The organism is Burkholderia sp. Bp9142 (assembly GCF_003853415.1).
Classification (GTDB): domain Bacteria; phylum Pseudomonadota; class Gammaproteobacteria; order Burkholderiales; family Burkholderiaceae; genus Burkholderia.
The window spans coordinates 57,288-111,068 of the sequence record NZ_QTPP01000028.1 but is presented as its reverse complement, the minus strand read 5'-3'; the positions used below and the strand labels follow the sequence as shown (position 1 = coordinate 111,068).

Below are 53,781 nucleotides of genomic sequence, written 5' to 3'. Positions count from 1 at the left end.
AGGCCGGCCGTCTCGCGCAAGCGAAGACGCTGTACGACGCGATCCTGCACGCGCAGCCCGGACAGCCGGACGCGATGCACTTCCTCGGGCTGCTCGCGTGCCAGCTGAAGCAGTACGACGCGGGCCTCGCGTTGATGGAGCGCTCGCTCGCCGCGCGGCCGGACGCGTCGTATTTCAACAATCTCGGCAACATGCTGCGCGAGTGCGGTCGGCTCGACGACGCGATCGCGCACTACCGTCGCGCGGTGGCGCTGCGTCCCGACTATCCGGAAGCGCACAACAACCTCGGCAACGCGCTGCGCGACGCGCGCGAGCCGGCCGAGGCGATGCAGAGCTGTTCGCGCGCGATCGAGCTGCGCCCCGGTTACGCGGAGGCATACAACAACCTCGGCAACGTGCTGCAGGACCTGGGCGAGCTGGAGGCAGCCGCGGCGAGCTACGGCAAGGCGATCGCATTTCATCCCGCGTACGCGGAAGCGCACAGTAACCTCGGCAACGTGTTGCGCGCGCAGGAGCGGCATGCGGATGCGATCGCGCACTACCGGCGCGCGATCGAACTGAGTCCCGCGCTGCCCGCCGCGTCTCATGGCCTCGGCCTGTCGCTGTGGGCGCTCGGCGAACTGGGTGAGGCCGCGGGTGTGCTGCGCGCTGCCGCGGCCGAATCCGGCGACGCGAGCCTGCACAACAACTACGCGGGCGTGCTGCGCGACGCGGGTGACCTCGACGGCGCCGCGGCGCACTACGCACGCGCGATCGCGCTCGATGCATCGATGGCCGTCGCGCACGCGAACCTCAGCGGCGTGCGCCGCCGCCAGGCGCGTTACGCGGAAGCGCTCGCGCATGCGCGGGATGCGATCCGCATCGCACCGGATCTCGCCGACCCGCACAACCAGGCGGGCAGCGCTCACCACGGGCTGGGCGATCTCGTCGCGGCGCAAGCGTGCTACCGCACCGCGCTCGAACTGAATCCGGCCGACGGCGGCACGTGCCATAACCTGTCGGTCGTGCTGCTCAAGCGCGAGCGGCACGCCGAGGCGCTCGCGTATTGCCGGCAGGCGCTGGCGGCTGGCCGCCCGACCGTGTCGATGTACGTGAATCTTGGCGACATCCTGCGCGCGCAGGGCAACGTCGACGCCGCGGTGCCCGCGTACCGCGACGCACTTGCGCTGGTGCGCGACGACGCGGGCGACGACGCGGCGGAGGTGCTCGGCCGCCTGCTGTTCGCCGCGGCGGCATCGGCGAACGTGTCCCCGGCCGACTACCTGAACGACGCGCGCCGCTACGGCCGTCACCTCGCGGCGCGTTCGACGCGTTATACGCATGATGTGCGCGAACGCGCGGCCGATGCGCGGCAGCGCACGCTGCGAGTCGGCTTCGTATCGGGCGACCTGCGGCAGCACCCGGTCGGGATCTTCCTCGAAAGCGTGTTCGCGCATCTCGATCGCAAACGCATTTCGCCGTACGTGTACACGACGTCCGACGAAGCGGACGCGCTCACCGCGCGACTGAAGCCGCACGTGGCCGTCTGGCGTTCGATTGCCGGATGCGATCCGCAGGCGGCCGCCCGCACGATTCACGACGACGGCGTCGACGTGCTCGTCGACCTCGCCGGCCATACGCAGGCGAGCGGCCTGGCCGCATTCGGCTGGAAGCCGGCACCCGTGCAGGCGAGCTGGCTCGGCTTCTTCGCATCGACGGGCAGCGACGCGATCGACTATTTCATCGGTGACGCGCACACGCTGCCGGCCGACGAGGCACATCATTTCGTCGAGCAACCGTGGCGGCTGCCCGACAGCTACCTGTGCTTCACGCCGCCGTCCGACGACGTCGCGGTCGGTCCGCTGCCGCTGGCCGCGAACGGCCACGTCACGTTCGGCTGTTTCGGCAAGCTCGTGAAGCTCGGCGACGACGTCGTGCGCGTATGGTCGCGCGTGCTGCACGCGCTGCCCGGCGCACGGCTGTTGCTGAAGGCGCGCGAACTCGAACAGGCGGCGGTGCGCGACGCGACCGCCGCGCGCTTCGCACGGCACGGGATCGACGCGGGCCGGCTGCTGTTCGACGGCGCATCGCCGCGCGCCGACTATTTCGCTGCGTACAACCGGATCGACGTCGCGCTGAGCCCGTTCCCGTATCCGGGCGGCACGACGACGGCCGAGGCGCTGTGGATGGGCGTGCCGGTGCTCGGGATGAAGGGCGGACGGTTCGTCACGCACATCTGCGAGAGCCTGCTGCACGCGGCCGGGATGCCCGACTGGATCGCCGGCGACGAGGACGACTATGTCGCGAAGGCGGTCGCGGCCGCGCAGGACGGCGCGCGGCTGGCGGCGTTGCGCGCGACGCTGCGCGCACGCACGCTCGCGTCGCCGCTGTGCGATGCGGCGCGCTTCGCACGCAATCTCGAAGATGCCTTCGTCGGCATGTGGACACGCTATACGGAAACGGCACAGACAGCATGAACGATATCCAGCAGGCCTTGCAGCAGGCACTCGCGCACCATCAGGCCGGCCGTCTCGCGCAAGCGAAGACGCTGTACGACGCGATCCTGCACGCGCAGCCCGGACAGCCGGACGCGATGCACTTCCTCGGGCTGCTCGCGTGCCAGCTGAAGCAGTACGACGCGGGCCTCGCGTTGATGGAGCGCTCGCTCGCCGCGCGGCCGGACGCGTCGTATTTCAACAATCTCGGCAACATGCTGCGCGAGTGCGGTCGGCTCGACGACGCGATCGCGCACTACCGTCGCGCGGTGGCGCTGCGTCCCGACTATCCGGAAGCGCACAACAACCTCGGCAACGCGCTGCGCGATGCGCGCGAGCCGGCCGAGGCGATGCAGAGCTGTTCGCGCGCGATCGAGCTGCGCCCCGGTTACGCGGAGGCATACAACAACCTCGGCAACGTGCTGCAGGACCTGGGCGAGCTGGAGGCGGCCGCGGCGAGCTATGGCAAGGCGATCGCATTTCATCCCGCGTACGCGGAAGCGCACAGTAACCTCGGCAATGTGCTGCGCGCGCAGGAGCGGCACGCGGATGCGAGCGTGCACTACCACCGCGCGATCGAACTGAACCCCGCGCTGCGCGTCGCGCATCGCGGGCTGGCGGCCGCGCTGCGGGCGACCGACGATTTCGACGGCGCGCTCGAGCATGCGCGGGCGGGGCTCGAACCGGACGACGCCGAAGGCCATTGCGCGCTCGGGCGGTCGCTGCGCAGCATGAACGACTTCGATGGCGCCGCGCGGATGTTCGAGCGTGCGTGCGAGATCGATCCCGGCTACGCGTCCGCATGGTGCCGGCTCGGCGAGCTGCGTTGCCAGCAGGGCGAATACGAGGAATCCATGCGCCTGTGCCGGCATGCGATCGAACTCGATCCCGCGCTCGCGGATGCGTACAACTTCCTCGGCCTCGCGTATCACAACCTCGACCGCATGGCAGCGGCCGAGCTGAGCCATCGCCACGCGATCGACCTGAATCCCGACGACGCGGACGCGCACCACAATCTCGCGGCCGCGCTGTTCCGCCTCGACAAGCTCGACGAGGCGATGAGCGAATACCGGATCGCGCAGGAGCTCGGCGTCGATCCGGTGAAGATCCAGCTGACGCTCGGCGACATCCGCTGGGCCAAGCGCGATTTCGCGGGGGCGGTCGATGCGTTTCGCGAAGCCGTCGAACACGATCCGCACCGCGCTTACGCGCGGCTGCTGTTCAACATGTCGAGCTCGCCGGCATTCGCGCCCGAGGACTGGATCGTCGATGCGCGGCGCTACGGCGACTACCTGGCGCGCGACGCGCGGCTGCTGCCGCACGACCGCGAACAGCGTGCGCTGCAGGCGTGCGGCCGGCCGCTGCGCGTCGGTTTCGTGTCCGGCGACCTGCGCCAGCATCCGGTCGGGATCTTCCTCGAAAGCGTGCTCGCGCACCTCGATCGCACGCGCATCGAGCCGCATGCATACGTGACCTTCGTCGTCGAGGACGACGTGACCGCGCGGCTGAAGGCGGGTTTCGCGAGCTGGAAGAAGCTCACGTGCCTGAATCGCGACCAGGCCGCGCGGATGATTCGCGACGACGGCATCGACGTGCTCATCGACCTGGCCGGCCACACCAACTGGAGCGGTCTGCCCGTGTTCGCGCACCGCCCCGCGCCCGTGCAGGCGAGCTGGCTCGGCTTCTTCGCGACGACCGGCTGCCGCGCGATCGACTACTTCATCGGCGATCCGCATACGCTGCCGGCCGACGAGGCGCATCACTTCGTCGAGCAGCCGTGGCATTTGCCGGACAGCTACCTGTGCTTCACGCCGCCGGCTTACGACGTCGAGGTCGGACCGCTGCCGATGGCCACGAACGGCGGAGTGACGTTCGGCTGCTTCGGCAAGCTCACGAAGATCAGCGATGACGTGATCGCGTTGTGGTCGCGCCTGCTGCACGCGCTGCCCGATGCGCGGCTGATGCTGAAGGCGCACGAACTCGGCGCGAGCGACCTGAACCGCGCGACGCTCGAACGCTTCGCGCGGCACGGCATCGGCGCGCACCAGCTGATCCTCGAAGGCGGTTCGCCGCGCGCGGAGTACTTCAACGCGTACAACCGGATCGACATCGCACTGAGCCCGTTCCCGTATCCGGGCGGCACGACGACGGCCGAAGCGCTGTGGATGGGCGTGCCGGTGATCGGGATGAAGGGCGGCCGCTTCGTTACGCATATCTGCGAAAGCCTGCTGCATGCGGCCGGGATGGGCCGCTGGATCGCGGCCGACGAGGACGCGTATCTCGCGAAGGCGATCGCATTCGCGAGCGACCGCGACGCGCTCGCGGCGTTGCGCGCGACGCTGCGCGAACGCACGCTCGCGTCGCCGCTGTGCGATGCGGCGCGCTTCGCGCGCAATCTCGAGGATGCCTTCCACGGGATGTGGGCCCGCTACGTGGCCGGCGACACGGATGGAACACGCTCATGACGGGCACTGTCGCGCAATGGCTGAACGCGGCGTTCGTGCACCACCAGGCCGGGCGCTTCGACGACGCGCGCGTGCTGTACGAGGCAATCCGGCGCGACGAGCCGGATCAGCCGGACGCGACGCATTTCCTCGGGCTGCTCGCGTGCCAGCTCGGCCAGTTCCCGGCCGGCCTCGCGCTGATGGAGCGCGCGATCGCGCTGCGCGCCGATCCCGTCTACCTGAACAACCTCGGCAACATGCTGCGCGCGCACGGTCGGCTCGACGATGCGCTCGTTGCATACCGGCGCGCGATTTCGCTCGCGCCCGGCTATGCGGAGGCGCACAGCAACCTCGGCAACGCGTTGCGCGACGCAGGCGACGCGGATGCCGCGATGCTGAGCTGTGCACAGGCGCTCGGGCTGCGCCCCGATTACGCGCCGGCCTACAACAATCTCGGTAACGCACTGCAGGACAAGGGCGAACTGGACGCCGCGGCGCGCGCGTACGAGAAGGCGATCGCGCTCGATCCCGGCTACGCGCAGGCCCGCTTCAACCAGGGCAACGTACTGCGTGCACAACGCCGGCCCGACGACGCTATCGCGTGCTACCGCCACGCGATAGCGCTGCAACCGGAACTGCATGCCGCGCATCACGCGCTTGGCGGATTGCTGTTCGAGCGCGACGAACTCGACGCGGCGATCGCGAGCCTCACCCGCGCGGCGCAATCGGGCGAAGTCGACTGCCTGTTCCACCTTGCGGCCGCGCTCGAGCGCGCGGGCGATCTCGACGGCACGGTCGCAAGCCTGCGGCGCGCGCTGGCCGCGGCGCCCGATCGAGCCGACCTGCATCACCATCTTGCGCAGACGCTGGTCCGGCAGGGCAAGCGGCGCGAGGCGCTCGACAGCTGTCGTATCGCGCTGTCGCTGCCGAACCCGACTGCGCAGATGCACGCCGTGATGGGTGACATCCTGTGCGCGCTGTGGCACCTCGATGCGGGGCTCGCGAGCTACGATCGCGCACTCGAACTCGATCCGGCGTACCGCAATGCGCATTCGGGCCGCATGTTTCACGCGGCCGGCACGGACCGGCTGTCGCCCGCGCAACTGCTCGATCGCGCGCGCGAATTCGGCGCGCGGATGGCCGCGCAGGCATCGCCGCGTACGCATGTGCCGCGGCCGTCCGCCGGGCGTGTATTGCGCGTCGGGTTCGTGTCCGGCGACCTGAAGTCGCATCCGGTCGCGGTGTTCCTGCTGAGCGTCGTCGCGGCGCTCGATCCGTCGCGCATCGAAGCGGTGGCCTACGCGACGCAGTCGGCGGAGGACGACACGACCGCCGCGCTCAAGCGGCATTTCTCGCTATGGCGCGACATCACCGCGCTCGACGACCGCGCGGCCGCCGACCTGATCGAGCACGACCGCATCGACGTGCTGCTCGACCTGAGCGGTCATACCGCGTCGAACCGCCTGCCGGTGTTCGCATGGAAGCCGGCACCGGTGCAGGCGACCTGGCTCGGCTATTTCGCGACGACGGGCATCGCCGCGATCGACTACGTGATCGGCGATCGCCACGTGCTGCCTGACGACGAAGCACGTCACTTCGTCGAGCGGCCATGGCGGCTGCCCGACAGCTATCTGTGCTTCACGCCGCCCGCCCAGCCGCTCGAGGTCGGGCCGCTACCGGCCGCGCGCGAAGGTGTCGTCACGTTCGGCTGCCTGAACAACGCGAACAAGATCGGCGACGCCGTCGTCGCGCTGTGGTCGCGCGTGCTGCATGCGGTACCCGGTTCGCGCCTGCTGCTGAAGTCGGCGCAACTGGAAGAAGCCGCGCTGCGCACGAGCATCGCCGCACGCTTCGCGGCACACGGCATTCCCGCCGAGCGCCTGCTGCTGCGTGGCGGATCGAAACGGCTCGCGCATATCGGCACGTACAACGACATCGACATCGTGCTCGATCCGTTTCCGTATCCGGGGGGCACGACGAGCATGGAAGGACTGTGGATGGGCGCGCCGGTCATCACGCGGCGCGGCGACCGGTTCCTGTCGCATATCGGCGAAAGCATCCTGCATACGCTCGGGATGCCCGAATGGATCGCGGACCACGACGACGACTACGTCGCGAAGGCCGCCGCGTTCGCGAACGACCTGCCGCATGTCGCCGCGGTGCGGGCCGGGTTGCGCGCGCGGCTGCTGCGCTCGCCGCTGTGCGATGCGCCGCGCTTCGCCCGGAATCTGGAAGCGGCGTTCGCGCAGATGGTCGATGCGGCGGCGGCCGCTCGCTAGTCGGGCGACGCAGCCGATCCGGCACGGTGCGGATCCGCACCGTGCCGTCCCGTTCTTCTCGACGCAAAAAAATAGCCGCCCGAAGGCGGCTCGACGCTACGGCATCGGCGCACGCTCGACGGCGGCGCGCGTTGTTGTTCTTGTGCCTACAGCATGCCGGTCGACTGATAGAGGCCGGCCGCGCGAATCCGCTCGCGCGATGCGGTGAACTGTTGCGTGAGGCGGTCGCGATCGGCTTGTGCGTCCTGCGCGATCGACGCGTCGATGTCCATGATCCGGCGGATCGTGTCGAGCGCCGCCGGCGTCTGCTCGGGCGACAGGCCCATCAACAGCGGCGAGCGCGCGTCGGCCAGCGCCGCGACGCGTTCCCAGTCGCGCAGCGCGGTGGCCGACTGCATCGCCTGGGTCAGGTGGAGCGCTTGATTCAGCGTATCGGTCGTCATGGTCGTCGTCCGGATCCGTCGTGCGAACAGGCCGCTTACTTGTTGGTGGCGAGCGCACCGGCGCTGTTCGAGCCGCCGAACAACTGGGTCAGGTACTTCGTGTTGTTCGCCATCGTCGCCATCAGGTTGTTCAGCGCGGTGAACTGCGCGTTGTACTGCGTGGTGAGCTGAGCCGAGTAGTTCTTCAGCTGCGTCGCCTGGTCGGACAGGTTCTTCAGGTCCGTATTGATCGCCGTGGTGCGCTGGTCGATCAGGCCGTTCGTCTGCGTGTACGTGTTGACCAGCTTGTTCAGCGTCTGGCCGACGCCGTTCGTCGTGTTGAACAGCGCGGCAACGGCCGGGCTGTTCGACGTGAGCGCGGTGTTCAGCGTGGTCGAGTCGACCTGCAGCGTCCCGTCGGCCTGCAGGTTGATGCCGATCGCCGCGAGCGAATAGGTCGTGCTCGGGCTGCCCGTCGTGACGCCGCCGCTGATCGCGGTCGCGAGACCGTTCGAGATCGTGTTCAGCATCGAGTCGCCGAGCAGCGGGCCGGCCGTCGACGTGTTCGGGTCGTACGACGACAGCGACTGCGCGGTCGTCACGTAGCTGTTGTAGGCGTTGACGAATGCGTTGATCGCGCTCGTCGTGGCCGTCGTGTCGGGCGAAAGCGTGACCGTCTGGGTCGTGTTCAGCGCGGCCGACGTCAGGTTCAGCGTGACGCCCGTCAGCACGCCGGACACGCTGTTGGATGCGCTGCTCACCGGCGTGCCATCGACGGTCAATTTCGCGTCCGCGGCCGGCGTCACGGTGGTATAGCCCGACGTCAGCTTCGAGTTGACGCCGGTGCCGCTCACCGACACCGTGTTGGCCGCGCCGGTGTTGTTCGACTGGATCACGAGATGCTGGCCGTCCGAGCCGGTGATCACCGACGCGGTGACGCCCGGGTTGCCGGCTGTCGTGTTGATCGAGGTCGCGATGTCGGACAGCGATGCGCCGGCAGCGACGTTGACGTTGAACGCCGTGTTGCTGCCGAGCGTGATGCTCAGCGAACCGGCCGAGATCGTGTCGGACGACGTGAGGCCCGCCGACGACAGCTTGTTCGCGCTCGCGAGCTGCGTGACGTTGACCGAGTACGAGCCTGCGACCGCCCCGCCGCCGCTCTTGACCGACGCGGTGATGCCGTTGCCGCTCGCGGTCGCCGCGAGGCCGCTCAGCGTCGTGCCGTTCGCGAGACCGGCGATCGCGGTCTGCAGCGCGGACAGCGCCGATTTGAGTTTGCCGACCGCCGACAGCTCGGTGTTGTCTGCCGTCTGCCGGGTCGTGAGGGTTTGGGTCTGACCGGCCGTCTTCGCGGTAACCAGTGCCGACACGAGCGAACTGACGTCGAGCGTCGAATTGGTCGCGCCGCTGATGATCGATTGCCCGGCCTGCGCCAGGAGGCTGCCGATATCGGTCGTGCTTGTGCTCGTGCTCGTCGTGGTCATGCGGGTGCTCCAGTCGTTTGCGTGATGGCGCGCGTTCCGGCGGGGCGCCGTGCTTCGATTCAAATGCAAGCAGGGAGGCGTGCCTCCCTGGAGTGTCGGGTTCGGTGGGCCGAACCGGCGTCGTCGCGCGCCGCAACGCGGACGACGCCGTGTGCGCGGGCGGCGAGCCCGGCGCGGATATTCCCGATTACTGCAGGAGCTTCAGGACCTGCTGCGGCAGCGAGTTCGCTTGCGCGAGCACCGAGATGCCGGCTTGTTGCAGCACTTGCGCCTTGCTCAGGTTCGCCGTTTCCGTCGCGAAGTCCGCGTCGGTGATCTGCGAACGCGCTGCGCTCATGTTGGTTGCCTGCGTTTGCGTCGTCGTGATCGCAGCCTGGAACGTGTTCTGTGCTGCACCCAGCGTTGCCTGGAACGTGTTGACGTTCTTCAGTGCCGTGTCGATTGCCGTGATCGCCGACTGTGCGCTCGTCTGGTCGCTGACCGTCAGGCCGCTCAGGCTCAGGCCTGCGCCCGTGCTCGTCCACACGGTCGCGCCGAAGTTGACGGCAACGGTCTGGTTCGCCGATGCGCCGACCTGGAACGTGACGTTGCCGGCGTTGCTCAGGATGGTCTGGCCGTTGAACGTCGTTTGCGTTGCCACGCGGTCGATTTCGCCCAGACGCGTCGTGACTTCAGCTTGCAGGTTGGCACGTGCGTTCGAGTCCAGCGAGCCGTCGCCGGATTCGACTGCCAGCGTACGGATACGCTGCAGGTTGTCGACGGTCGACTGCAGCGCGCCGGCTGCGGTCTGGATCATCGAGATACCGTTGTTCGCGTTTGCGACACCTTGCGTCAGCGCGTTGATCGCGGCCGTTTGCGTCGTCGAGATCGCGAGACCTGCCGCGTCGTCGGCTGCCGTGTTCACGCGCTTGCCCGACGACAGGCGGTTGATCGCTTGCGACAGTGCGCTTTGCGAGCCCGACAGATTCGTCTGCGTCGTCAGCGAAAGGATGTTGGTGTTGATGTTCAGCATTTGCTTCCTCGTTTTGGAAAATGCCTGAGTACAGACAGGATCGTTTTCGGCGTTGCGCTTTATCGCGAGTGGCGCTGCCCGCCTTTCCTGGTTGACGGCGGCACCCGGCGAAAACTTTAGAGGGATGTTCGAGGAAATTCGGGACGGACTGGCCGGGGCGCCGTGAAGTCCGCGCCCGGCATGGCCGGCAGCGATTTTGACCGGGCCGTGCGATGGCCTCGTTGGACGGCGTGTGCGGCCGCGCCGCGCAGGACGGTGAATCGGGATCGACAAAAGGGTAGTTTTGTCTGTGATTTCCTGATATGATGGCGGGCTGAATTGAGATTTTCTGTCAAGCCTGTGCCGTCTCGGCATTCTTGCTGGCAGTCAAACGCGGCGCTGCACGCGGCTTGTGAAGCGTACTCGCGGTGCTTTCCGCCTCTCTTTTCCGGCCTCCGAGGCCGTATTTCCGCTCGTTTCGCCTGTTGTGGGGACGCTCGGATGGCCGGTGCGTGGCGCTTGGCCGCTACGTTTTTGACCGTTTAAGCAATTTAGGAACGACATGACGACGATTCTTCTGAAAGAAAACGAGCCGTTCGAAGTGGCGATTCGCCGCTTTCGCCGTGCTATCGAAAAAAATGGCCTGATCGCTGAACTGCGCGAACGCCAGTCCTACGAAAAGCCGACCGCAGTCCGCAAGCGCAAGAAGGCAGCAGCCGTCAAGCGCCTGCACAAGCGCCTGCGCAGCCAGATGCTGCCGAAGAAGCTCCACTAAGAGCGTCTCGGGTTCGCCGCGAAACGGCGGAGCGTGCTTCGAAAGAAGCCGCTCCGCCGTTTTGCTTTTCGGGGCCGGAAACGGCCTCGCGGCGCCGGGACGGGGAAGGTCGAGCGGCGGCGTTGGCCCGACGGTGGCATGGCGATTTCGATCGGTAGCCGGCGGCGCTCGCCGCTGGCTACCCCCGTTCGGACGTCGATCTTCGCGCTCGGGCCGATCGTGAGTTTGGTGCGCTGACACGATGATGCGGCTATCCGGCCCGCCGGCCAGCCGGCCAGCCGAAAAATTTCCGCCGCCGTCAGCCTGCGTTGCGGCGCCGTGCCGGATTCTGCTTGCCGCCGAGCGCCGCGCATTTGACGTGACACGGGCAGCCGGCCTCGTGGTCGTTGACCATCCCGGTTGCCTGCATCAGCGCATAACAGATCGTCGAGCCGACGAACTTGCAGCCGTACGCCTTCAGCGCCTTGCTGAGCGCGTCCGACTGGGCGGTCGACGCGGGCGCGTCGCGATACGACTGCCATGCGTTCTGCACCGGCGTGTGGTCGACGAACGACCACAGGAAGTGCGCGAGCGACCCGTGGTCGTCGCGAATGCGTTGCACGGCCCGTGCATTGGTTACCGCGGATTCGACCTTCGCGCGATTGCGCACGATACCGGGATTCTCGAGCAGCTTCTCGATGCGCTTCGGCGTGAAGCGCGCGACCAGGTCGATATCGAAGTCGGCGAACGCCTCGCGATAGCCGGCGCGCTTGTTCAGGATCGTCGACCACGACAGCCCCGCCTGCGCGCCTTCCAGAATCAGCATTTCGAACAGATGGCGATCGTCATGCGACGGCACGCCCCACTCGGTGTCGTGATAGTGAGCATCCGCTTCCGTCCTTACCCAGTTGCACCGCTGCGGCATCGTCAGCCTCGTTCCCGTGTCGATTCGATCGTGCCAGCATAGCGGAAGGCCCATTCACGGCATAGCCGGCCGAACGGCAGATGGGCGCGCGGCGCCGATCCGGTTAAGCTTGGCGCCTGTTCGAATCAGCGGGATCAACGCATGACTGCATTACTGTTTGCGATCGGCATCGACGGCGGCGGCACCGGCACCCGCGCGGTACTGGCCGACCGGCACGGGCGCGAGCTCGCGCAGGGGCGCGGCGGCCCATCCGGGCTCGGCCTCGGCATCGAGCGCGCGTGGGCATCGATTGGCGCGGCCTGTGCCGACGCATTCACGCGGGCGGGGCTCGCGTTCGACTGGTCGCAGTGCGCGCTCGGCTGCGGGCTCGCGGGCGTCAACAATACCGCGTGGCTCGCCGCGTTCCGTGCGCAGGCGCCGCTCGACGCGCTCGCGGTCGAAAGCGACGCCTATACGACCGTCGTCGGCGCGCACGCCGGCGCGCCGGGGCTCATCGTCGCGCTCGGCACGGGCAGCATCGCGGCGGCGGTCGACGCGGCGGGCGAATGCCGCATCGCGGGCGGCTTCGGCTTTCCGTCCGGCGACGAGGCGAGCGGCGCGTGGCTCGGCGTGCGCGCGCTGGCGTATGCCCAGCAGGCGCTCGACGGCCGCGTGCCGCGCGACGCCTTCGCCGACGCGCTGCTCGCGGAAACGGGGGCGCACGATCGAGACGCACTCGTCCAGTGGTCGTGCGATGCGAACCAGACGATCTATGCGCGCCTTGCGCCGATCGTGTTCGCGCACCGCACCCATCCGCACGCGGCCGCGCTGATCGCGCAGGCCGGCGACGAGATCGGCAAGATGATCGACGCGCTCGATCCGCGGCAGGCGCTGCCGGTTGCGCTGTGCGGCGGGCTGGCCGGCGCGCTTGAACCGGCCGTGCCGGCGCGTCACGCGGCCCGGCTGCGCGCGCCGCTCGACGATTCCGCGCATGGCGCGTTGCGGCTCGCGCTGCAGGCGTTGAGGGCGGCTGAGGCGGGATGAATGGTTCAAGTGGCCAGAGCGTGGTGAGTGGGCCGGGCAGGCTGGCCGGGTCAGGCAGGTCGGGTGGGTTGCGCGTATCGAGCGTATCGGGCGGACCGAGTGGACCGAGTGGACCGAGTGGACCGAGCGGACCGAGCGGACCGAGCGGACCGAGCGGACCGAGCGGACCCAACAGGCTGACCAGGCCGAACCGGCAGCGCGCCGAGGGCCGAACCGCCTGAAACCCGCCACCTCCGCCCGTTCCCCCAACCGCCCGGCGCGCCCCTGGGCACGACGTTAAAATAGCGGTTCCGCAGCGTCCTGCGCGCCATTCTCCGGTCCCCATGTACAAAGTCATCGCCACCGATCTCGACGGCACCCTGCTGAACAGCGATCACCAGCTCGATCCGTACACGATCGAGACCGTCCGCCGGCTCGACCGCGACGGCCTGCAGTTCGTGATCGCGACGGGGCGCCACTACGCGGACGTCGCGGGCATCCGCGACGTGCTGGGCATCCGGCCGTACCTGATCACGTCGAATGGTGCGCGCGTGCATGCGCCGGACGATACGGCGATCCATGCGCAGGACATCGATCCCGCGATCGTCCGCGGCCTCGTGCAGCCGGGCGTCACCGGCGCGCACGGGCGCGTGATCGTCAACCTGTTCACCGACCGCGGCTGGCTGATCGACCGCGAGGCGCCGCACCTGCTCGAGTTCCACCAGGATTCGGGTTTCCGGTACGACGTGATCGACATGGCCGCGCACGACGGCGCGGACATCGCGAAGGTGCTGTACATCGGCGAGCCGGCCGATCTGGCGGTGGTCGCCGAGCAGATGCGCGTGCGGTTCGGCGACGCGCTGTACGTCACGTACTCGCTGCCCGACTGTCTCGAAGTGATGACCGCCGACGTGTCGAAGGGCCGCGCGCTGCGTACGGTGCTCGCCCGGCTCGGCGTCGACGCCGGCCACTGCATCGCGTTCGGCGACAACATGAACGACATCGACCTGCTGGAAACGGCCGGCCATGCATTCATGATGAACAACGCAAACCCCGACCTGATCGCGCACCTGCCGCACATCCCGCGGATCGGCAACAACTTCGACGCGGGTGTCGCCCGCCACCTGCGCATGCTGTTCGCGCTCGAAGGCACCCTCGACGGCGTCGCCGCGTCCTGAGCGAACATGAAAAACGGGCGCCAGCGGCGCCCGTCCAAATTACCTGCCTCGATGTTGTTCGACAGCGTGAGGCTCGCTGCTCTGCTCGCGTGACCCCGTAGTGTTTATTCGATAGTGCGAGCGGATGCGGGCAGCAGGGCGACGGCATCGTCGCGCCCCGCGATCAGCGGGTAGATGATCCCCGCGATTGCCGCGCCGATGATCGGCGCGACCCAGAACAGCCACAGCTGCCCGATCGCCTCGCCGCCCACGAACAGCGCGGGGCCGGTCGAGCGGGCCGGGTTCACCGACGTGTTGGTGACCGGGATCGAGATCAGGTGGATCAACGTCAGGCACAGGCCGATCGCGATCGGCGCGAAGCCGGCCGGTGCGCGCTTGTCGGTGGCGCCGAGAATCACGAACAGGAAGAAGCCCGTCATCACGACTTCGCAGATGAACGCCGCGCCGAGCGCGTAGTGGCCGGGCGAGCGTTCGCCGAAGCCGTTCGTCGCAAAGCCGCTGCCGACGACGTCGAAGCCCGGCTTGCCGGTCGCGATCAGGTACAGCACGAACGCACCGAGCGTCGCACCGACCACCTGCGCCACGATGTACGGCGCGAGATCGCGCGCCGGGAAGCGGCCGGCGACCGTCAGGCCCACGCTCACAGCCGGATTCAAATGGCAACCCGAAATATGGCCGATTGCGAATGCCATCGTCAGCACGGTCAGGCCGAATGCAAGTGCGACGCCGGCAAAGCCGATGCCGAGGCCCGGAAAGGCGGCGGCCAGCACGGCGCTTCCGCACCCGCCGAGCACGAGCCAGAACGTGCCGAATGCCTCTGCAGCCAGACGCTGAGAAAGATTCATGTAAGGACCTTGTTCAAGTGGGTTGACGACAATCGGACGACCGGACGACTTATTCCGACGCCCGGAATTGGTCTGGATTATAGGAAATGAATCGGCTTCGAGAGGGTCAACGATTGTTAAATTTGAATGGCTGACGAATGGCTTTTATTAGAATAAGTCCGCATTCTCGATATAGCCGAATCGGTTAAAGATGACAGCATTAATTTCGAAGAGCAGGGCGGCAGTGCAGACGACGTAACGGGTGTTGGTGTTCCGGCCGGACTCGCCGGAGCCGCATCATGGAAAAAAGGGAGTCGAAAAATGTCTCAATACGCGAAACTCAAGGCGCAGATCGCCGATCTGCAGGCGCAGGCGGATGACGTGCGTCGCCAGGAAGTGGCGGCGGTGATCGCCGACGTCCAGCGAATGATTGCCGAATATGGGCTGACGGCCCAGGATCTGGGCTTCGTGGAGCGAGCGCGGCGCGGCCGTCCGCCGAAAAAGGCGCCGCTGCCTCCGAAATACCGCGACCCGAAGTCGGGTGCAACCTGGAGCGGGCGCGGCAAGCCGCCGAATTGGATCGTCGGGAAAAACCGCGATCGATTCCTGATCGAATGACCGCCCAAAAAGAAAGAGCCGCATCGGCGATGCGGCTCTTTGGTTTTTCCGCACCGATTTCGGCGCGAATTTTCCGGCATATTTCCTGACGAATTTCGGCGTCAGGCGCCCGCGACCCGGCGCAGCGCCGGCTGTTTTGCCGCCGTGCAAAGCGATTCGTAAGTTTCGACGTAACGTCGCGCCATCGCCTTCGAGCTGAAACGCGTATCGAAGCGTGCGCGGATCGCGTCGCGCGACAGGCTGTCGATCCGGTGCAGCGCGCCGACCGCGCCCTGCACGTCCTCGACGATGAAGCCGGTCACGCCGTCCTCGATCACTTCCGGCACCGAGCCGCGGTTGAACGCCACGACCGGCGTGCCGCAGGCCATCGCCTCGATCATCACCAGACCGAACGGCTCCGGCCAGTCGATCGGGAACAGCAGCGCCTTCGCGCCGGAGAGGAATGCCGGCTTCTGCGCCTCGTTGATCTCGCCGATGAATTCGACATGGGCTTCGCCGAGCAGCGGCTCGATCACTTCCTTGAAGTAGTCCGCATCGGCCTTGTCGACCTTCGCGGCGATCTTCAGCGGCAGCCCGCTTTGCGCGGCGATCCGGATCGCGGTGTCGACCCGTTTTTCGGGACAGATCCGGCCGAGGAAAGCGAGGTATTCGGGTTTCACGTCCGGTTGCGGCGTGAGCAGCGTGTCGGGCAGTCCGTGATACACGGTGCCGGCCCAGGCTGCCTGCGGCAGCGGCTTGCGCTGCGAATTCGAGATCGAGACGACCGGTGCGTCGGGGAACGCGTCGAACACCGGCTGCAGCTCCGGCAGGTCGAGGCGGCCGTGCAGCGTCGTCACGTAAGGCGTATCGAGGCGCGACATCAGCGGGAACGGCAGGTAGTCGAGGTGGAAGTGCAGCACGTCGAATTCGTGCGCGACACGGGCGACCTGCTCGATCAGGCGCATATGGGGCGCCATCGAGTCACGGATCGACGGGTCGAGCCGCAGTGCGCGCGGCCATGCCGCCTCGAGGCGGGCGGACGTGACGGAGTCGCCGCTGGCGAACAGCGTCACGTCATGGCCGAGCTCGACGAGCGCCTCGGTGAGGTAGGACACGACACGCTCGGTGCCGCCATAGAGTTTCGGCGGGACGGCTTCGTAAAGCGGCGCGATCTGGGCAATACGCATGGGCGTTCTCCGGTGTCGACCAGCGTGGGTGCTCGAGTGCGGATGCTGGTCCGATACAAGGTTGCGGAACTCGCCGACGCACGCCTTGGGCGGTGCGTAGCCGGGTCCGTGGCGGGATGCGCGGGACGCCGGGCGGCAAGTTGCGGGGCGGGCCGGCGCGGCTCCCGCCGCTGCCCATTGGAGTCCATTATCGATATCGCCTTCCGGGGTTCGAGTGTTTTTTCAAACACTTAAGGCTTGTTACACGCTGAAATACGCGAAAACCCCGATAAAAAGGGTGCGGATGCATGAATCGAGATGGACGCAACTATTGTTGCGATATTGTGAAAAACCACTATAATTTTTGCCGATTCACTGGCCGGCAGCCTTGCCGGACGGACTTCAGCCGGATTCGTCCAATATCGGACCGCATCACCGACGAATTCGCGCGCCACGCGCCCCCGCCGTTTGTCCCCTTTCAGTTCGCCTTGTCGGAAAAATTCCTACACGGTTTACAGACAAATCCTGCGCGGCATGCGCCACTTCGCTGATACCGGCATAAATGCCGTTTGGCCAAAATTCGCCCTGTAAGACTATAAACGTGCCGACAGCGCGCCCAGTGCGGCCTGATCGAGCAAACGTTTTCATAATGAAAGGCCAAAGCAAAGCTCTTAACGGGGGAATCATGAGCGCCACCAGCGAAATGCTCAGTGAGATCAAAGAGGTCAACCTGTCGTACCTCCTCCTCGCGCAGCGCCTGCTGCGGGAAGACAAGGCGATGGGCATGTTCCGCATGGGCGTGTCCCAGGAACTGGCCGACGTGCTCGCGAACCTCACGCTCGCCCAGACCGTGAAGCTCGCCGCATCGAACCAGATGTTGTGCCGTTTCCGCTTCGACGATCACGCGTTGCTGTCGTCGCTCGCCGACAAGGGGCGCAGCGACGTCGTCACGCACGCGCACTCGGCCATCCTGATGGCCGGCCAGCCGGTCGAAAGCGTCCGCTGATCCTTTTCCGCCTTGCGTTCGTCCCGGCGCGCCGCGCCGGCGGGCGGCGTATTGGCCACTCATCCGAACCACGTCAAGCAGACGGTTATTCAACATGGCAAGCAAAAGCGTCGTGATCGAGGTGAAGGAAATCACCCTCGCCATCGAACTGATCGAACTGGGCGCCCGGCTGCAGCTGCTGGAGGCGGAGACGAGCCTGTCGCGCGACCGCCTGATCAAGCTGTACAAGGAACTGAAGGGCGCGTCGCCGCCGAAGGGGATGCTGCCGTTCTCGACCGACTGGTTCATGACGTGGCAGCCGAACATCCACTCGTCGCTGTTCTACAACATCTACCGGTTCATGCAGGACCACGGCCGCTGCGAACCGATCCAGTCGATCGTGAAGGCATACCGGCTCTACCTCGAGCACGTGAACCTGTCCGGCGACGAGGCCGCGCTGAGCCTGACGCGCGCGTGGACGCTCGTGCGCTTCTTCGATTCCGGGATGCTGCAGATGACCCCGTGCACGCGCTGCGGCGGCCATTTCGTCGCGCATGCGCATGATCCGCATCAAGGTTTCGTGTGCGGCCTGTGCCAGCCGCCGTCGCGTGCGGGCAAGACCCGCAAGGCCGCCGCGGCGCGTGCCGAGCTGGCTGCCGCCGCGGCCTGAACCCCGCCGGACGGGAGCCGGGCGGGAGCCGGCTGGTTGCCGCGTGCCGGGCAAACCGGCCGGCGCTTGCTGGTAAACACCGCCGCGGCGCCGCGGCGCAGCCGCGAAAGTTTTCCTGCCGACTGCCGTAAACCTGATTAACGGCGGTCTCCCCGCCGGTCTTTCGTGAGGGACAGGCAGTGCTGATTATCGTGGGAACACTCGTGACGCTGTTGTCCGTCTTCGGCGGTTACGCGCTGGCAGGCGGGCATCTGGGCGCATTGGTCCAGCCGCTCGAGATCCTGATGATCGCCGGCGCGGGCGTCGGCGCGTTCATCCTCGGCAACGGCATGAAGACCATCAAGGCGACGCTGCGCGTGCTGCCGACGCTCTTCAAGGGCTCGAAGTACACCAAGGACGTCTATATGGAACTGATGGCGCTCCTGTACGTGCTGCTCGCGAAGGCGCGCAAGGAAGGCACGCTGACGCTCGAGGCCGACATCGACGATCCGGACAAGAGCCCGATCTTCACGCAATACCCGAAGATCCTCGCCGATCGCCACATCGTCGAATTCCTGACCGACTACCTGCGCCTGATGGTGGGCGGCAACATGAACGCGTTCGAGATCGAGAGCCTGATGGACGAGGAGATCGAGACGCACCACGCGGAAGGCGAAGGCCCCGCGCATGCGCTGATGCGCGTCGGCGACGCGATGCCGGCGTTCGGGATCGTCGCGGCCGTGATGGGCGTCGTGCACACGATGGCGTCGGCCGACAAGCCGCCCGCGGTGCTCGGCGCGATGATCGCGCAGGCGCTGGTCGGCACGTTCCTCGGGATTTTGCTGTCGTACGGGCTGATCGGGCCGCTCGCGAGCCTCGCGGAGCAGCGCGTCGCCGAGTCGACCAAGATGTTCCAGTGCATCAAGGTGACGATCCTCGCGAGCCTGAACGGCTATGCGCCGGCGATCGCGGTCGAGTTCGGCCGCAAGGTGCTGTTCTCGACCGAGCGTCCGTCGTTCACGGAGCTCGAAGAGCACGTGCGGCGCGTGAAGGCGAAGTGACGCGGAGCGTTCGATGAGCAAGAGCAAGGATCGCGCGATCGTCGTGAAACGGGTGGCCCCGCAGAAGAAGGGCCACCACGGCGGCGCATGGAAGCTCGCGTATGCGGACTTCATGACCGCGATGATGGCGTTCTTCCTGCTGATGTGGCTGCTGAGCTCGGTCACGCCGGTGCAGCTGAAGGGAATCGCCGAATACTTCAACACGCCGCTGAAGGCCGCGCTGTTCGGCAGCGGCGACCGCAGCTCGCAGGACTCCAGCATCATCAACGGCGGCGGCCGCGACCTGTCGAGCGCCGACGCGGGCACGCTGCGCCGCACCGACGGCACGACGTCGCTCGCCGATCGCGTCGCGAAAGCCGGCGACGACCATTCGCGGTCGCAGGCGCAGGGCGCGCAGGACCGGCTCGAGCAGACGCGCCTGCACGACCTGCAGATCAAGCTGATGGCGGCGATCGAGGCGAACCCGACGCTGCGCCAGTTCAGGCAGCAGATCCGCATCGATTCGACGCTGATGGGGCTGCGCATCGAGATCGTCGATTCGCAGAAGCGGCCGATGTTCGCGATGTCGAGCGACCACGTCGAGCCGTACATGCGCGACATCCTGCGCGAGATCGGCAAGACGCTGAACGACGTGCCGAACCGGATCATCGTCCAGGGCCACACCGACGCGGTGCCGTACGCGGGCGGCGAGGGCGGCTACAGCAACTGGGAGCTGTCGGCCGATCGCGCGAACGCGTCGCGCCGCGAGCTGATCGCGGGCGGCATGGACGAGGCGAAGGTGCTGCGCGTGCTCGGCCTCGCGTCGACGCAGAACCTGAACAAGGCCGATGCGCTCGATCCGGAAAACCGCCGGATCAGCGTGATCGTGCTGAACCGCAAATCCGAAGAAGCGCTGATGCGCGACGACGCGACGACCACGACGCTGTCGGCCGACGCGGCGGGCTCGAAGCTGCTGGCCCAGCAGCTCGGCGGCCCGTCGCCGGCCGCGCGACCGGCGCTCGCGAGCGCCGTCGCGGTCGCGCCGAAACCCTGACGTATCCAAGATTCCGAGACAGACATGATCCGAACCATTCTCGCCATCGACGACTCCGCGACCATGCGTGCGCTGCTGCAGGCGACGCTTGCGCAGGCCGGCTACGACGTGACCGTGGCGCCGGACGGGGAAGCCGGCTTCGACATGGCGGCCACGGTGCCGTACGACCTGGTGCTGACCGACCAGAACATGCCGCGCAAGAACGGCCTGGAGGTGATCGCCGCGCTGCGCAAGCTGACGGCGTACACGGACACGCCGATCCTCGTGCTGACGACCGAAGGCAGCGACGCTTTCAAGGACGCCGCGCGCGACGCGGGCGCGACCGGCTGGATCGAAAAGCCGATCGACCCGGCGGTGCTGCTCGACCTGGTCGCGACGCTCTCCGAGCAGACCGCCTCCTGACATGAACGCGACGAATCCAACCGGTGACCGGGCATGACTCTCGACATCACGCAGTTCTACCAGACCTTTTTCGACGAAGCGGACGAGTTGCTCGCGCAGATGGAGCAACTGCTGCTGAACCTCGACGTCGGCTCGCCCGACCCCGAGGACCTGGCCGCGATCTTCCGCGCCGCGCATTCGATCAAGGGCGGCGCGGCGACGTTCGGCTTTTCCGCGCTGACCGAGACGACCCACATCCTCGAGTCGCTGCTCGACCGCGCGCGCAACCATGAGCTGACGCTGACCAAGGAAATGGTCGACGCGTTCCTCGAGACCAAGGACGTGCTGTCCGACCAGCTGGCCGACTATCGCGCGAGCGCCGAGCCGGACGCGGCGGCCGCCGCGACGATCTGCGCGAAGCTCGAACGGCTGAAGGCCGAGAGCGGCGCAGGTGCGCCCGCGGAGGCTGCGCCGGTCGCGCCTGCCGCGGCGACTGCACCGGCACCGGCCGCCAGCAGCGACCGCGCGCCCGATCACGTGGTCGAACAGGCCGTCGCGGCCGCGCATCCGGCGGCCGATGCGGCCGACGCCGGCACGGACGGCCCGCACCTGAAGATCACGCTCGTCGGCGTCGACGCGAAGGACCAGGCGCTGCTGACCGAGGAGCTCGGCAATCTCGGCCGGATCGTCGGCCGCGAGGAAGCGGGCGCGGACCTGACGCTGTGGCTCGAATCGGACGTGCCGTCCGACGACATCGTCGCCGTGTGCTGCTTCGTCATCGACGACAGCCAGATCCGCATCGCGCGCGGCACCGCGCCGGCCGCACCGGCGGCGCCGGCCGCCACGCCGGCCGCGGCCGAGCCGGCCGTCGCGCCGGAACCCGCCGCCCGGGTCGAGGTATTCGCGCAAGCCGCCGGTGCCGCACCGGCCGCCGCCGCGCCGCAAGCGCAAGTGCCGCCAAGCGCCGCCGTGCCGCCGGCGCCGCAAGCGCACGCCGAACCGGCGGGGCAGGCCGCCCAGGCTGCCGCGCACCACGACGACAAGCGTCCGCGCCCGGCTGCCGCCGCATCGGGCGCCGAAGGCAGCTCGATCCGCGTCGGCGTCGAGAAGGTCGACCAGCTGATCAACCTGGTCGGCGAGCTCGTGATCACGCAGGCGATGCTGGCGGAAACCGCGAGCGCGTTCGATCCGGCGCTGCACGACCGCCTGTTCAACGGGATGGCGCAGCTCGAGCGCAACGCGCGCGACCTGCAGGAAGCGGTAATGTCGATCCGCATGATGCCGATGGACTACGTGTTCAGCCGTTTCCCGCGGCTCGTGCGCGATCTCGCCGGCAAGCTCGGCAAGCAGGTCGAGCTCGTCACGTTCGGCCAGGCGACCGAGCTCGACAAGAGCCTGATCGAGCGGATCATCGACCCGCTCACGCACCTCGTGCGCAACAGCCTCGACCACGGGATCGAAACCGTCGACAGGCGCGTCGCCGCCGGCAAGGACGGGGTCGGCCAGCTCGTGCTGTCGGCCGCGCATCACGGCGGCAACATCGTGATCGAGGTCAGCGACGACGGCGCGGGCCTGAACCGCGAACGGATCCTCGCGAAGGCCGCGAAGCAGGGCATGCAGATTTCCGAGAACATCAGCGACGACGAAGTCTGGCAGCTGATCTTCGCGCCGGGCTTCTCGACCGCCGAGACCGTGACCGACGTGTCGGGCCGCGGCGTCGGGATGGACGTCGTGAAGCGCAACATCCAGTCGATGGGCGGCCATGTCGAGATCACGTCGCAGGCCGGCCGCGGCACGACCACGCGGATCGTGCTGCCGCTCACGCTCGCGATCCTCGACGGGATGTCGGTGAAGGTCGGCAGCGAGATCTTCATCCTGCCGCTGAACTTCGTGATGGAGTCGCTGCAGCCGTCGAACGACGACATCTACACGGTCGGCAACGGTGAGCGCGTGGTGCGCGTGCGCGGTGAATACCTGCCGCTCGTCGCGCTGCACGAGGTGTTCTCGGTCGAGGACGCGCGCACCGATCCGACCCAGGGGATCGTCACGATCATGGAAACCGAGGGACGCCGCTTCGCGATGCTGATCGACGAGCTGGTCGGCCAGCAGCAGGTGGTCGTGAAGAACCTCGAAACCAACTACCGCAAGGTGCACGGCATCTCGGCGGCGACCATCCTCGGCGACGGCAGCGTCGCGCTGATCGTCGACGTCGCGGCGCTGAACCGCGAAACCCGTGCGATGCACGGTGCCCGAGCCGGCGCCGAGCTCGCGATCTTCTGACTCTCGCCATTCAACCGATTGGGGGCAAACGTGTCTGCTGAAGTCCAAATGATCAATCCGGCCGCGGCGAACGCGGCGACCAGCCGCCGCGACGCCGCGCAGGGCGATGCGACGGGCCAGGAATTCCTCGTCTTCACGCTCGGCGACGAGGAATACGGGATCGACATCCTGAAGGTGCAGGAAATCCGCGGCTACGACAGCGTCACGCGCATCGCGAACGCGCCGGAGTTCATCAAGGGCGTGATCAACCTGCGCGGGATCATCGTGCCGATCGTCGACATGCGGATCAAGTTCCATCTCGGCCGCGTCGAGTACGACCACCAGACCGTCGTGATCATCCTGAACGTGTCGAACCGGGTGGTCGGGATGGTGGTCGACGGCGTGTCGGACGTGCTGACGCTGCAGACGGACCAGATCATGCCGGCACCGGAATTCGGCGCGACGCTGACGACCGAGTACCTGACGGGCCTCGGCACGGTCGACGGCCGGATGCTGATCCTGATGGACATCGAGAAGCTGATGTCGAGCCGGGAAATGGCGCTGATCGAGACGCTCGGCGGGTAAGCGCGCCGCGTGCGCAGCAATTTCGGGAGAATCTGCAATGTTGCATAACTGGTCGATCCGCACGACGCTCACGGCGGTCGGACTCATCCTCGTGTGCCTGGCCGCCGCGGTCGGCGGGCTCGGCCTCTACGCGCTCGATCACGCGAGCCGCTCGCTCGACGAGGTCGCGCACGTCGATCTGCCGGCGATCCATTCGCTCGACGACACGTCGGCGTACCTGCTGCGCGCGCGCGTGTCGCTCGACCGCTTCCGCTCGCTGACCGAGGCCGGCAACACGGCCGAGGCGAGCAAGGTGCTCGACCGCGCGCAGGAGCTGTACGCGAAGTCGAACCAGAACTGGCAGGCGTTCCAGGCGACGCCGAAGCTCGGTGTCGAGCAGGCGCTCGTCGACGAGCTCGCCGCGCGCTACGCGACGATCGTGAAGGAAGGTGTCGAGCCGGAATTCGCGGCCGCGCGCGCGGGCGACATGGCGGCCTATCACGCGGTCGCCGATACCAAGATCAGCCCGATGTTCGTCGCGTACGACCAGGCGGCATCGGCCGTGATCGCGTCGCTGCAGAAGCGTGCGGAAGAACGCCAGGCCGCGACGCAGTCGCAGATCTCGATGATGATCGGCCTGATCGCGGCCGGCATCGCGATCGCGTTCGTCGTCGTGATCGCGATCCGCTTCGCGCTGCGCGGGCTGATCGTGAAGCCGCTCGAGGACGCGATCGCGCACTTCGAGCGCATCGCCGGCGGCGACCTCACGCAGCCGGTGAACGTGTTCAGCACCAACGAGATCGGCCGCCTGTTCGGCGGCGTCAAGCGGATGCAGGACGCCGTGACGACGATGGTGCAGGCCGTGCATCGCGGCACCGAGTCGATCGACGTCGGCGCGCGCGAGATCTCGACCGGCAACACCGACCTGTCGCAGCGCACCGAGGAGCAGGCCGCGTCGCTGCAGGAAACCGCATCGAGCATGGAGCAGCTGACCGGCACCGTGCGGCAGAACGCGGAGAACGCACGGCAGGCGAGCCAGCTCGCGGTGAATGCGTCCGACATCGCGACGCACGGCGGCGAGGTGGTCGGCCAGGTCGTGTCGACGATGCAGGACATCGCGGCGAGCTCGGGCAAGGTCGTCGACATCATCGGCACGATCGAGGGCATCGCGTTCCAGACCAACATCCTCGCGCTGAACGCGGCGGTCGAGGCCGCCCGTGCGGGCGAGCAGGGCCGCGGCTTCGCGGTGGTCGCGGGCGAGGTGCGCTCGCTGGCCCAGCGCAGCGCGAGCGCCGCGAAGGAAATCAAGCAGCTGATCGGCGATTCGGCCGAGAAGGTCGAAAGCGGGTCGGCGCTCGTCGCGCGGGCCGGTTCGACGATGGACGAGATCGTGCAGGCCGTGCGCCGCGTGACCGACATCATGGGCGAGATCAGCGCCGCGTCGGACGAGCAGTCGACCGGCATCGAGCAGGTCAATCGCGCGGTCGGCCAGATGGACTCGGTCACGCAGCAGAACGCGGCGCTCGTCGAGCAGGCCGCGGCGGCGGCCGCGTCGCTCGAGGAGCAGACGCGCCAGATGAAGGCGATCGTGTCGGAGTGGCGCGTCGCGGGCGGCATCGCGCTCGCGCCGGCGCGCGGCGCCGCGCGCCCGGCCGCGCACGCACCGGCCGCGGTGCCGGCGTTGCCGTCGCAGAGCCGCCATGAAGCCGCACCGGCCGCACTGCCGGCCCCGCAGGCCGCCGCCCAGCCGGCGCGTCGCGCCGCGCCTGCGCCGCACGCGTCGGCACCGGCAACGAGCCACGAAGCGAAGCGCCCGACGGATGCCGCCGCACGCGCACCGAAGGACACGCCGGCCGCCGGCGGCTACGGCCCGCGTCTCGCGAAGGCGGCCGCACCGGCGCACAAGCCGGCCGAGAAGCCCGCACTGGTGCGTCCGGCGCTGAACGGCGAGAAGCCGGCGCTGGCCGCGGCCGGTACCTCCGACGACGACTGGGAGACCTTCTAAGCCATGCCGTCCGCGCGCGCACCGTTTCGACCCGATGCACCGGATACCTCGCCCCGCGCGGGCGAGCCGGGGCGCGACTTCGCGTTCACCGGCGCGGATTTCGCACGCATCCGCGCGCTGATCCATCAACGCGCGGGCATCTCGCTGTCCGAGCACAAGCGCGACATGGCGTACAGCCGGCTGGCACGCCGGCTGCGCGCACGCGGCCTCGACACGTTCCGCGACTACCTCGACCTGCTCGAGCAGGAGGACGATCCGCTCGAGTGGGAGGCGTTCACCAACGCGCTGACGACGAACCTGACCGCGTTCTTCCGCGAGTCGCACCATTTCCCGATCCTCGCCGACTTCGTGAAGGCGCGGCCGGCACCGGTATCGGTGTGGTGCTCGGCGGCGTCGACCGGCGAGGAGCCTTACTCGATCGCGATCACGCTGATCGAGGCGCTCGGCGAATCGGCCGCGCGCGGCGCATCGATCCTCGCGACCGACCTGGACACGCAGGTGCTCGCGAAGGCCGAGGCCGGCATCTATACGTACGACCAGGTCAAGCACCTGAGCCCGGAGCGGCTCAAGCGCTTCTTCCTGAAGGGCACCGGCGCGCAGGCCGGCCGTGTGAAGGTGCGCCCGGAACTGCGCGCGATGATCCGCTTCGAGCAGCTGAACCTGACCGATGCCGACTACGGGATCGCGAAGCCGTTCGACGCGATCTTCTGCCGCAACGTGATGATCTATTTCGACAAGCCGACGCAGGGGCAGGTGCTGTCGCGCTTCGAGCCGCTCGTGAAGCCGGGCGGGCTGCTGTTCGCCGGGCATTCGGAGAATTTCACCTACGTCACGCAGGCGTTCCGGCTGCGCGGGCAGACGGTCTACGAACTGACGCGCGATGCCGCGCCGGGCTCGCGCCCGCGCGGCGCGGCGCCGGCCGCGGCGGTGCCGCCGCGCGCCCACGCGCGTGCCGCGCTCGCATACGGAGAGCGCGGATGAGCGGCCTGCCGATCGCGACCAATCGCTACTTCGACAACCACTTCGAACGCCCCGGCGTGAAGCTGCTGCCGAACGAGTTCTACACGACGTCCGAGGACATGGTGCTGATGACCGTGCTCGGCTCGTGCGTCGCCGCGTGCCTGCACGACCCGTTCGCGGGCATCGGCGGGATGAATCACTTCATGCTGCCCGACGACGGCGCCGATGCCGGCGCGGCCGCGTCGGAGTCGATGCGCTACGGCGCGTACGCGATGGAAGTGCTGATCAACGAACTGATCAAGGCCGGCGGGCGCCGCGAGCGGATCGAGGCGAAGGTGTTCGGCGGCGCGGCCGTGCTGGCCGGGATGACGACGATCAACATCGGCGATCGCAACGCGGATTTCGTGCGCCGCTACCTCGCGCTCGAACGCATCCGCATCACCGCGGAGGATCTGCAGGGCGTGCACCCGCGCAAGGTCGCGTTCATGCCGCGCACCGGCCGCGCGATGGTGAAGAAGCTGCGGCTGCAGGTGCCGGGCGTGACCGAGCGCGAAGCCGCGCTGGCGCGCGAGGCCGAACGCGCGCGGGCCGTCCGGCCGCGCGCGCACGTCGAGCTGTTCGCGGCGAAGCGGCCGGCCGCGCCGCCGCCGCCGGCGCGGCCGCGCATCGAGCTGTTCGGCGCACGCGGCGGCGCAGGCGCGCCGGCGACGAACGCGAAGACCAGCAGCCCGAGCGCCGGCAGCCCGTATGCGGCCAACCTTTCGAGAAAGCAGGAGGCATGACCGCAGTGCAGAAGATCAAAGTGTTGTGCGTCGACGACTCGGCGCTGATCCGCAGCCTGATGACGGAGATCATCAACAGCCAGCCCGACATGACGGTGTGCGCGACCGCGCCCGATCCGCTCGTCGCACGCGATCTCATCAAGCAGCACAACCCGGACGTCCTGACGCTGGACGTCGAAATGCCGCGCATGGACGGGCTCGACTTCCTCGAGAAGCTGATGCGCCTGCGGCCGATGCCGGTCGTGATGGTGTCGTCGCTGACCGAGCGCGGCTCCGAGATCACGCTGCGCGCGCTCGAACTCGGCGCGGTGGATTTCGTCACGAAGCCGCGCGTCGGGATTCGCGACGGCATGCTCGACTATGCGGAAAAGCTCGCGGACAAGATCCGCGCGGCATCGCGCGCGCGCGTGCGCCAGGCGCCGCAGCCGCAGGCCGCCGCGCGCACGGCGAGCGGCCAGCCGGCCGCGCCGCTGGTCAACAACCCGCTCGTCAGTACCGAGAAGCTGATCATCATCGGCGCATCGACGGGCGGCACCGAGGCGATCCGCGAGGTGCTGACGCCGCTGCCGCCGGATGCGCCGGCGGTGCTGATCGCGCAGCACATGCCGCCGGGCTTCACGAAGTCCTTCGCGCAGCGGCTGAACGGCCTGTGCCGGATCGCGGTGAAGGAAGCCGAGCACGGCGAGCGCGTGCTGCCGGGCCATGCGTACATCGCGCCGGGCCATGCGCACCTGCTGCTCGCGCGCAGCGGCGCGAACTACATCGCGCAGCTGTCCGACGAGCCGCCGGTGAACCGTCACCGGCCGTCGGTCGACGTGCTGTTCCGCTCGGCGGCGCAGCACGCGGGCAAGAACGCGATCGGCGTGATCCTCACGGGGATGGGGCGCGACGGCGCGGCCGGCCTGCTGGACATGAAGCGCGCGGGCGCCCACACGTTCGCGCAGGACGAGGCGAGCTGCATCGTGTTCGGGATGCCGCGCGAGGCGATCGCGCTCGGCGGCGCGGACGAGATCGCGCCGCTTTCCGAGATGAGCCGGCGCGTGATGGCGCGACTGGCGACGATGGGTGACCGCGTGCAGCGCGTCTGAATGAAATGTCACGGGGCACGTGCGATGCCGCGCGCCCCGACGGTAACGAATCTGCAAAGGAACGACGATGGACAAGAGCATGAAAATCCTGGTGGTGGACGATTTCCCGACGATGCGTCGGATCGTCCGCAACCTGCTCAAGGAACTGGGCTACACGAACGTCGACGAAGCCGAGGACGGTGCGGCCGGCCTCGCACGGCTGCGCGGCGGCGGTTTCGACTTCGTGATCTCCGACTGGAACATGCCGAACCTCGACGGCCTCGCGATGCTGAAGGAAATCCGCGCGGACGCGACGCTCACGCACCTGCCGGTGCTGATGGTCACGGCCGAGTCGAAGAAGGAGAACATCATCGCGGCCGCGCAGGCGGGCGCGAGCGGCTACGTCGTGAAGCCGTTCACGGCCGCGACGCTGGACGAGAAGCTGAACAAGATCATCGACAAGATGGCCAAGGCCGGGAGCTGACGTGAACGAGCCGATCCATGCGGCGCTTGCCGGCGCGGCGGTCAACGCCGACGGCCACGCGGAAGGCGCCGATTACGCGAGCGACCGGATCCTCGCACGCATCGGCCACGTCACGCGCACGCTGCGCGATTCGATGCGCGAGCTCGGGCTCGACAAGCATGTCGAGCGCGCGGCGGAAGCCGTGCCCGATGCGCGCGACCGGCTGCGCTACGTCGCGACGATGACCGAGCAGGCGGCCGAGCGCGTGCTGAATGCGATCGAGATCGCGAAGCCGGTGCAGGAGCGCGTCCAGAACGAGGCCGAGGCGCTCGACGCGCGCTGGGCGCAGTGGTATGCGGCGCCGATCGAGCACGCGGACGTGCGCGAGCTGATGGACGACACGCGCACGTTCCTGCGCGCGCTGCCCGAAGCCGCGTCCGCGACCAGCGCGCAACTGCTCGAGATCATGCTCGCGCAGGATTTCCAGGACCTGACCGGCCAGGTGATCAAGAAGATCATGGACATGGTCTACCTGATCGAGCAGCAACTGCTCACCGTGCTCGTCGAGAACATCGCGCCCGAGCGGCGCGAGCAGTTCGCGGCGACCGCGGCCGCGCTCGCGGCCGAGCAGATCAGCGCGACCGGCAGCCCCGAGTCGCTGCTGAACGGGCCGCAGATCGCGCCGGAAGGCAAGTCCGACGTCGTGCAGGACCAGGCGCAGGTCGACGACCTGCTCGCGAGCCTCGGCTTCTGACCCCGGCACCTCGCGTCGGCGCCGCTCCGTGTCGCGGAGCGGCCCGGTGCGTAGGGTTTTCGCCGGTTCCCCCGCGCCCGCCGCGAGCGGGCGTCGCCGCACGTCATGCCGCGACGATTTGACACTCCAACACGCTCCGCAGGCATACTACGCATCAGCAGCAACGAAGCGTCATTCTTGAGACTTTGATTCGTCGGCCCGCGGCGCCGCGCCTGATGGCGGCACCCCCGGCAACGAAACCAGTCCCTTTGGGGGGGAACGTGAAGCTGAAACGCTTGGGCTGGGCCGCCGCGCACGCGACGGCCGCGATGGGTGTGCTGTGGAGCGTCCACGCACACGCCGAACTGGGCGGCGCGCCGATGTCGCCGCCGGCGGACGATCGCGCCGCCACCGTGCGTGCGATGCAGCGCGCGATGCGCTCGGCCGACGGCGCGCAGGCGAACGCGGCCGCCTACACCGTCCGCGAGATCACGCTCGGATCGGGCACCGTCATCCACGAATACACGACCGCGGCCGGCACCGTGTTCGGCCTCGCCTGGCGCGGGCCGAGCATGCCGGACCTCGAGTCGCTGCTCGGCAGCTATTTCCCGCAGTACACCGCCGGCGTCCAGGCCGCGCATGCGGCGCGCGGCTGGCGCGCGCCCGTGTCCGTCGATACGAGCGGCCTCGTGATCCGCACGGGCGGCCACATGGGCGCCTTCGCGGGCCAGGCGTGGCTGCCGGCGGCGCTGCCTGCCGGCCTGTCCGGCACCGACATCCAGTGACAGCGGGAGAGCGATCTTGAGAATTCCTCGTACCTTCAAGCGCTGGCTCGGCCTGCTGAGTGTCGCGGCCGCGACGGCCATGCTCGTGACCGCCTGCGGCGGCGGCGATGACAACAACGGCGGCAGCGGCGGCAATGGCGGCGGCTCCAATGTATCGGACGGCAATACCGCGAACACGGCCGTGATCACGGTCGGCACCGGCGTCGCGCACGTGATCAACATCCCGACCGTCAACGTGAAGATCTGCGCGCCGGGCACGTCGAACTGCCAGGTGGTCAACAACGTGCTGGTCGACACCGCGTCGTACGGGTTGCGGCTGGTCAGCAGTGCGCTGTCGTCGGGCGTGTTGAACAACCTGCCGCAGACGACGAGCGGCGGCGCGCCGGTCGCCGAGTGCGGCAAGTTCGTGTCGAGCTTCACATGGGGCTCGGTGCGTACCGTCGACCTGTCGATCGGCACCGAGCAGGCGGGTTCGCTGCCGGTACAGATCATCGGCGATCTCGGCACGACCAACGTGCCGAGTTCATGCTCGAACAACGGCGCCAGGACGTCGGCCAACACGGCAAGCGACCTCGGCGCGAACGGCATCCTCGGCATCGGGCCGGCGCCGCTCGACTGCGGCACGGCCTGCGCGACGTCGACGTCGGCGACGTCCAACAACTACTACGCGTGCCCGAACGGCAACTCGAGCTGCACGGTGACGCTGGTGCCGGTGGCGCAGCAGGTGGCCAACCCGGTCCATCACTTCGCGACCGACAACAACGGCGTGATCGTGCAGATGCCGACCATCTCGAACAGCGGGCAGGGCAGCGCGACGGGCCTGCTGACGTTCGGGATCGGCACGCAGAGCAACAATGCGCTTGGGGCGTCGACGGTGCTGACGTCGACGACGACGGGCGACGTGAACGCGACGTTCCTCGGCGGCAGCGTGACCGCGTTCTTCGATACGGGCTCGAACGCGTACTTCTTCAACGATTCGGCGCAGAAGACCTGCTCGACCAACACGCAGTTCTACTGTCCGTCGTCGACGACCACCTATACGGCGACGCTGACCGGCAAGAACGGTACGACGGGCGGCGTGTCGATGCCCGTCGCGAACGCCGACACGCTGTTCGCGAACGCGTCGACGTTCGCGTTCAACGACATCGCCGGCCCGTTCGGCGCAGACGGCTGGCTCGATCTCGGTCTGCCGCACTTCTACGGCAAGACGATCTACTTCGGGATGGACAAGACGGCGAGCGGCGGCGCGCAGCCTTACGTCGCGTTCTGACCACGCACGAACGGCGGCAGCAAGAAGGGGGCGAGCGATCGCCCCCTTTTTTTTATGCGTCCGGCAGGGCAGCGGGCCGACTACGTACCGGGCGGCCGCGCCGCGCCGGCACAGCGCCTACGATATAAGACCGGCGCCGGTGCCGGCACGACCTCGAGGAGACAGCGCCATGAGCCAGCGAATCCAACGCATCACGCCGTTTCTGTGGTTCGACCAGGACGCCGAGGCGGCCGCCCGCTTCTACGTGTCGGTGTTCGACGACGCGCGCATCCTGCACGTCGCCCGCTACGGCAAGTTCGGCGCGCAGGCGTCCGGGCAGGCCGAGGGCGCGGTGATGACGGTGTCGTTCGAGCTGGACGGGCAGGCGTTTCTCGCGCTGAACGGCGGCCCGGCGTTTCCGCTCACGCCGGCCGTGTCGTTCGTCGTCAACTGCCGCGACCAGCCCGAGATCGACCGCTACTGGGCAGCCCTGGCCGAAGGCGGCGACGAGCGCGCGCAGCAGTGCGGCTGGCTGCGCGACCGCTTTGGCGTGTCCTGGCAGGTGGTGCCCGTGCAGATGCCCGAACTGATGGCGGGCGACCCGGCACGCGCCGAGCGCGTGATGGCGCAGGTGATCAGGATGAAGAAGCTCGATCTGAGCGTGCTGGAGCAGGCGGCGGCCGGCTAGCGCGAACGCCTGCCGCAGGCGCCGTTTCCGACATGTGCACGCGCGCCCGAAGCGATTCCCGACCGGCCGGTAAATCGGCCGGTGAACAATCGATTTGATTATCGGTCGCGATTCGTTTCATGCTGGTGTAATCAAGCCGTGGATTATCTGGCTGTCATTTATGCCAGGGCGTCGAGATTATAAAAATGACGTGACATGCCAATCGGCGAGACGGTGCGCCGCCGCGGCGGCCGCGCCGGCGCTTCCGCCAATGCGGCGCGGTGGCGAGCGCTGCGCGAAAAGAGATGCAATGCGCCGAAATTCAAACTTATAATGCCCGCGTTGTTTCCGGGGTCGCCGAATTAAGACAGGAGGGTAATAAGATGAATTTCACCGAAGCCATTCGTTCCGTATTCAACCAGTATGCGAAATTCGAAGGCCGCGCGCGCCGAGCCGAATACTGGTATTTCGCGCTGCTCACCGGCGTCGTGTCGATCGCGTGCCAGGTGCTCGCCGCCGTCGGCCGCGAAACCGGCGCGATTTCGCTGCTGCTGGCGATCGTCGCACTGGTCGTGTCGCTCGCCCTGGTGCTGCCGAGCCTCGCGGTCACCGTCCGACGACTGCACGACACGGGCCGCTCGGGCTGGTTCCTGCTGATCGCGTTCATTCCGCTCGTCGGCGGGATCCTGCTGCTGGTGTGGATGTGCTCGCGCGGCACCAGCGGACCGAACCGCTACGGCTCGGATCCGATTCCGGCGATCTGAGCGCCGCCCGCCCCGACGCGCGGCCGTCGCGTCGGGGCGGGCCGACGACCGCTTCACGGCTGCATCGATTCCCCGCTTCACCGCCCCATCCACCTCATCCACCTCATCCGCTTCATCCGCTTCACCCGCTTCACCCGCTTCACCGCGCCTGCCCGCGAGCGCGTCGTTCACCGCCTCCCCGCGTGTCGCCCCCAGCCTGCCGCCTCGCGCCGCCCCGGCTTGCCCGATTCCCCGAAATACCCCCCTTTCCCGGCTTTGCTCGACCGATCGGCGTTTGACGTGCGCATGAATAATCGGTGTCACTGGAAAGCGGCATTTCGCCGTACCCGACTGGAGGCCCCGTGGCAGACGAGAGCGATCTCGACAGAACCGAAGCCGCCACTCCCAGGCGCCGCGAGAAGGCGCGCGAGGAGGGGCAGGTCGCGCGTTCGCGCGAGCTGGCTTCGTTCGCGCTGCTCGCGGCCGGTTTCTACGGCGCATGGCTGCTCGCGGGTCCGTCGGGCGCCCATCTCCAGGCCATGCTGCGCGGCGCGTTCGCGTTCGACCGCGCGACCGCGTTCGACACGCACCGGATGCTGTCGGCGGCCGGCAGCGCGAGCGTCGAAGGTCTCGCCGCGCTGCTGCCGATCCTCGCGCTCACCGGCCTCGCCGCGCTGCTCGCGCCGATGGCGCTCGGCGGCTGGCTGATCTCGCAGAAGACCTTCGAGCTGAAGTTCGACCGCCTGAACCCGATTTCGGGCCTCGGCCGGATGTTCTCGATCCAGGGGCCGATCCAGCTCGGGATGTCGCTCGCGAAGACGCTGGTCGTCGGCGGGATCGGCGGGATCGCGATCTGGCGCAGCAAGGACGAACTGCTCGGTCTCGCGACCCAGCCGCTCGGTTCGGCGCTCGCCGATGCGATGCATCTGGTCGCCGTGTGCTGCGGCACGACGGTCGCCGGGATGCTGGTGGTCGCCGCGCTCGATGTGCCTTACCAAATTTGGCAGTACAACAAGAAGTTGCGCATGACGAAGGAAGAAGTGAAGCGCGAGCATCGCGAGAACGAAGGCGATCCGCACGTGAAGGGCCGCATCCGCCAGCAGCAGCGCGCGATCGCGCGGCGCCGGATGATGGCCGCCGTGCCGAAGGCCGACGTGGTCGTCACGAACCCGACGCACTTCGCCGTCGCGCTGCAGTACACGGACGGCGAGATGCGCGCGCCGAAGGTGGTCGCGAAGGGCGTGAACCTCGTCGCCGCGCGCATCCGCGAACTCGCGGCCGAGCACAACGTGCCGCTGCTCGAGGCGCCGCCGCTCGCGCGTGCGCTGTATCACAACGTCGAACTCGAACGCGAGATTCCCGGCTCGCTGTACTCGGCCGTCGCCGAGGTGCTCGCATGGGTCTACCAGCTGCGGCGCTTCCGCTCGGAAGGCGGCGCCTTCCCGGCCGCGCCGGTCGATCTCGACGTGCCGGCCGAACTCGACAAGGGGTCGTCGGTATCGGCCGACGACGAGCGTGAAGAAGCCGAAGACACGCTCGGCAAGCAAGGAAACGCGGCATGAGCACCCCCACCACCGGCCTGTTCGCCAAGCGGGCGAACCCGTTCGCCGGCACCAACCTGCGCGCGCTCGCGGGCCCGATCCTCATCTGCATGATCCTGGGGATGATGATCCTGCCGCTGCCGCCGCTGCTGCTGGATCTGCTGTTCACGTTCAACATCGCGCTGTCGGTGATGGTGCTGCTCGTCAGCATGTACACGATGAAGCCGCTCGACTTCGCGGCGTTCCCGAGCGTGCTGCTGTTCTCGACGCTCCTGCGCCTGTCGCTGAACGTCGCGTCGACGCGCGTCGTGCTGCTCGAGGGCCACACCGGGCCGGACGCCGCCGGCCAGGTGATCGAGGCGTTCGGCCACTTCCTCGTCGGCGGCAACTTCGCGGTCGGCATCATCGTGTTCGTGATCCTCATGATCATCAACTTCATGGTGATCACGAAGGGCGCGGGGCGGATCGCCGAAGTGTCCGCGCGCTTCACGCTCGATGCGATGCCCGGCAAGCAGATGGCGATCGACGCCGACCTGAACGCGGGCCTCATCAACGAGGAGCAGGCACGCAAGCGCCGCCTGGCCGTGTCGCAGGAAGCCGAGTTCTACGGGTCGATGGACGGTGCGTCGAAGTTCGTGCGCGGCGACGCGATCGCGGGCCTGATCATCATGGCGATCAACGTGATCGGCGGGCTGATCGTCGGGATGGTGCAGCACGACATGAGCTTCGCGGCGGCCGGCACCAACTACACGCTGCTGACGATCGGCGACGGCCTCGTCGCGCAGATCCCGTCGCTCGTGATCTCGACGGCGGCCGGCGTGATCGTGTCGCGCGTCGCGACCGACGAGGACATCGGCACGCAGATCACCGGGCAGCTGTTCACGAACCCGCGCGTGCTGACCATCACCGGCGCGATCATCGTGCTGATGGGGCTGATCCCGGGCATGCCGCACTTCGCGTTCCTCGCGCTCGGCGGCGGCGCGATCTGGCTGGCCCGCACGCAGACCCGCCGCGCGGCGGCCCGTGTGGCGGCCGGCGACGTGACCGAGATCGCGCCGCCCGCCGCGCTGCCGGGCGACAGCCACGAGGCGACCTGGGACGACGTGCAGCTGATCGACCCGCTCGGCCTCGAAGTCGGCTACCGGCTGATTCCGCTCGTCGACAAGAACAGCGACGGCGAACTGCTCAAGCGCATCAAGAGCATCCGCAAGAAATTCGCGCAGGAAATCGGCTTCCTGCCGCCGGTGATCCACATCCGCGACAACCTCGAGCTGCGGCCGAACGCGTACCGGATCGCGCTGAAGGGCGTCGAGATCGGCGCGGGCGAAGTGTTCCCGGGCCAGTGGCTCGCGATCAACCCGGGCCAGGTGACGGCCGCGCTGCCGGGCGCCGCGACGCAGGACCCGGCGTTCGGGCTGCCGGCCGTGTGGATCGACGTCGCGATGCGCGAGCAGGCGCAGGTGTACGGCTACACGGTGGTCGACGCGAGCACCGTCGTCGCGACGCACCTGAACCATCTGGTCGTCCAGCACGCGGCCGAACTGCTCGGCCGCCAGGAAGTGCAGGCGCTCGTCGAGCGCACCGGCAAGGATGCGCCGTCGCTCGTCGAGGACCTCGTGCCGAAGACGATCTCGCTCACCACGCTGCAGAAGGTGCTGCAGAACCTGCTCGAGGAAGGCGTGCCGATCCGCGACATGCGCACGATCCTCGAGGCCGTGTCCGAACACGCGGGCCGCGGCGACGCGTATGAAATCACCGCCGCGGTGCGGCTGTCGCTCGGCCGCGCGATCACGCAGCAGTGGTATCCGGGCGCGGGCGAGATGCAGGTGATGGGCCTCGATTCGAATCTCGAGCGCGTGCTGTCGCAGGCGCTCGCCACCGGCGCGAACCCGGGCCTCGAGCCCGGCCTCGCGCACAACCTTCTGACCGGCACGCAACAGGCGATGCTGCGTCAACAGAATCTCGGGCTGCCGCCCGTGCTGCTGGTGCAGCACGCGCTGCGCGCGATGCTCGCGCGCTTCCTGCGCCGCAGCCTGCCGCAACTGAAAGTGCTGTCGTATGCCGAAGTGCCGGACACGCGCACGATCAAAGTCGTTAACGTCATCGGGGGTTCCGCTTGAACATTCGCAAATTCACCGGCGCGACCAGCCGCGACGCGCTTCGCCTCGTGCGAGAGGCACTGGGCGCCGACGCCGTCGTGCTGTCGAACCGCACGCTCGATGACGGCAGCGTCGAAATCGTCGCACTCGCCGACTCGGATCTCGCCGCGGTCACGCCGCCGGCCGCCGCCCGAGCGCGCACCCACGCGTCGCGCGCACCGGAATCCGTGCCGGCCGCGGCCGTCCCGGGCATCGTGTCGCGCCCGGGCGCCGCGCTCGCGCGCCCGGCCGTCAATCCGTATGCGGCAGGCGACGGCGGGCTGCCGGACGTGTTCTCGTCGGTGTTCGGCGCAAGCGCCGAAGCGACGGCACCGGCGGCGGAAGCGGCCGCCTTCGATGCCGACGCGCACGCAACGGACGCGGCATCGCCGTCGCCGGTTGCGCCCGCGCCCGCTGCCGGCGCGCCGGCAGCGTCGTCCGAACCCGCGCCGTGGCTCGTCGAGCACGCGAAGCGCCTGACGCAGCAGCGCGAAGCGCTGATCGCCCGCGCGCAGGCGGCGCAGGCCGCACCGCAAGCGCCGGTGCGCCCGCAGCAGGATGCCGCGTCCGCGACGCCGGCCGGTTGGGCCCGCGACATCGTGCGCGACGCCGAACGCCGGATGTCGCCCACAGCCGCCGCCGCGGTCCGCCAGAGCGAAGCGCGCGCCGAGAAGCCGGCCGAACGCCCGCGACTGTCCGCCGATGCCGCCGCCGCGGTGGCCGACGCGGTGAAGGCGCGCATCGAGAGCATCGTCAACGACACGGTGATGCACGAGCTCGGCGCGATGCGCGGGATGATGGAAGAGCAGTTCGACAGCCTGATGTGGCACGACCGCCAGCGCCGCAGCCCGGTGCACGGCGCGCTGACCAAGCACCTGTTCTCGGCCGGCTTCTCCGCGCAGCTGGTGCGCATGCTGGTCGACAACCTGCCGTCCGGCAACGGCGCGCAGACCTTCGAGCAGGCCGCCGACTGGGCGCAGTCGGTGCTCGCGGCGAACCTGCCGGTGCTCGAGAGCGAGGACGCGCTGATGGAGCGCGGCGGCGTGTTCGCGCTGATGGGGCCGACCGGCGTCGGCAAGACGACCACCACCGCGAAGCTCGCCGCGCGCTGCGTGATGCGCTTCGGCGCGAGCAAGGTCGCGCTGCTGACCACCGACAGCTACCGGATCGGCGGCCACGAGCAGCTGCGCATCTTCGGCAAGATCCTCGGCGTGCCGGTGCACGCGGTGAAGGATGCGGGCGATCTCGAGCTCGCGCTGTCCGAGCTGCGCAACAAGCACATCGTGCTGATCGACACGATCGGCATGAGCCAGCGCGACCGCGCGCTGTCCGACCAGATCGCGATGCTGCACGGCGCGAACGCGCCGGTGCAGCGCCTGTTGCTGCTCAACGCGACGAGCCACGGCGACACGCTCAACGAGGTCGTCCAGGCCTACCGCAGCGCGGCCGAGTTCCCCGATCTCGCCGGCTGCATCCTGACCAAGCTCGACGAGGCGACTCACCTCGGCGGCGTGCTCGACACGGTGATCCGCTACAAGCTGCCGGTCCACTACGTGTCGACCGGCCAGAAGGTGCCGGAGAACCTGTACGTCGCGTCGACCAGATTCCTGCTGAAAAGCGCGTTTTGCGTGCCGCGCGACGGCTCGCCCTTCGTGCCCCAGGACGAAGACATGCCGACGCTGCTGTCCGCCCTGACCGCACGTTCCACCGCCGAGCTGCACGAGGTGCGATTTGGATAAACGGATCATCGACCAGGCCGAAGGGCTGCGGCGCCTGCTGGCCGGACGCGCGTCGCGCATCGTCGCGGTGACGGGCGGGCCGGCGGGCGTCGGCTGCACGTCCACCGTCGTGAACGTCGCGGCCGCGCTGACCGCGCTCGGCAAGGACGTGCTCGTCGTCGACGAGCGCGCCGACGTGCATTGCGCCGCGGCGACGCTTGCGGGCGCATGGCTGCGCGACGGCGAACGCACGCGCGTCGCCGCCGGGTTCGGCCTGTGCGCGGCCGCGCGGCTCGCGCGCGACGGCTACAGCGACACGCAGCTGAGCGACTTCATCGACGGCCAGGCCGACATCGTGCTGGTCGACGCGCAGCTCGGCGCCGACGGCGCGTTCTCCGCGCTTGCGCGCGAGGCGCACGACGTGCTGATCGTCACGCGGGTTGCCGCGCAGGCGATCACCGAGGCGTATGCGTGCATGAAGCGCCTGCATTTCGCGCACGCGGTCGCGCAGTTCCGCGTGCTGACCAATCACGTCGGCAGCCACGCCGACGCCAGGACTGCATTCGACAACCTCGCGGGCGTCGCGAGCCGCTACCTGACGGTGTCGATCGCCGACGCCGGCTGCGTGAGCGCCGATCCGCTCGTCGAGCATGCGCGCGAGCTGGTGCATACCACGGTCGACGCGTTCCCGTCGTCGGCCGCCGCGCGCGATTACCGGCAGATTGCCGCCGACCTGCTGTACTGGCCGATGCGCCCGGGTTCGGGCGCGGGCCGCGCCGTGCATGCGGGCGGCAAGCCGTCGTACGAGGCGGGTGCGGCCCACGCCGCGTGAGCGGAAGGAGAGAGCCATGATGTACAACGCTCAAGGAAAGATGACCCAGGCCGACGTGCTCGCGCAATACGCGCCGCTCGTGCGGCGCCTGGGGCTGCAGCTCGTCGCGAAGATGCCGGCGAGCGTCGACCTCGACGACCTGATCCAGGCCGGCATGATCGGCCTGATGGACGCGGCCGGCCGCTACAAGGAGGACCAGGGCGCGCAGTTCGAGACCTATGCGACCCAGCGCATCCGCGGCGCGATGCTCGACGAACTGCGCAGCAACGACTGGCTGCCGCGCAGCCTGCGCAAGACGTCGCGCGAGGTCGAGTACGCGGTGCACCAGGTCGAGCAGCAGCTCGGCCGCTCGGCGAGCGAGATCGAGATCGCGCAGCACCTGAAGATGCCGCTCGACGAATACCAGGGGATGCTGCAGGACCTGCACGGCAGCCAGCTGATTTACTACGAGGATTTCGACCGCGCGGCCGACGACGAGCCGTTCCTCGACCGCTATCGCGTCGATCACGCCGATCCGCTGTCGACGTTGCTCGACGACCACCTGCGCGAGGCGCTCGTCGACGCGATCGACCGGCTGCCCGAGCGCGAGAAGCTGCTGATGTCGCTGTACTACGAGCGCGGGCTGAACCTGCGCGAGATCGGCGCGGTGCTCGAGGTCAGCGAATCGCGCGTGTGCCAGCTGCACAGCCAGGCCGTCGCCCGCCTGCGCGCGCGGCTGCGCGAACAGGCGTGGGTCGGCGCGGAGAACTGACCCTTTCATTGCGCCCACGCGTGCCGACACCGCGCGCGGCGCGCATTTCCCGCGCCGATTTGCTACAATCCCTCCCGTTTTCCGAGGAGCGTTGCGACGGACCTTCTGCGTCCGCCAGGCTCGGAAAGCTTCACCAAGCAGCCGTGCGGCGAGATTCGCGCCGGCCCCGCTTCCTGAACGGCGCTCACGTCACCAATTTCTAGAACTTTTTTAGAAAGGAGGGCGTGATGAACGCCATTATCAATTCGCAAGCTTCCAAGGATTACGTCGTCGCCGACATGGCGCTTGCCGGCTGGGGCCGCAAGGAACTGAACATCGCCGAGACCGAAATGCCGGGCCTCGTGCAGATCCGCGACGAATACAAGGCGCAGCAGCCGCTGAAGGGCGCGCGCATCGCAGGCTCGCTGCACATGACGATCCAGACCGGCGTGCTGATCGAGACGCTGAAGGCGCTCGGCGCCGATGTCCGCTGGGCGTCGTGCAACATCTTCTCGACGCAGGACCACGCCGCTGCCGCGATCGTCGAAGCCGGCACGCCGGTGTTCGCGTTCAAGGGCGAGTCGCTCGACGAATACTGGGAGTTCTCGCACCGCATCTTCGAATGGCCGAACGGCGAATTCGCGAACATGATCCTGGACGACGGCGGCGACGCAACGCTGCTGCTGATCCTCGGCTCGAAGGCCGAGAAGGACCGTTCGGTGATCGCGAAGCCGACCAACGAGGAAGAAGTCGCGCTGTACAAGTCGATCGCGACGCACCTCGACGCCGACCCGACCTGGTACTCGACGCGCCTCGCGCACATCAAGGGCGTGACCGAAGAGACCACGACCGGCGTGCACCGCCTGTACCAGATGGAAAAGGACGGCCGCCTGCCGTTCCCGGCATTCAACGTGAACGACTCGGTCACGAAGTCGAAGTTCGACAACCTGTACGGCTGCCGCGAGTCGCTCGTCGACGGCATCAAGCGCGCGACCGACGTGATGATCGCGGGCAAGGTCGCGGTCGTCGCGGGCTACGGCGACGTGGGCAAGGGCTGCGCGCAGTCGCTGCGCGGCCTGGGCGCGACCGTGTGGGTCACCGAAATCGATCCGATCTGCGCGCTGCAGGCGGCGATGGAAGGCTACCGCGTCGTGACGATGGAATACGCGGCCGACAAGGCCGACATCTTCGTGACGGCGACCGGCAACTACCACGTGATCAACCACGATCACATGAAGGCGATGCGCCACAACGCGATCGTCTGCAACATCGGTCACTTCGACTCGGAAATCGACGTCGCGTCGACCCGCCAGTACGAGTGGGAAAACATCAAGCCGCAGGTCGACCACATCATCTTCCCGGACGGCAAGCGCGTGATCCTGCTGGCCGAAGGCCGCCTCGTGAACCTCGGCTGCGCGACCGGCCACCCGTCGTTCGTGATGTCGAACTCGTTCGCGAACCAGACGCTTGCGCAGATCGAGCTGTTCGTGCGCGGCGGCGAGTACGAGAACAAGGTGTACGTGCTGCCGAAGCATCTCGACGAAAAGGTCGCGCGCCTGCACCTCGCGCGCATCGGCGCGAACCTGTCCGTGCTGTCGGACGAGCAGGCTTCGTACATCGGCGTGCAGAAGGACGGCCCGTTCAAGCCGAACCACTACCGCTACTGATGCGCCGAGGCCGCCGTGCCGCGTGCGCCCCGCAACGGGCGCGCGCGGGTCGGCGGCACGGTGCCGGATCGCCGTCCGTCGCGTCGTGCCCGCGGGCATGCGTGGCGGACGGCGGCGGTAACCGAGCATTGACCGACCAGATCGACAACCGAACCGGAGCCCTCCATGAGCGTCATCCTCACCTGGGTCATCAACGCCCTCGCGCTGCTGATCATCACGTACCTCGTGCCGTCGATCCACATCAAGAGCTTCGGCACCGCGCTGATCATCGCGGTCGTGCTCGGCCTGATCAACACAGTGATCCGTCCGGTGCTGATCCTGCTGACGCTGCCCGTCACGATCGTCACGCTCGGGGTGTTCATCCTCGTCGTGAACGCGCTGTGCTTCTGGTTCGCGTCGTCGCTGCTGAAGGGGTTCGAGGTGTCGGGGTTCTGGTCCGCGTTCTTCGGTTCGATCCTGTACAGCATCGTGTCGTGGCTGCTGTCCGCGCTGATCTTCGGGCAGCGCGACATCGGCTGACGGCCGGGCCCACTCTTGCGAATCATGAAACCGATCGAACTTTCGTTTGAATTCTTCCCGCCGAAGACGGCGGACGGCGTCGAGAAGCTGCGCGCGACGCGTGCGCAGCTGCTGCCGCTGAAGCCGAAATTCGTCTCCGTGACGTTCGGCGCCGGCGGCTCGACCCAGCAGGGCACGCTCGATACCGTGCTCGACATGCAGAAGGACGGCCTCGAAGCCGCGCCGCACCTGTCGTGCATCGGCTCGTCGCGCGACAGCCTGCGCGCGATCCTCGACCAGTACCGCTCGTACGGCATCCGGCATATCGTCGCGCTGCGCGGCGACCTGCCGTCGGGGATGGGCGCGGTCGGCGAGCTGCGCTATGCGTCCGAGCTGGTCAGCTTCATCCGCGCCGAGCATGGCGACTGGTTCCACATCGAAGTCGCCGGCTATCCGGAGTACCACCCGCAATCGCGCTCGCCGAAGGCCGATCTCGAGAACTTCGCGCGCAAGGTGAAGGCCGGCGCGAATTCCGCGATCACGCAGTACTTCTTCAACGCGGACGCGTACTTCCGCTTCGTCGACGATGCGCGCAAGCTGGGTGTGGACGTGCCGATCGTGCCGGGCATCATGCCGATCACGAACTTCTCGCAGCTGATGCGCTTCTCGGAAATGTGCGGCGCGGAAGTGCCGCGTTGGGTCGCGCGCCGGCTCGAGAGCTTCGGCGACGATCGCGACGCGATCCGTGCGTTCGGCGCGGACGTCGTCACGGGCCTGTGCCAGCGCCTGATCGATGCGGGCGTGCCGGGGCTGCACTTCTATACGCTGAACGCGGCGTCCGCGACGCGGACCATCTGCGAACGGCTCACCATGTAAGCGTCATCACGCGGTCGCATGCGCAAAGGCCCCGCCGGCAAAACCGGCGGGGCTTTTTTTGCTGTCGATCGAAGCGCTTGCGTCAGCGCTGCGCCTGCATCAGCGGCGGACGCCGGTCGAACCACGGCCGTGCCCGTTCGAGCTGGCGTGCGAGTTTCAGCAGCAGCGCCTCGTCGGCGTGGCGTGCGACGAACTGCACGCCGATCGGCAGCCCGCGCGGGTTCCAGTAGAGCGGCACCGACATCGCCGGCTGCCCCGTCAGGTTGAACAGCTCGGTGCAGCCGGCCCAGGCGAACGCCTTCTCCGACGCCTTCGCGAGCATTTCCCGCAGCAGCGGCTTCACCGGCAGCGCGCCGAGCAGCTTCATCTGCGCGGCTTCGAGCGGCGTCGGCTGCAGCTCCCCGATCCTGACCGGCGGCCCTGCGAGCGTCGCGCACAGGATCGCGTCGTAGCGCGACACGAGGCCCGCGACCTGCACGGTGAGCTGGCGCTGCCATTCGAGCACGTCCGGCAGGCGCGCGCGGGCGACGCGCCGGCCGACCACGGCCATCGCCCACGTCGCCGGTTCGAACTCGGCGCGCTTCGGCGTGCGCCCGGTCAGCGCGCGGGCGCCGAGCACCATCTCCTCGGCGATCGTCGCCCACAGCGTGAGAAAGGTTTCGGCCGCGCGCCCATAGTCGATGTGCAGCGTCGCCGGTTCCACGTGATGGCCGAGCGATTCGACGAGCGCGGCTGCATCGTCGAGCGCCGCGCGCGTGTCGTCGGCGAGGGCCGGCGCGAGCATCGGGTCGACGACGAGGCCGATCCGCAGCGGGCCGGGCGGCGTGTCGAGCTCGCCGAGAAAGGTGCCGGGCGCGCCGGGCGGCAGCGTCTGGCCGGTCGTCACGTCGAGCAGCAGCGCGCTGTCGCGCACGCTGCGCGACACCGCGTGCTGGACCACCAGCTCGCCGTTCGACGGCAGGTCGACCAGCATCGGGTTGCGGCTCGGCTTCAGGCCGAACAGCCCGCAGCACGACGCCGGGATCCGGATCGAGCCGCCGCCGTCGGACGCATGCGCGAGCGGCACGATGCCGGCCGCGACGGCCGCGGCCGCGCCGCCGCTCGAGCCGCCGGGCGTGTGATCGAGGTTCCACGGATTGCGGCACGCGCCGAACAGCTCGGGTTCGGTGTACGGCATCTGGCCGATTTCCGACGTGTTGGTCTTGCCGAACACGTTGAGCCCCGCCGCGCGGCTGCGCGCGATCAGCGGCGAATCGTCGGCGGGGACGAAGTAGCGATAGTGGCGGCTGCCCATCGACAGCGGCAGCCCGGCCACCGCCGCGCCGAGATCCTTGACCAGATACGGGACACCGGCGAACGGCGCGCCGGTGCTGGTGTCGCCGGCCGACGCCGCGCGTTTGCGCGCGGCGTCGTAGTCCTGCAGCACGATCGCGTTGACCGCGCCGTTGACCGCTTCGGCCTGGCCGATCGCGGCGTCGAGCAGCTCGCGCGGGCTCGCCTTGCGCTCGCGCACGAGTGCGGCGAGGCCGATCGCGTCATGCGCGAGATAGTCCGAGTGCATCGCTGTCACCCCCGTTGTGACCTGTGGCGATGAAAGGAGGATAACGCGGGCCCGGCGCACCGGGCCCGCTTCCTGCTGCCTTTACAGGTGCTCGGCGAGGAACGTCAGCGTGCGGCCGTGCGCGAGGGCCGACGCGCGCTGGTTGTAAGACGCGCGGTCCGTGCAGTTGAAGCCGTGCTCGGCGCCCGGGTACAGGTGGAACGACGCATTGTGGCGGCCCGCGAACGCGCCCTTCACCTGCTCGACGGCGTCGAGCGGGATCCCGTGGTCGTTCTCCGCGTAGTGGAACAGGATCGGCTGCGTGATCTTGCCGGCAAGGTCGAGCGCATTCTGGATGCCGCCGCCGTAATAGGCGACCGCCGCATCGACCTTGGCCGCAGCGGCCGCGCGGTATGCGAGCTGGCCGCCGAAGCAGTAGCCGATCGCGGCGATCTTGCCGGCGACTTCCGGGCGTGCGCGCAACGCGTCGGCGGCCGCGCCGATGTCCGCGACCGCGAGGCCGACGTCGGTTTTCTTCATCAGCTCGATGCCTTTGTCGCGATCGGCGCCTTCGTAGGTCAGCTCGACGCGCGGCTGCGTGCGCCAGAACACGTCCGGCGCGAGTGCGACGAAGCCGTCGGCCGCGTACTGGTCGGCGACCGCGCGGATGTGCGAGTTCACGCCGAAGATCTCCTGGATGATGATGACGGCGGGGCCCGTGCCGCGCTTGGGCAGCGCGAGATAGCCGCCGAAGCTGTCGTTACCGGTCGGGATGTCGATCCATTGGGCAGTCACGTTTGAACTCCTGGCGAACGGGCGCGCGACGGGCGCGCCGCGGATGGAAAAAGGGGCGGCCTAGTGTGCCACCAATCCCGTGGCGCTGCAGCGCGCGCAAGCGGCGCGCCTGCCGGGTGGGCGCGCTTGTCGAACCGGCGTCCCGCACGCGCTTCTCGCGCAGCGATCGTTTTGATCTCGATTATTCATTTTTCGAGGGCGCGCCGCTTCGATAGAGTCGACGTGTCGGCTTTTACAAAGCGCTTTCGCGCATCGTCATCGAAGGATTCACCATGTCCGCCCGTGCATTGTCCACCCCGTTTTCCGAACGCTTCGGCCTGCGCCTGCCGCTCGTGCAGGCGCCGATGGTCGGTGCGACCACGGCCGCGATGGTCGCGGCCGCATCCAATGCCGGCGCGCTCGGCAGCCTCGGCGCCGGCGCGTTCGAGCCGGACCGTCTCGCGACCGAAGTCGCCGCGATTCGCGCGGCGACCGCGCGTCCGTTCGCCGTGAACCTGTTCGTGTTGCCCGAGGCCGCGCCCGACGCGGCGACCGTCGCCCGCGCGCTCGCCGCGATCGATCCGTTGAACGCGACGCTCGGACTGCCGCCCGGCACCGTGCCCGCGCGCTACGCGCCCGACTTCCGCGCGCAGTTCGACGCGCTCGTCGCGCTGCGCGTGCCGGTCGCGAGCTTCACGTTCGGCGTGCTCGACGCGGCCGACGTCGCGCGCCTGAAGGCTGCCGGCACCTACGTGATCGGCACCGCGACGCACGTCGCCGAAGGGCTCGCGTGGCGGGCGGCCGGCGCCGACGCGCTGTCCGCGCAGGGCGCCGAAGCCGGCGGCCATCGCGGCACCTTCATCGGCTCGGCCGACGACGCGCTGATCGGCACGCTCGCGCTGGTGCCGCAGCTCGTCGATGCGACCGGCCTGCCGGTGCTCGCCGCGGGCGGCATCATGGACGGCCGCGGGATCGCCGCCGCGCTCGCGCTCGGCGCGCAGGGCGCGCAACTCGGCACCGCGTTCCTGACGTGTGTGGAAAGCGCGATCGCGGCGGACTGGAAGGCGCGGCTGCTCGCGAGCGCCGACACGTCGACGCAGGTCACGCGGGCGATCACCGGGCGTCATGCGCGCGGACTGCGCAACACGCTGATGGCGCGGCTCGGCGAACGCGCGGCCGATGCCGCGCCGTATCCGGTGCAGAATGCGCTGACGCAGCCGCTGCGCCAGGCCGCCGCGCGCGCGAACGACGGCGACTACCTGTCGCTGTGGGCCGGGCAGGGGGCGCCGCTCGCACGGCGGCGCGACGCCGCGCTGACGACGTCGCAGCTCGTCGGCGCGCTCGATGCCGAATGGCGCGCAATGGCCGCATGAACGGCTCGACGGCCGCCGGATCGGCGCGTATCGGAGCCCGTATCGCGCCGAAAACGCGCGTGCCGTCACACGCGTTTCATTCAACGATCCCCCGCACAAAATACCGAATCGAAATGACGCGGGAATGCTTTAAATCAACCTTTCGACCAGGCTGTCCGAAATTAGCGGAAACCCTTATCCGGCGGGGCTTGCAGCGATATTCGAGTAGTCATTCCAAAGTGCCCGTATCGGTAGTGTTACCACTACCCCAAAAAAGTCCCACAAATTAATTTGATCACCTACACTTGCGCGCAAGTACGGGCGGTCGGTCGCTAAAAGCGGCCGTTTCCCACGTGCTTGAGGCCAAGTGCATGAACGATGCAACCGGCGAATCGTCCAGTGATGCAAACACAGGGATGGCAGCGGGGCACCGGGCGATGGCGTTTATTGGGACCGAAACTGGAGACTTACATGAATATCAAGATGCAAAAGCTGTTGCCGATCACCGCAGCTGCGATGCTGTGCGCTGCAGCTGCAGGCAACGCAGCCGCCGATCAAGTCGTCAAGATCGGCCACGTCGCGCCGTTGACGGGCGGCATTGCACACCTGGGCAAGGACAACGAAAACGGTGCACGTCTCGCGGTCGAGGAGATCAACGCCAAGGGTCTCACGATCGGCGGCCAGAAGATCACGCTACAACTGGACCCGCAGGATGACGCGGCCGACCCGCGCCAGGCCACGCAGGTCGCGCAGAAGCTCGTCGACGACAAGGTCGTCGCGGTCATCGGCCACCTGAACTCGGGTACGTCGATCCCGGCCTCGAAGATCTACAGCGATGCGGGCATCGTGCAGATCTCGCCGTCGGCGACCAACCCGGCTTACACGCAGCAAGGCTTCAAGACCACGTATCGCGTGGTGGCGACCGATGCGCAGCAGGGCCCGGCACTCGCCGACTACGCGCATTCGAAGGGCATCAAGAGCGTCGCGGTGGTCGACGATTCGACCGCTTACGGCCAGGGTCTCGCGAACGAGTTCGAGAAGAAGGCGAAGGCGCTCGGCCTGAAGGTGCTGTCGCACGACGCGACCAACGACAAGGCGGTCGACTTCCGCGCGATCCTGACCAAGATCAAGGGCGAGAATCCGGACGCGATCATGTACGGCGGCATGGACGCCACCGGCGGCCCGTTCGCGAAACAGGCGAAGCAGCTCGGCCTGCGCGCGAAGATCTTCGCGGGCGACGGCGTGTGCACGGAGAAGCTGGCGGACCTGGCCGGCGATGCGACCGACAACGTCGTGTGCTCGGAAGCCGGTGCATCGCTCGAGAAGATGCCGGGCGGCGGCGCGTTCAAGGCGAAGTACGAGAAGCGCTTCGGCCAGCCGATCCAGATCTACGCACCGTTCACGTATGACGCGGTGTACATCGTCGCCGACGCGATGAAGCGCGCGAACTCGACGGACCCGGCGAAGATCCTCGGCGCGATGCCGGCGACGAAGTACACGGGCGTGATCGGCACCACGACCTTCGATTCGAAGGGCGACCTGCAGCACGGCGTGATCTCGCTGTACAACTACAAGGGCGGCAAGAAGACGCTGCTCGACGAAGTGAAGATGTAAGCTGAAGATCGGTCGACAGAAGGGGTGAAAGCGCGCCTGCGGCAACGCGGGCGCGCTTTCTTTTGGCGGCTCGCAGCAGGCGGTGCGTCCGCCGCGCGCTCAGATCTTCAGGTGCGCAAGCACCCTCGGCGCGATGGCCGCGACGAGCGCCGCGCACAGCGCGACAACCGACAGGCCGACGGTCAGGTTCGCGGTTTGCGCGACCGCGCCGATCACGACCGGACCGAACAGCAGTCCGAAATACGCGAGCCCGGCCACGTGCGCGAGACCTTCGGCCGCGTGGATGCCTTTCACGCGCGCGGCAGCGGCGAACAGCACGGGCATCATGTTCGCGAGGCCGAGGCCCATCAGCGTGAAACCCGTCAGCACGGCGGCCGGGTTCGGCAACAGCAGCGCGCCGATCATCCCGGCGCACGCGAGCGACGCGCTTGCGAACACGAGCTGCGGCGCGCCGAACCGCGCGCGCACCGCGTCGCCCGCGAAACGCGCGATCGCCATTCCGCCGGAGAATGCCGCATACGCGGCGCTCGCGAGCGCGGGGCTCGCCGCGACGACGTCGCGCATATAGACCGTTGCCCAGTCGTACATCGCGCCTTCGGCAATCAGCGCGATCAGCGCGATGCCGCCGAGCATCCACAGCGCGGGCGAGCGCCAGCGGTTGCCGCCGCCGTGCGCGTGCTCGTGATGCGGCACGTGCGGCAGCACGGCCGGGCTCGCGGCCACCAGCACCGCCGCGTTGATGGCCGCCGCGAGCGCGAGATGCATGGCGGGCGCCATGCCGGCCGACAGCAGCGCGCCGCCGGCCGCCGCGCCCGACATCCCGCCGATGCTGAACATCCCGTGCAGCGACGACATGATCGGCTTGCCGAGCGCGATCTCGACCGCGCTCGCCTCCGCGTTCATCGCGACGTCGAGCGTCGCCATCGAGAAGCCGAACAGCGCGAGCACGACCAGCAGCATCCAGTAGTCGGGCACGACGAGGATCAGCGCCGCGCACGCGGACATCACGAGCCCGCCCGCGAGGCACGCGGTGCGCGAGCCGACGCGCGTGATCCAGCGCGCGATCGTCAGCATCGCGGCGATCGACCCGCCCGCGACCGCGAACAGCGCGATCGACAGCAGCCCGGGGCTCAACGCGAACTTGTCGCGCACGGTCGGCACATGCACGCCCCACGACGCGTACATCATGCCGGCGACGAAGAACAGCGCCATCGTGGCCGTGCGTGCGCGCTGGCGAACCGGCAAGGCCAGCACGCGGTGCGCGTCGGGCGGCGCGGCGAAGGCGGACGAGGATCGGGAGGAAGATTCGGACACGGAATGCTCTTGAATGGACGATGCGCGGGCGCGTCGCGCCCGTCGGATTCGTCCGATTCTATCGAACCGCTTACGGTCTTGCCGGCGCGCTGGCCGTCAGGCCCGTCGCGCACGCCGCTTGCGCGGGCCGCATCTGCCATCCGGCCGATGCCCGGCGGGCCGCCGCCGCGGGTAACATCGATGCGCAGGCGGCGTACCGGAGCTTGCCCGTGTTGCGCGCCTTCGCCATCCTTGCCGCCCAGGCCTTCCGACCGCAGGAGTCACCGTGAACATCGATCCCGCCCTTGCCCTGCACCTGCTGCACCGCTGCGCGCTCGGCACGCTCGCGACCCACGCGCGCGACCCGCAAGGTTTTCCCTATCCGACGGTCGTGCCGTTCGCCCCCGACGCGAATCATCGGCCCGTGATTCTCGTGAGCGGCCTCGCCGAGCACACGCGCAATCTCGCCGCCGATCCGCGCGCGGGCTTCCTCGTCGTCGACGCGCCGGACGGCGACGTGCTGAACGCCGAGCGCGCGACGCTGCTCGGCCGCTTCGTGCCGCTCGGCGACGATCCGCATGTCGCCGCGCGCTATACGCGCTACGAACCCGACGCGGCGCGCTATCTCGCGCTCGGTGATTTCACGTTCTGGGCGCTCGACATCGAGCGGCTGCGCTATATCGGCGGGTTCGGCCGGATGGGCTGGGTGGACGGCACGGGCCTCGATGCGCTGCCGCCGCTCGGGTTCGACGACGAACGGGCGTTGTGGGACGCGTACGACGCGAGCGCCGCGCGCCGCGACGGGCTCGACCTGCTCGGCGTCGACCGCCGCGGCGCCGACTGGCGCTGCGACGGCCGCCGCGTGCGCACGCCGTTCGACCCGCTGCCGGGCGACGCCGGCGCGCTGCGCGAGCGGTTGATGGCCTGCGCGCGGGATGTGACGTGACGCCGCGGATGCCGCTTTGTCTGTTTAGCGAACCGCGCCATGTGATTTATGCAAAAACTTGTCGCCTGATGAAAGCTTCGATTTTCCCACATGCAGGGTAATTGCGTATGTTGATAGACCTATTACCGGATCGGTAATGTCCTAATCTCTACGCAAGCGCATGAAAATTTGAGAAAAGGCCGTGGCCGGTCAAAATGACATGCGCGAATTACAATTGGTCTCGGGATTTTCGTGAATCCCGCTTCTATCAAATCTTTTTTGTGCTAATCTCTGCCTTCGAAAATCCGAGGCACAAATATTCCATGAATGGTGAACCGGCTGCAGACCGGCGCCATTGATCATATAGAAAGGGAAACTATGTCTTCTTACAAGGACCTGCTGGCCCAGCGGGAGAAGCTGGAGAAGCAAATCGAAGAAGCGAAGTCGCGCGAATACGCCGAAGTGCTGAATGACGTGAAGCAGAAAATTGCCGACTACGGCTTTTCGCTCGCCGATCTCGGCCTCAGCCGCGCGAAGGCCGGCAAGGTCGGTCGTCCGCGCGCCGGCGTGGCAGCCAAGTACCGCGATCCGGAAACGGGCGCGACGTGGTCGGGCCGCGGCAAGCCGCCGCGCTGGATCGCCGGCAAGAACCGCGAACAGTTTACGATTTAAACGATCGTTTAAGTCGTCGTCTCAAAAAGAGCCGCGTATCCGTCGAGGAGCGCGGCTTTTTTGTATTCCGGCGCCGGAACGTATGCGTGTTGTCATGAAAATGTCAGAAACGGTGCGTGAATGAAAATGCGACCCGTTCGCATAAGCGATTGATTTAAATGGAAAATTTTGTGTTATCGGAATGCCGCGCGGGCTGCGTTTGATAGAATTCCGTATCCCAATCGATATCTCGTATTTCATGTCCACGTTTTCTGGCGACACGCATAGCGCGGATAAGCACGCGGTCGCGCGCAAGAGCACCTTCGTCAGTATCGTGCTGAATGTCGTGCTGGCGACGTTTCAGATCGTCGTGGGCGTGGTTGCGCATTCGCAGGCATTGATTGCCGATGGCGTCCATTCGATTTCCGATTTGATCTCGGATTTTGTCGTACTGGTTGCGAATCGCCATAGTGGTGCATCGCCGGATGCCGATCACAATTACGGACACAGCCGCTACGAGACCGTCGCGTCGCTGTTTCTCGGCGCGATCCTGATCGCGGTCGGCATCGGCATGCTCTGGCGCGCCGGCAACCGTCTCGTGAACCTCGAGAACATCCCCGCCGTCCATTTCTCCGCGCTGATCGTCGCGCTGACCGTGCTCGTGTCGAAGGAGGCGCTGTTCCGCTACATGCTGCGCGAGGCGCGGCGCGTGCGCTCGGCAATGCTCGTCGCGAACGCATGGCATGCGCGCTCGGACGCCGCATCGTCGCTCGTCGTTGCGATCGGCATCGTCGGCAGCCTCGCCGGCGTGCGGCTGCTCGACCCGATCGCCGCCGCGATCGTCGGCTTCATGGTCGCGCGCATGGGCTGGACGTTCGGCTATGACGCGCTGCAGGACCTGTCGGATCGCGCACTCGACACCGCCGCCTCGGCCGAGATCCGCGCGCTGCTCGCGGCGACGCCGGGCGTGCGCGACGTGCACGACCTGCGCACGCGCAAGATGGGCGATACGGCGCTCGTCGACGCGCACATCCTCGTCGATCCCATGATCTCCGTCTCCGAAGGGCACTACATCGCGGAAACCGCGCGTGCGCGCGTGCTGAGCGACCCGCGCGTGCTCGACGCGCTGATCCACGTCGACCCCGAGAACGACGCGGCGCGCCGTCCGGCGCTCGCGCTGCCGCCGCGCGACGAGATCACGGCGCGGCTCGAGACCGCGCTTGCGCAGCGCGGGCTGCATGCGGCCGCGATCAACCTGCACTACCTGAGCACGGGGCTCGAGATCGACGTGACGCTCGACGCCGGCGCAGGCGATACCGACGCGGCACTGGCCAGCCGGCTCGATGTCGACACGCTGAAGCGCCAGTTCGGCGCGCGCCGGATCGGTTTCACGCGCGGGCTGCCTGCGCAGGCGTGAGCGGCGCCGTCGAACGCGTCGCGTGCGTTACAGCGGCAATTGCGTGTCGAACTTGATTTCGCGCAGCACGACGCTCGTGCGCACCTGCGACACGGCCGGGATCTTGAAGATGCGTTCGTGCAGGAACACGTCGTAGGCCTTGATGTCGGGGGCGACGATCTTGAGGATGTAGTCGGCTTCACCCGTCGTGCTGTAGCACTCGGTGACTTCCGGGCAGGTCGCGATCTCGCGCTCGAACTGCTCGACGCCGCCTTCGTTGTGGCGGGTCAGGTGCACGTGCGCGAGCGCGCACACGTGCAGGCCGAGTTTCTCGCGGTCGAGCAGCGCGGTGTAGCGCTGGATCACGCCGGACTGTTCCATGTCCTTGATGCGGCGCCAGCACGGCGTGCTCGACAGGCCGACCTGGTCGGAGATTTCCTGTACGGAACGGCGCGCGTCGAGCTGCAACAGGCGAAGGATTTTTTGCGAAAAGGAATCGAGCGTCACCTGCGCCTCCATGCGGCAGCTACAACACGCTGAATGTTAGAGGGCCGGGGAAGGAAAGGCAATCTGGCGGCGCGCCGGTGAGCGAGATTCGCTAATTTGCGCGCGGATCCGTGGGGTTTTGTCCCACCCCTGCCTGTTCCGACCGGTCGGTGTCGGCCACCGCGAGGCCCGCGAGCGCCGCCTGCTGACGGCGCAGGTCGGCGAGCATGTTGCAGAACAGTGCGCCTTGCTCGATCGCGTCGTCGAGCGCGACGTGCGTGTGCGGGTGATCGTCGAACCAGTGCTTCGGAAAGCGCGGCTTGATCGCCTTGCGGTACGGCAGGCCCGTCATCGCGAACGCGAGCGTCTTGATGTCGAGCGCCGACCACGAGAACGGGCAGCGTCCGGCGAAGCGCATCATGTACCAGAACATGAACGTGAAATCGAAGCCGGCCGGCATCGCGACGAACACCGGCTTGCCCGGCAGCGCCTCGACCCACTCGACGTACGCGACCAGCGCGGCCTCGGGCGCCTGCAGGTCGCGCCGGCATGCGGCCCACGCGTCGGGCTCCGTCTTCCACCACGCTTCCTGCACCGGATGGGCTTGCGCGCCAGGCAGCGTCTCGAGGTTCGCCGAGAACGTCGCGATCAGCTGCTTGTCCTCGGTATAGGCGGCCGACGCGAAGCTCAGCATCGAGTGCGGGCCGGGAATCGGGCCGTCGGCCTCGACGTCGGTGCTGACGTAGATTTCGGGGATGGCGGTCTGGTTCATCCGAACACCTTGTCGGACACGAACGGATTCGTGCGGCGCTCGTCGCCGAAGG

General features: G+C 68.1%; 49 protein-coding genes and 1 riboswitch (1 of these 50 cut by a window edge). Of the genes, 37 read left to right on the top strand and 12 right to left on the bottom strand.

From position 1 onward, the window contains the following. The 3 genes from DIE22_RS26625 to DIE22_RS26615 all read left to right on the top strand — a co-directional run. A partial coding sequence (locus tag DIE22_RS26625) for a tetratricopeptide repeat protein (protein ID WP_124606468.1) occupies window positions 1-2,456 on the top strand: 2,456 nt, incomplete at its 5' end. Further along, window positions 2,453-4,939, top strand: coding sequence for a tetratricopeptide repeat protein (locus tag DIE22_RS26620; protein ID WP_124606467.1), 2,487 nt, complete (start codon window positions 2,453-2,455; stop codon window positions 4,937-4,939). The genes DIE22_RS26625 and DIE22_RS26620, both read left to right, overlap by 4 nt. Next, window positions 4,936-7,197, top strand: coding sequence for a tetratricopeptide repeat protein (locus tag DIE22_RS26615; protein WP_124606466.1), 2,262 nt, complete (start codon window positions 4,936-4,938; stop codon window positions 7,195-7,197). Before DIE22_RS26620 ends, DIE22_RS26615 begins: the two co-directional genes overlap by 4 nt. Before the next feature lie 146 nt (window positions 7,198-7,343). Here the strand turns inward: DIE22_RS26615 and DIE22_RS26610 are convergent, their stop codons facing one another. From DIE22_RS26610 to DIE22_RS26600, 3 genes are all read right to left on the bottom strand, one after another. Continuing rightward, window positions 7,344-7,640 carry a flagellar protein FliT gene (locus tag DIE22_RS26610; RefSeq protein WP_124606465.1) on the bottom strand — a complete coding sequence of 99 codons (297 nt, stop codon included), beginning with the start codon at window positions 7,638-7,640 and terminating at the stop codon, window positions 7,344-7,346. 35 nt (window positions 7,641-7,675) lie between these two features. Next, window positions 7,676-9,103 carry a flagellar filament capping protein FliD gene (gene fliD / locus DIE22_RS26605; protein WP_124606464.1) on the bottom strand — a complete coding sequence of 476 codons (1,428 nt, stop codon included), beginning with the start codon at window positions 9,101-9,103 and terminating at the stop codon, window positions 7,676-7,678. Window positions 9,104-9,290: 187 nt separating this feature from the next. Further along, complete coding sequence (locus DIE22_RS26600; protein WP_012362818.1) at window positions 9,291-10,115, bottom strand: flagellin domain-containing protein; 825 nt, start codon at window positions 10,113-10,115, stop codon at window positions 9,291-9,293. 541 nt (window positions 10,116-10,656) lie between these two features. Here DIE22_RS26600 and rpsU point away from each other — a divergent pair. After that, window positions 10,657-10,869: a 30S ribosomal protein S21 gene (rpsU, locus tag DIE22_RS26595; protein ID WP_006401410.1), complete on the top strand. Its 213-nt coding sequence runs from the start codon at window positions 10,657-10,659 to the stop codon at window positions 10,867-10,869. A 298-nt stretch (window positions 10,870-11,167) separates the two neighbouring features. On the opposite strand, the gene DIE22_RS26590 is transcribed toward rpsU, so the two are convergent. Then, window positions 11,168-11,773, bottom strand: coding sequence for a DNA-3-methyladenine glycosylase I (locus DIE22_RS26590; RefSeq protein ID WP_124606463.1), 606 nt, complete (start codon window positions 11,771-11,773; stop codon window positions 11,168-11,170). A gap of 141 nt (window positions 11,774-11,914) precedes the next feature. Here DIE22_RS26590 and DIE22_RS26585 point away from each other — a divergent pair, with 141 nt between their 5' ends. Together DIE22_RS26585 and DIE22_RS26580 are read left to right on the top strand one after the other, a co-directional pair. Beyond that, window positions 11,915-12,796 (top strand): BadF/BadG/BcrA/BcrD ATPase family protein, encoded by an 882-nt coding sequence (locus DIE22_RS26585; protein ID WP_124606462.1) that lies wholly within the window; start codon window positions 11,915-11,917, stop codon window positions 12,794-12,796. Window positions 12,797-13,119: 323 nt separating this feature from the next. Continuing rightward, a complete protein-coding gene (locus DIE22_RS26580) occupies window positions 13,120-13,953 on the top strand; it encodes a Cof-type HAD-IIB family hydrolase (protein ID WP_124500304.1) in 834 nt (277 codons plus the stop codon). A gap of 104 nt (window positions 13,954-14,057) precedes the next feature. Here the strand turns inward: DIE22_RS26580 and aqpZ are convergent, their stop codons facing one another. Next, window positions 14,058-14,798 carry an aquaporin Z gene (gene aqpZ / locus DIE22_RS26575; RefSeq protein ID WP_124500305.1) on the bottom strand — a complete coding sequence of 247 codons (741 nt, stop codon included), beginning with the start codon at window positions 14,796-14,798 and terminating at the stop codon, window positions 14,058-14,060. A 300-nt stretch (window positions 14,799-15,098) separates the two neighbouring features. Here aqpZ and DIE22_RS26570 point away from each other — a divergent pair, with 300 nt between their 5' ends. After that, entirely contained in the window at window positions 15,099-15,395 is a 297-nt protein-coding gene (locus DIE22_RS26570; protein ID WP_069746440.1) for an H-NS histone family protein, read from the top strand. 101 nt (window positions 15,396-15,496) lie between these two features. Here DIE22_RS26570 and DIE22_RS26565 read toward each other — a convergent pair whose 3' ends face one another. Beyond that, window positions 15,497-16,561, bottom strand: coding sequence for a glycosyltransferase family 4 protein (locus DIE22_RS26565; RefSeq protein ID WP_124500306.1), 1,065 nt, complete (start codon window positions 16,559-16,561; stop codon window positions 15,497-15,499). Window positions 16,562-17,225: 664 nt separating this feature from the next. On the opposite strand from DIE22_RS26565, the gene flhD reads away from it, so the two are divergent. The 25 genes from flhD to metF all read left to right on the top strand — a co-directional run bounded on the left by flhD (window position 17,226) and on the right by metF (window position 42,926). Next, a complete protein-coding gene (gene flhD, locus DIE22_RS26555) occupies window positions 17,226-17,546 on the top strand; it encodes a flagellar transcriptional regulator FlhD (RefSeq protein WP_014895554.1) in 321 nt (106 codons plus the stop codon). Between the two features lie 94 nt (window positions 17,547-17,640). Beyond that, window positions 17,641-18,195, top strand: coding sequence for a flagellar transcriptional regulator FlhC (gene flhC, locus DIE22_RS26550; protein ID WP_124500307.1), 555 nt, complete (start codon window positions 17,641-17,643; stop codon window positions 18,193-18,195). Between the two features lie 179 nt (window positions 18,196-18,374). Further along, window positions 18,375-19,235, top strand: coding sequence for a flagellar motor stator protein MotA (gene motA / locus DIE22_RS26545; protein ID WP_124486860.1), 861 nt, complete (start codon window positions 18,375-18,377; stop codon window positions 19,233-19,235). 13 nt (window positions 19,236-19,248) lie between these two features. Beyond that, on the top strand, window positions 19,249-20,268 hold the full coding sequence (motB, locus tag DIE22_RS26540) for a flagellar motor protein MotB (RefSeq protein ID WP_124500308.1): 1,020 nt from the start codon (window positions 19,249-19,251) through the stop codon (window positions 20,266-20,268). Between the two features lie 24 nt (window positions 20,269-20,292). Next, window positions 20,293-20,670, top strand: a complete 378-nt coding sequence (locus DIE22_RS26535) for a response regulator (protein ID WP_124500309.1) — start codon at window positions 20,293-20,295, stop codon at window positions 20,668-20,670. 33 nt (window positions 20,671-20,703) lie between these two features. Further along, window positions 20,704-22,929, top strand: a complete 2,226-nt coding sequence (gene cheA, locus DIE22_RS26530; RefSeq protein WP_124606461.1) for a chemotaxis protein CheA — start codon at window positions 20,704-20,706, stop codon at window positions 22,927-22,929. Between the two features lie 48 nt (window positions 22,930-22,977). After that, complete coding sequence (cheW, locus tag DIE22_RS26525; RefSeq protein WP_059232701.1) at window positions 22,978-23,493, top strand: chemotaxis protein CheW; 516 nt, start codon at window positions 22,978-22,980, stop codon at window positions 23,491-23,493. A gap of 37 nt (window positions 23,494-23,530) precedes the next feature. After that, window positions 23,531-25,477 (top strand): methyl-accepting chemotaxis protein, encoded by a 1,947-nt coding sequence (locus tag DIE22_RS26520; RefSeq protein WP_124606460.1) that lies wholly within the window; start codon window positions 23,531-23,533, stop codon window positions 25,475-25,477. 3 nt (window positions 25,478-25,480) lie between these two features. After that, window positions 25,481-26,458 (top strand): CheR family methyltransferase, encoded by a 978-nt coding sequence (locus DIE22_RS26515; RefSeq protein ID WP_124500313.1) that lies wholly within the window; start codon window positions 25,481-25,483, stop codon window positions 26,456-26,458. Beyond that, window positions 26,455-27,219 carry a chemoreceptor glutamine deamidase CheD gene (gene cheD / locus DIE22_RS26510; protein ID WP_124606459.1) on the top strand — a complete coding sequence of 255 codons (765 nt, stop codon included), beginning with the start codon at window positions 26,455-26,457 and terminating at the stop codon, window positions 27,217-27,219. Before DIE22_RS26515 ends, cheD begins: the two co-directional genes overlap by 4 nt. Then, window positions 27,216-28,307 (top strand): chemotaxis response regulator protein-glutamate methylesterase, encoded by a 1,092-nt coding sequence (locus tag DIE22_RS26505; protein WP_124500315.1) that lies wholly within the window; start codon window positions 27,216-27,218, stop codon window positions 28,305-28,307. Before cheD ends, DIE22_RS26505 begins: the two co-directional genes overlap by 4 nt. A gap of 67 nt (window positions 28,308-28,374) precedes the next feature. Next, window positions 28,375-28,770: a chemotaxis response regulator CheY gene (gene cheY / locus DIE22_RS26500; RefSeq protein ID WP_006754880.1), complete on the top strand. Its 396-nt coding sequence runs from the start codon at window positions 28,375-28,377 to the stop codon at window positions 28,768-28,770. Window position 28,771: 1 nt separating this feature from the next. Continuing rightward, on the top strand, window positions 28,772-29,503 hold the full coding sequence (gene cheZ / locus DIE22_RS26495; protein ID WP_124500316.1) for a protein phosphatase CheZ: 732 nt from the start codon (window positions 28,772-28,774) through the stop codon (window positions 29,501-29,503). 260 nt (window positions 29,504-29,763) lie between these two features. Next, window positions 29,764-30,267 carry a DUF2844 domain-containing protein gene (locus DIE22_RS26490; protein WP_124500317.1) on the top strand — a complete coding sequence of 168 codons (504 nt, stop codon included), beginning with the start codon at window positions 29,764-29,766 and terminating at the stop codon, window positions 30,265-30,267. Window positions 30,268-30,283: 16 nt separating this feature from the next. Continuing rightward, entirely contained in the window at window positions 30,284-31,537 is a 1,254-nt protein-coding gene (locus tag DIE22_RS26485; RefSeq protein WP_124606458.1) for a DUF3443 domain-containing protein, read from the top strand. Window positions 31,538-31,706: 169 nt separating this feature from the next. Then, window positions 31,707-32,204, top strand: a complete 498-nt coding sequence (locus DIE22_RS26480; RefSeq protein ID WP_124606457.1) for a VOC family protein — start codon at window positions 31,707-31,709, stop codon at window positions 32,202-32,204. 362 nt (window positions 32,205-32,566) lie between these two features. Beyond that, complete coding sequence (locus DIE22_RS26475) at window positions 32,567-32,947, top strand: DUF805 domain-containing protein (protein WP_124500320.1); 381 nt, start codon at window positions 32,567-32,569, stop codon at window positions 32,945-32,947. A 341-nt stretch (window positions 32,948-33,288) separates the two neighbouring features. Beyond that, a complete protein-coding gene (gene flhB / locus DIE22_RS26470; RefSeq protein ID WP_124500321.1) occupies window positions 33,289-34,488 on the top strand; it encodes a flagellar biosynthesis protein FlhB in 1,200 nt (399 codons plus the stop codon). After that, window positions 34,485-36,587, top strand: coding sequence for a flagellar biosynthesis protein FlhA (flhA, locus tag DIE22_RS26465; RefSeq protein WP_124500322.1), 2,103 nt, complete (start codon window positions 34,485-34,487; stop codon window positions 36,585-36,587). Before flhB ends, flhA begins: the two co-directional genes overlap by 4 nt. Continuing rightward, window positions 36,584-38,344: a flagellar biosynthesis protein FlhF gene (flhF, locus tag DIE22_RS26460; RefSeq protein WP_124606456.1), complete on the top strand. Its 1,761-nt coding sequence runs from the start codon at window positions 36,584-36,586 to the stop codon at window positions 38,342-38,344. Before flhA ends, flhF begins: the two co-directional genes overlap by 4 nt. Continuing rightward, complete coding sequence (locus DIE22_RS26455) at window positions 38,337-39,155, top strand: MinD/ParA family protein (protein ID WP_124606455.1); 819 nt, start codon at window positions 38,337-38,339, stop codon at window positions 39,153-39,155. The genes flhF and DIE22_RS26455 overlap by 8 nt, the downstream gene beginning before the upstream one ends. Before the next feature lie 16 nt (window positions 39,156-39,171). Next, the gene (locus DIE22_RS26450; RefSeq protein WP_124500325.1) at window positions 39,172-39,906 is read left to right on the top strand and encodes an RNA polymerase sigma factor FliA; all 735 of its coding nucleotides are present in this window, start codon (window positions 39,172-39,174) and stop codon (window positions 39,904-39,906) included. A gap of 77 nt (window positions 39,907-39,983) precedes the next feature. Then, window positions 39,984-40,099: riboswitch (S-adenosyl-L-homocysteine riboswitch) on the top strand. Between the two features lie 34 nt (window positions 40,100-40,133). Further along, complete coding sequence (gene ahcY / locus DIE22_RS26445) at window positions 40,134-41,552, top strand: adenosylhomocysteinase (RefSeq protein ID WP_124606454.1); 1,419 nt, start codon at window positions 40,134-40,136, stop codon at window positions 41,550-41,552. Window positions 41,553-41,717: 165 nt separating this feature from the next. After that, window positions 41,718-42,071: a phage holin family protein gene (locus DIE22_RS26440; protein ID WP_006477367.1), complete on the top strand. Its 354-nt coding sequence runs from the start codon at window positions 41,718-41,720 to the stop codon at window positions 42,069-42,071. 24 nt (window positions 42,072-42,095) lie between these two features. Continuing rightward, window positions 42,096-42,926, top strand: a complete 831-nt coding sequence (metF, locus tag DIE22_RS26435) for a methylenetetrahydrofolate reductase [NAD(P)H] (RefSeq protein ID WP_124500327.1) — start codon at window positions 42,096-42,098, stop codon at window positions 42,924-42,926. An 82-nt stretch (window positions 42,927-43,008) separates the two neighbouring features. Here the strand turns inward: metF and DIE22_RS26430 are convergent, their stop codons facing one another. Both DIE22_RS26430 and DIE22_RS26425 read right to left on the bottom strand, forming a co-directional pair. Further along, window positions 43,009-44,487 carry an amidase gene (locus DIE22_RS26430; protein ID WP_124500328.1) on the bottom strand — a complete coding sequence of 493 codons (1,479 nt, stop codon included), beginning with the start codon at window positions 44,485-44,487 and terminating at the stop codon, window positions 43,009-43,011. Between the two features lie 81 nt (window positions 44,488-44,568). Continuing rightward, entirely contained in the window at window positions 44,569-45,261 is a 693-nt protein-coding gene (locus DIE22_RS26425; protein ID WP_124606453.1) for a dienelactone hydrolase family protein, read from the bottom strand. Between the two features lie 272 nt (window positions 45,262-45,533). Between DIE22_RS26425 and DIE22_RS26420 the strand changes: the two genes are divergently transcribed. Together DIE22_RS26420 and DIE22_RS26415 are read left to right on the top strand one after the other, a co-directional pair. Continuing rightward, window positions 45,534-46,613, top strand: a complete 1,080-nt coding sequence (locus DIE22_RS26420; protein ID WP_124606452.1) for a nitronate monooxygenase family protein — start codon at window positions 45,534-45,536, stop codon at window positions 46,611-46,613. A gap of 450 nt (window positions 46,614-47,063) precedes the next feature. Continuing rightward, entirely contained in the window at window positions 47,064-48,206 is a 1,143-nt protein-coding gene (locus DIE22_RS26415) for a branched-chain amino acid ABC transporter substrate-binding protein (RefSeq protein ID WP_124500331.1), read from the top strand. 99 nt (window positions 48,207-48,305) lie between these two features. Here DIE22_RS26415 and DIE22_RS26410 read toward each other — a convergent pair whose 3' ends face one another. Next, window positions 48,306-49,520 (bottom strand): MFS transporter, encoded by a 1,215-nt coding sequence (locus DIE22_RS26410; RefSeq protein ID WP_124500332.1) that lies wholly within the window; start codon window positions 49,518-49,520, stop codon window positions 48,306-48,308. 265 nt (window positions 49,521-49,785) lie between these two features. Here DIE22_RS26410 and DIE22_RS26405 point away from each other — a divergent pair, with 265 nt between their 5' ends. The 3 genes from DIE22_RS26405 to DIE22_RS26395 all read left to right on the top strand — a co-directional run bounded on the left by DIE22_RS26405 (window position 49,786) and on the right by DIE22_RS26395 (window position 52,492). Then, complete coding sequence (locus tag DIE22_RS26405) at window positions 49,786-50,445, top strand: HugZ family protein (protein ID WP_124500333.1); 660 nt, start codon at window positions 49,786-49,788, stop codon at window positions 50,443-50,445. Between the two features lie 357 nt (window positions 50,446-50,802). After that, window positions 50,803-51,096 (top strand): H-NS family nucleoid-associated regulatory protein, encoded by a 294-nt coding sequence (locus DIE22_RS26400; RefSeq protein ID WP_124500375.1) that lies wholly within the window; start codon window positions 50,803-50,805, stop codon window positions 51,094-51,096. A gap of 238 nt (window positions 51,097-51,334) precedes the next feature. After that, the gene (locus tag DIE22_RS26395; protein WP_124500334.1) at window positions 51,335-52,492 is read left to right on the top strand and encodes a cation diffusion facilitator family transporter; all 1,158 of its coding nucleotides are present in this window, start codon (window positions 51,335-51,337) and stop codon (window positions 52,490-52,492) included. Window positions 52,493-52,519: 27 nt separating this feature from the next. Here DIE22_RS26395 and DIE22_RS26390 read toward each other — a convergent pair whose 3' ends face one another. The 3 genes from DIE22_RS26390 to DIE22_RS26380 form a co-directional block, all read right to left on the bottom strand. Next, window positions 52,520-52,990: an Lrp/AsnC family transcriptional regulator gene (locus DIE22_RS26390; RefSeq protein WP_006477376.1), complete on the bottom strand. Its 471-nt coding sequence runs from the start codon at window positions 52,988-52,990 to the stop codon at window positions 52,520-52,522. 79 nt (window positions 52,991-53,069) lie between these two features. Next, the gene (locus DIE22_RS26385) at window positions 53,070-53,729 is read right to left on the bottom strand and encodes an exonuclease (protein WP_124500335.1); all 660 of its coding nucleotides are present in this window, start codon (window positions 53,727-53,729) and stop codon (window positions 53,070-53,072) included. Further along, window positions 53,726-53,781, bottom strand: the 3' portion of a protein-coding gene (locus DIE22_RS26380) for an MBL fold metallo-hydrolase (protein ID WP_124500336.1). The gene runs 589 nt beyond the window's last position; 56 of the gene's 645 nt are visible here — the last part of the coding sequence; its start codon lies off the right edge, out of view — the gene reads right to left on this strand; its stop codon occupies window positions 53,726-53,728. The genes DIE22_RS26385 and DIE22_RS26380 overlap by 4 nt, the downstream gene beginning before the upstream one ends.

Bases quoted from the DNA above. Each gene is read 5' to 3' on its own strand.
- DIE22_RS26620 (WP_124606467.1), top strand. From the start codon at position 2,453: ATGAACGATATCCAGCAGGCCTTGCAGCAGGCACTCGCGCACCATCAG.
- DIE22_RS26615 (WP_124606466.1), top strand. From the start codon at position 4,936: ATGACGGGCACTGTCGCGCAATGGCTGAACGCGGCGTTCGTGCACCAC.
- DIE22_RS26610 (WP_124606465.1), bottom strand. From the start codon at position 7,640: ATGACGACCGATACGCTGAATCAAGCGCTCCACCTGACCCAGGCGATG.
- fliD (WP_124606464.1), bottom strand. From the start codon at position 9,103: ATGACCACGACGAGCACGAGCACAAGCACGACCGATATCGGCAGCCTC.
- DIE22_RS26600 (WP_012362818.1), bottom strand. From the start codon at position 10,115: ATGCTGAACATCAACACCAACATCCTTTCGCTGACGACGCAGACGAAT.
- rpsU (WP_006401410.1), top strand. From the start codon at position 10,657: ATGACGACGATTCTTCTGAAAGAAAACGAGCCGTTCGAAGTGGCGATT.
- DIE22_RS26590 (WP_124606463.1), bottom strand. From the start codon at position 11,773: ATGCCGCAGCGGTGCAACTGGGTAAGGACGGAAGCGGATGCTCACTAT.
- DIE22_RS26585 (WP_124606462.1), top strand. From the start codon at position 11,915: ATGACTGCATTACTGTTTGCGATCGGCATCGACGGCGGCGGCACCGGC.
- DIE22_RS26580 (WP_124500304.1), top strand. From the start codon at position 13,120: ATGTACAAAGTCATCGCCACCGATCTCGACGGCACCCTGCTGAACAGC.
- aqpZ (WP_124500305.1), bottom strand. From the start codon at position 14,798: ATGAATCTTTCTCAGCGTCTGGCTGCAGAGGCATTCGGCACGTTCTGG.
- DIE22_RS26570 (WP_069746440.1), top strand. From the start codon at position 15,099: ATGTCTCAATACGCGAAACTCAAGGCGCAGATCGCCGATCTGCAGGCG.
- DIE22_RS26565 (WP_124500306.1), bottom strand. From the start codon at position 16,561: ATGCGTATTGCCCAGATCGCGCCGCTTTACGAAGCCGTCCCGCCGAAA.
- flhD (WP_014895554.1), top strand. From the start codon at position 17,226: ATGAGCGCCACCAGCGAAATGCTCAGTGAGATCAAAGAGGTCAACCTG.
- flhC (WP_124500307.1), top strand. From the start codon at position 17,641: ATGGCAAGCAAAAGCGTCGTGATCGAGGTGAAGGAAATCACCCTCGCC.
- motB (WP_124500308.1), top strand. From the start codon at position 19,249: ATGAGCAAGAGCAAGGATCGCGCGATCGTCGTGAAACGGGTGGCCCCG.
- DIE22_RS26535 (WP_124500309.1), top strand. From the start codon at position 20,293: ATGATCCGAACCATTCTCGCCATCGACGACTCCGCGACCATGCGTGCG.
- cheA (WP_124606461.1), top strand. From the start codon at position 20,704: ATGACTCTCGACATCACGCAGTTCTACCAGACCTTTTTCGACGAAGCG.
- cheW (WP_059232701.1), top strand. From the start codon at position 22,978: ATGATCAATCCGGCCGCGGCGAACGCGGCGACCAGCCGCCGCGACGCC.
- DIE22_RS26520 (WP_124606460.1), top strand. From the start codon at position 23,531: ATGTTGCATAACTGGTCGATCCGCACGACGCTCACGGCGGTCGGACTC.
- DIE22_RS26515 (WP_124500313.1), top strand. From the start codon at position 25,481: ATGCCGTCCGCGCGCGCACCGTTTCGACCCGATGCACCGGATACCTCG.
- cheD (WP_124606459.1), top strand. From the start codon at position 26,455: ATGAGCGGCCTGCCGATCGCGACCAATCGCTACTTCGACAACCACTTC.
- DIE22_RS26505 (WP_124500315.1), top strand. From the start codon at position 27,216: ATGACCGCAGTGCAGAAGATCAAAGTGTTGTGCGTCGACGACTCGGCG.
- cheY (WP_006754880.1), top strand. From the start codon at position 28,375: ATGGACAAGAGCATGAAAATCCTGGTGGTGGACGATTTCCCGACGATG.
- DIE22_RS26480 (WP_124606457.1), top strand. From the start codon at position 31,707: ATGAGCCAGCGAATCCAACGCATCACGCCGTTTCTGTGGTTCGACCAG.
- DIE22_RS26475 (WP_124500320.1), top strand. From the start codon at position 32,567: ATGAATTTCACCGAAGCCATTCGTTCCGTATTCAACCAGTATGCGAAA.
- flhA (WP_124500322.1), top strand. From the start codon at position 34,485: ATGAGCACCCCCACCACCGGCCTGTTCGCCAAGCGGGCGAACCCGTTC.
- DIE22_RS26450 (WP_124500325.1), top strand. From the start codon at position 39,172: ATGATGTACAACGCTCAAGGAAAGATGACCCAGGCCGACGTGCTCGCG.
- ahcY (WP_124606454.1), top strand. From the start codon at position 40,134: ATGAACGCCATTATCAATTCGCAAGCTTCCAAGGATTACGTCGTCGCC.
- DIE22_RS26440 (WP_006477367.1), top strand. From the start codon at position 41,718: ATGAGCGTCATCCTCACCTGGGTCATCAACGCCCTCGCGCTGCTGATC.
- metF (WP_124500327.1), top strand. From the start codon at position 42,096: ATGAAACCGATCGAACTTTCGTTTGAATTCTTCCCGCCGAAGACGGCG.
- DIE22_RS26430 (WP_124500328.1), bottom strand. From the start codon at position 44,487: ATGCACTCGGACTATCTCGCGCATGACGCGATCGGCCTCGCCGCACTC.
- DIE22_RS26420 (WP_124606452.1), top strand. From the start codon at position 45,534: ATGTCCGCCCGTGCATTGTCCACCCCGTTTTCCGAACGCTTCGGCCTG.
- DIE22_RS26415 (WP_124500331.1), top strand. From the start codon at position 47,064: ATGAATATCAAGATGCAAAAGCTGTTGCCGATCACCGCAGCTGCGATG.
- DIE22_RS26400 (WP_124500375.1), top strand. From the start codon at position 50,803: ATGTCTTCTTACAAGGACCTGCTGGCCCAGCGGGAGAAGCTGGAGAAG.
- DIE22_RS26395 (WP_124500334.1), top strand. From the start codon at position 51,335: ATGTCCACGTTTTCTGGCGACACGCATAGCGCGGATAAGCACGCGGTC.
- DIE22_RS26390 (WP_006477376.1), bottom strand. From the start codon at position 52,990: ATGGAGGCGCAGGTGACGCTCGATTCCTTTTCGCAAAAAATCCTTCGC.
- DIE22_RS26385 (WP_124500335.1), bottom strand. From the start codon at position 53,729: ATGAACCAGACCGCCATCCCCGAAATCTACGTCAGCACCGACGTCGAG.